Origin of the sequence: Pseudomonas sp. PAMC 25886 (genome assembly GCF_000242655.1) — a bacterium.
Classification (GTDB): Bacteria; Pseudomonadota; Gammaproteobacteria; order Pseudomonadales; family Pseudomonadaceae; genus Aquipseudomonas.
Genome location: NZ_AHHC01000045.1, coordinates 173,015 through 230,685 on the forward strand (window position 1 = coordinate 173,015; position 57,671 = coordinate 230,685).

Consider the following 57,671-nt stretch of genomic DNA (forward strand, 5'->3'; position numbering starts at 1 on the left):
GTAGGTGCCCGCCAGGTCCCAGACGTTGTAGGAGCTCACCGCGTCGTGGGTTTCGGGGTCCGAGTCGTGATAACCACTGGTGTAGCGGTTGGTCAGGCTAACGCCCAGTGGTCCCCGCGCCCAGGTACCGGTCAGGCTGTGGCGCCAGCGCGCAACGGCGCCCGCGGTGGAGAACTCGCCACCACGGAAATCACCGAGTTTGTCGATGTAGTCGCCCTTGAGCTCCTGCTGGTATTTGTATTGGTTGACGTAGGTGCCTTGCAGGCCGATGCCGAAGTCACCGATGGCGGTGCTCGGGAAGCGGTAGTCAAAACTCACGTCGACGCCGTTGGTTTTGGTCTTACCCAGGTTGGCCAGGCCGGTAACGATGTGATCGATGGAGCCGTCAGCCTTGCGAATCAAGCGGTCGCCATAGGCGTCCGGGTCGTCGAAGACCGACGACTCCGGAAACTCGGCGATCTGGTTGGCGATGGTGATCCACCAGAAATCCAGGCCGGCGCTCAAACGTTCAATGGGTTGGAATACGAAACCAAAGGTCACGTTACGGGCGGTTTCCGGGCTCAGGCTGCCGTTGCCGCCGGTCTGCCGGCGGAACTGCTGGGCGCAGTCGCGGTTGCCGATCCCGCCATTGGCCGGGGTGCCGCCCGGGCACAAGCGCGGGTCGTTGTAGTTGGCCACGGTGTAACTGGTGTAGGTCGGGTTGTACAACTCATACAGCGACGGTGCGCGGAACCCTTCGCTGTAGGCGCCACGAACCACCAACTCCTTGAACGGCTGGAAACGGAACGAGTATTTCGGGTTGGTGGTGCTGCCAAAGTCGCTGTATTTGTCATGCCGCACTGCGGCCGAAAGCTCCAGGCTTTCGAGCACCGGTACGTTGACCTCGGCGTACTCGGCCGAGACGCTGCGATTGCCGCGCACCGCGCCATTGGGGTCTACGCCGAGGCTCTGCACGGTCTCGGCAAACTGGGCGAAATCCTGGTGAAAATCTTCCTTGCGGTATTCACCTCCCAGCGCCAGGCCCGTGGGGCCTGCCCCAAACCAGTCGCCGATTTCACGGCTCACGCGCCCGTCGATACTCTTCACCCGGCCAACGGCAGTGGCATAGTCGCCATCGACGCGGCTGGACGCCAGCAACGCCCTGCCCGCTTCACTCTGCGGGCCGAACGGGTTGATCACACCGTTGGCGATCCCCTGGCTGATGGTCTGGTCGTTCACATAACCGTCGAGAATGGTTTGCACCACTTTGTTCTGGTTGTAGGACGCGCCGACGTTGTAGTCCCAGTTCGCCACGTTGCCTTCGAAACTCAGCAGCAGGCGCTGGCTGGTGTTGTCATCTTCGTGCTTGCGCGCGCCGGCATCGGTTTCACGCCAGTTCACGTCTACCGGCTGTGTCGGGTCCAGGGCGAAGCCCGGGGGGCCCGGGGTGACGCCGTTGCCAGGATAGAACGGCGTACCCGGGTTAACCTGGGCGCCCATCAGGGTGCCCGGGCCAATCTGCGTCCGGTTTTCGTTGCGCGCCCAGAAGTACTCGAGGCTGACGGTATGGTCATCGGCCAGCTTGCCGGTGGCCTTGGCAAAGGCCGAGGTTTTTTCGGTTTCAGGCACCAGGTCCAGGTAACTCCACAGGCTTTGGCGGCAGATGCCATTGCGTGACAACAGCCCCGGCGAGTGGCAGCCGGAGCCGGCCAGCGGGTTGGTCGCGTTGCTGCCCTGGCTCCAGTTAGCCGGCGCGGCGGTGCCGGAGGTGAAATCCAGGCCGCGACCCGGCTGGTAGTTGTAGGTGAAGTCCCGGTCCTTGGCCGCCAGGCGCGTCTGCTTGTCGTAGCTGACCACGCCGAACACGTTGAAGCGGTCCTCTTCAAGGTCGCCGAAACCGTAGCTGCCGCTGAAGTTATGGCTGTCGCCGCCGCCGGAGCGCGTCGGCGAGTCGTAATTGGTCGACAGCTGGCCGCCGGTCAGGCTGGTCTTGGTGATGAAGTTGATCACCCCGCCAATCGCGTCGGTGCCGTACAGCGCCGAGGCGCCATCGCGCAGGACTTCCACGCGGTCGATGGCAGCGAACGGGATGGTGTTCAAATCCACCCCGGAGCCGTTGGTGGTGTTGACCGCGTTATTGCTCAGGCGTCGGCCATTGAGCAACACCAGGGTTTTGTTCGCGCCAATCCCGCGCAAATCGGCAAAGGCCGCACCGCCGCTGCTGGAACCCACCGAGCGCCCGGAGCCAACGGAGGACTGGTTGGCGGAGATGCGGTTGATCAACTCTTCGGTGGTGCTCACACCCTGTTCGCGCAGTTGCTCGACCCGCAGGATGGTCACCGGCACGGCTGTTTCAGCGTCCACCCGGCGAATCGCCGAGCCGGTCACGGTGACTTTTTCGAGGCGGTAGTCGGTGCTTTTACCTGCTGCCGGGGCGGCCTGGGTCGGCGCCACGGGCGCCGCCTGTACGGTCAGGCCCTGCTCGCTGTCACTCACTTGCAGGCCGCTGCCCTGCAACGCTTTGTCCACCGCTTGCAGGCTGCCCAGGTTTCCCCGTATGGCGGCACTGCGTTTGCCCTGGACCAATTGTTGACTGAACGAAATCATCACCCCGGTCTGCCGGGAGATATCCAGCAGCACCGTATCGAGCGGGCCGCCAGCGATATCAAGGCTGAACACCTGAGCGGCCGCTTCCTGGGCCATCACCGATGTTGTGCAGACACCCATCGCCAACGCCGCCGCCAGCGTCAGTCGTGGTAATTGTTGTTTGAATAAGAACATCGAGGATCTCCCTGTTGAATGTGTCTACAGGGGATGAGCAGCAGCCTGCGGATTTTTATAGGGCGGCGTTTAGGCAAAGAAGCTATGAGTTTATAACCGGTTTAACGCGACTCGATGCTCACCCAGTAAGCGCTGTGGTAAGTCACCCGAATCGGCAATGAGTTCTGCAGTAATTGCAGGGTCCGATCCGTATCGTCCAGGGAATAGATGCCGCTCAGGCGCAACCGGGCGACGTCCGGGCTCAAGCGCAGAATCCCGCGACGATAGCTGCGCAGGCTATCGATTACTTCGCTCAAGGCGCGGTCGTGGACTTCCAGGCGTCCCTGGGTCCAGCCCGCTTCATCGCCCTTGAGCGGGCCAGTGCCGAAGGTGTGCTGCTCATCGAAACGCAGGCTCTGCCCGGCCTCCACAATTTGGCGCGCGCCGTCCCGGGTGACCACTTCCACCCGCGAATGCAGCATCGCCAGGCGGGTGGACGCTTCGTCATGCTGCACCAGGAACCGGGTGCCCAGGGCACGAATCTGGCCATGCCGGGTTTGCACCACGAAGGGCCGCGTCGGGTCCTTGGCCACATCCACCAGCAATTCGCCGTCCCGCAGCTCCAGCACGCGCTGGTGGGCGTCGAAGCGCGCCATCACCCGAGTCTGTGCGTTCAGCGTCAGCAAGCTGCCATCCTCCAGCGTGAGGTGCTTGCGCTCACCGGTGCCGGTGTACAGCTCACCGGTATCGCCCAGCCAGCCCTGGCGACGCCCGAGAAACAGCGCAGCCAGCGCGACGACACCCAGGCTGCCGGCGACAAACCGCCGGCGGCTGGACGCTGCTTTCAGGCTGTGCAACAGGCGCTCACTGGGCACCCCGTGCAACGCCTGACTGCGCAACAGCCGCATGCCACCGCTCATTTGATCAATCACCTGGCGGTGACGAATGTCCGCCGCGCACCACGCCTCGAATGCCTGCCGTTCCTGAACGCTGGCGTGCTCCGATTGCAGGAGCGCCATCCAGCGCGCAGCCTCCTCGACCACTGCATCTTCCGGGCGTAAAAGGCTCATGGTTGCGCCATCGCCAGGTAGCAGCGCTTGAAGGCGTCGGCCATGTATTGCTGCACACGGCTGGTGGAAACCTGCAAGCGCTCGCCGATCTGGCTGTAGGTCAGGCCGTCCAGTTGGTGGTAGAGAAATGCCGCCTTGGCCTTGGCAGACAGCCCGTCAAGCAGGCGGTCCACGGCCAGTAACGCCTCGATGACCAACGCCCGCTCTTCGGGTGACGGATGCACCGGCACCGGCGCATGCGCGAGGCTTTCGAAGTAGGCGCGCTCCAGATCCTGCCGGCGCCAGCCCTCGTACACCAGGCGCCGGGCGATGGTCGTCAACAGCGCGCGAGGTTCGCGAATGGCGGCCGGGTCCGGTAGCGACAGCACCCGCAGGAACGTTTCCGAGGCAATGTCCTGCGCGCTGTGATGACACCCCAACGTTCGCCTGACCGAACCGCACAACCACTGGTAATCCTTTTGGAACATCTGCCCAATCAATGGGTAACCGAGGGGCTGTCTGACACCCATGCCTTGCTCCCTTACGAGGCATTTCGCCTGCCTCGAAAATCATCCGCCAACACCACCCTGTAAGTGGCTTGGAATAAAGGGAGCGACTGTGCAGCAGAGGTGCGGAGCTTTGGAAGTAATTAAAAATCCGCTTTAACTCTCAAACGAATATAAGGGCCGCATGCATCGATTTGGCTGATGTCTTCTATTGCCCCGCAGGCGTTCATCCCCGCAGCAAGCGCTTTGTAGAATGAACCCCACAGTCAACTCACCACCTTCGTGGTGCCGGAGGTTCCCATGCGTTATCTGCTTATCGCCGTGCTGGGCCTGTTCAGCACACTTGCCGTCGCCCAGGGCGAAACCACGGCGCCCGCTGTGAGTGCCAGCGCACCCGCCAACGAGACTTACGACTACTCCCAGGACCTGGATATCGCCAAGGTGGTGCGCGTCAGTACCGAGTCTTCCACCGAGTGCGGTCCGGTCAAGGGCCACATGGTCTATATCGATAGCCATGGCGTGCGTCACGAACTGGACTACATGCGTCTGGGCGATGCCTGCCAGCATGGTTGATCGCAAACCATTCGTCGGGCCTGACCGGCATCGATTACAACTATTGGGCTGCTGAAAATCACTAATCCATAGAACCCGTTGTGATCTATGGAGATTGAGATGACTGATTACCCACGCCCACCTTTCGCCAGCCAGGCCCAATCCGTTCCCGGTTCACAGAAGAAGATGGACCCCTACCCCGACTGCGGCGAGAAGAGCTACACCGGCTCTGGTCGCCTGGCCAACAAGATCGCCCTGATCACCGGCGCCGACAGCGGTATTGGCCGAGCCGTGGCGATTGCCTTTGCCCGCGAAGGGGCCGATGTGGCCCTCGCGTACCTGGATGAACACGAGGACGCCAAGGAGACCGCACGCTGGGTGGAGGAAGCCGGCCGCCAATGCCTGCTGCTGCCCGGGGACCTCGCGCAAAAGGCCACCTGCCAGGCGATTGTCGACCAGACCGTCGAGCAGTTCGGCCGGATCGATGTGCTGGTCAATAACGCAGCCTTCCAGATGACCCACGAGACCCTGGAAGACATCCCCGACGAGGAATGGGTCAAGACCTTCGATATCAACATCACCGCGATGTTTCGCCTCTGCAAGGCGGCGCTGCCACATATGAAGGCCGGCGGGTCGATCATCAATACCAGTTCGGTGAATTCCGACATGCCCAAGCCGACGTTGCTGGCGTATGCCGCCACCAAGGGCGCGATTGCCAACTTTACCGGTGGCCTGGCGCAATTGCTGGGCAGCAAGGGCATCCGGGTGAATAGCGTAGCGCCTGGGCCGATCTGGACGCCGCTGATTGTCTCGACCATGCCGGATGAGGACGTGAACAGCTTTGGCAGCGAGACCCCACTGGGCCGCCCCGGCCAGCCGGTGGAAGTGGCACCGATCTACGTGCTGCTGGCGTCGGATGAGGCGAGTTACATCTCCGGCTCGCGGTATGCGGTGACGGGTGGCAAGCCGATTCTCTAGGGGCGGATGCAAATCCAGTGTGGGAGCGGGCTTGCTCGCGAAGGCGGAGTGTCAGGCAATGCATGTGTGACTGATCCAACGCCTTCGCGAGCAAGCCCGCTCCCACATGTGTGACTCGGTTAACCTGGAGATCGAGTCGGATCAGCCTTGCGCGGATAGGTTCTTTCCTCCTGTATGCGCCCATCCATGCTGTGAATTCTCAGCGACGCCGTCTTGTCGCTGAGAAACTCCTTCGCCAACTCGACGATCGCCTCCTTGGTCTCCGCTGTTTTCGACGGCCGCGCCGAGCCCTGCTTGGTCAACGCCCAACCGGTGCCGGTCTTGTTGATGTTGTAGGTATCCATGGTCTGCTCCCTTGACTGAATGAACACGGCACGCGGCAAAACCCGCGCCCTAGTTATTGCGAGCGCAGGCGCCGGGCAGAGTTCAAGGCAGTTGGCCGCCCAGGTTACAGGCGGCCCTACAGGTCAAACCGATCCACCGCCCGGCGCCGCTCGTTGTCGTCGCGCACGTCGTAAGTCGCGGTGGTCTGGATATTGGTGTGGTGCGCCAGCTTCTGGGCGATGGACAGGTCGTACTCTTCAATTACCCGGGTGATAAACGAACGCCGGAAATCATGGGGCATGATCTTGACCCCAACCTGTTCCCCGCGCTGGCGGGCAATGTAGTAAATCGCGTGCTTGGTGATGCGTTCCCGGGTGATATGGCTGCCCCGGCGGATGCGGTTGAACAGGAACGTGTCGTCCTGCTCGCCCTCTTTCAACTGGCTGCGACGAAACTCCAGCCACGCCTCCAGCTTGGCGAAGGCCCAGGCTGGCGCGTACTTGATCAGTTGTTTGTTGCCCTTGCCGGTGACCTGCAGGCTGCGCTCGGCAAAGTTGACCTGGTTCAGCTCAATGTTCACCGACTCCGACTTGCGCATGCCCGAGCCGTACAGGATCCCGATCACCGCCGCGTCCCGCAGCCCCTGGGGCCGTGGGTCGGCGGCACAGACTTCCATCAACTCACGAATCAACGTACGCCGCAGGTTGCGCCCCTGGCTCAGCCGGGTGCCGGCCATGGCCTTGACCGAGCGCATCTTCAGCAGGTGATCCTGGCTGATCAGGCTCATGCGCCAGGCTTCATTCATCACCCCGCGCACTGCGTTGACGTACAGCGAAGAAGTATTCGGCGCGTAACCGTCTTCACGCAGTACGGCCACCAGCGCCATGACCTGCTCGGGTTGCAACAGGTGCCAGTCGATGTCTTCGAGGTTGATGTCTTCAAAGCCCAGGCGGTCGGCGGCGTCTTGCAGCACGTAGCGCATGGTCAGCTGGCTGGAGGGCGCCAGGCGGGTGAGGTAGAGGGTCAGCGGGTTACGGGTAGACTCAGTCAAGGTAGATCAGCCTTTGGATTAAATAGATCGACTAACCATTTGATTAATCGACCTATTTAGTGAATTGGCGAGCGCGAAGTCTAGCGCAGGTCAATCCTCGGGGCTATTCCTGATCGTCTTCTGCCGGGGCCGGCGTCTGCTGCTGGCTCCAGTCGGTGTCCTGCTTCTGCATCAACGCAAACCAGTGCTGGCGCATGAAGTCCAGGTACGGTTTGGGCGCCTTGGCGAAGTCCTGCTCGTCGCCATAACAGCCCGGCAACGGCAACTCGGTGCCCTGCTCCTTGTACTGGCTGACCAGTGCCTGTTGCGCAGCAACGCTGCAATCCTTGGGCAACGGCATGCCTTGCAGGGCGCCGGCGTCTTCATCCCACCAACTGGCGCCATAGCGGTCGATGCCCCGCAGGCGGTACTTCTGCGACTTGCCGATGTGCATGATCAGCTTGAAGTCATTGGGGCTGACATCACTGGTGCAGGTGCGGCTATAGCCCACCGTGACCTGGCTGATGCCATCGCCCAGCAGGTCCGTGACCTGGGTGGCGTCGGTGTTGAAGTGCGCGCCAGCGTCAAATTCACAGTGCTGCACGTCGTCGTAGAGCATCCACACCCGCTTGGGCCGGTCGCCGTCAAGCAGGTACTGGGCGGCATAGACAAAGGCCGACTGGGCGCCGTCGTCGTCGCGCTCGCTGACCTGTTCCGCCAGCACCAACAGGTTTTTGCCCTGTTTATCGCTCCAGGTGTAGGCCCCGACCTGTTTACCCCGCACTTCCACGCCATCGGGCACCGGGTCGATGGCCGTCAGTGCCACACCGTCACCGGCCCGCACCACCGTGGCCCACGCCACCGACATCAACAACACCATCAACATTGGCCGTAAACGCTGCACGCTATTCATCCGACTGCCCTGGCAAGAGATGGCTTACTTTACCGGCACTTGCGCGGCATTGCAGAGAAGATTCTTCAGGAATGAACTAGCGCGTAGGAAAAGGCTACTCCCCATCCGCACGCGGCCAGGAAGGCATTGTCCGTGTTCCTGCTGTTTAGCTGAACACTAGCTGTCTACCTGCCAAAAAAACGACTTTTTCATCTGCGTTTCATATTCGTTGAACATTTTTGCGCTTAATCTTGGCGGCACGACTTGAGAGCGAACCGTATTTTGCAGGTTAACTCGTTGATTCCACTTTACCTTTGAGTGTTTTGGTCTTTACTCACGTAAGCCATGGAAGACCCACTGTGACCTGTCAGGACTACCGAATGAATGCCATGAATCCACGTTACTTTTAATCAGGTGCCTGCTGTTCCAGGCTTGTGATTACTGCTGTGTTTACGCTCCAAGTTGCTCTAACCCCCGAGGTAATGAATCTTTGAAACCCTATCCAATTCATTGCGTGTCGATCGTTATCCCGGTCTACAACGAACAAGAAAGCCTGCCTGAATTGCTGCGCCGCACCATGGCCGCCTGCAAACAGCTGGCTTACGAATACGAAATCATCCTGGTGGATGACGGCAGCCGCGACAACTCCGCGCAGTTGCTGGAAGACGCCGCCGCGCTCGAAGGCAGCAACGTGGTCGCGGTGATCCTCAACCGCAACTACGGCCAGCACGCCGCGATCATGGCCGGCTTCGAGCATTGCCGGGGCGACGTGGTGATCACCCTCGACGCCGACCTGCAGAACCCGCCGGAAGAAATCCCGCGCCTGGTTGAACAGGCCGCCCTGGGCTACGACGTGGTTGCCACCGTGCGCAACAATCGCCAGGACTCGGCCTTCCGCCGCTGGCCGTCGCGCCTGATCAACCTCGCCGTGCAACGCTCCACCGGCGTGGCCATGAGTGACTACGGCTGCATGCTGCGCGCTTATCGCCGCACCATCGTCGACGCCATGCTGGCCTGCCGCGAGCGCAGCACCTTTATCCCGATCCTGGCCAACAGCTTTGCGCGCCACACCACGGAAATCCTGGTGCATCACGCCGAGCGTGAACACGGCGAGTCCAAGTACAGCCCGATGCGCCTGATCAGCCTGATGTTCGACCTGCTGACCTGCATGACCACCACGCCACTGCGCCTGTTGAGCATCGTCGGTTTCAGCCTGGCGGCGCTGGGCATGCTGTTTGCGGTCGCACTGATTGTGTTGCGCCTGGCCTTCGGCTCTGGCTGGGCCGGCGACGGCATGTTCGTGCTGTTCGCCGTGCTGTTCGTGTTCACCGGTGGCCAGTTCATCGGGATGGGCCTCTTGGGTGAATACCTGGGCCGCATGTACAGCGATGTGCGGGCCCGCCCACGGTTCTTTATTGAAAAAGTGCTGCGCAACCAACCGGCAGCACCGGCCGAGACCTTTACGGTCGATGGCCTGACGTCTTCCCACACCTCTACTTCTCCTTCCGATCAGGTTTCGTCATGAATTCAAAAGCTGTTGTCTTCGCTTACCACGATATTGGCTGTGCAGGCATCGAAGCCCTGCTCAATGCGGGTTACGAAATTGCTGCCGTGTTCACCCATGCCGATGATCCCAAGGAAAACAATTTCTACGGTTCCGTCGCCCAACTGTGCGCCCGCAATGGCATCCCGGTGCACGCCCCGGAAGACGCCAACCACCCGCTGTGGATCGAGCGCATCGCCAAGCTCAACCCGGACTACATCTTCTCGTTCTACTACCGCAACCTGCTGAGCGAAGCCCTGCTGGCCACCGCCAAAAAAGGCGCGTTCAACCTGCACGGCTCCCTGCTGCCTAAATACCGTGGCCGTGCACCGGCCAACTGGGTACTGGTCAACGGCGAAACCGAAACCGGCGTGACCCTGCACCGCATGGTCAAACGTGCCGATGCCGGCGCGATCCTGGCCCAGCAGAAAGTCGTGATCGACCGCACCGACACCGGCCTGACCCTGCACGCCAAACTGCGTGAGGCGGCCACCAACCTGCTGCGCGACGCCCTGCCGCAACTGGCTCAAGGCAAGCTGGCTGAAACCGCACAAGACGAAAGCCAGGCCACCTACTTCGGTCGCCGCACCGCAGCAGACGGCAAGCTGGACTGGAAAAAACCGGCTGAAGAGCTGTTCAACCTGGTGCGTGCCGTGACCCAGCCTTACCCCGGCGCCTTCTGCGCCGTGGGCGAGCACAAGCTGATCGTCTGGAGCGCTGAAGTCGTCAAGGGCAACGAAGGCCTGGCGCCAGGCCGCGTGATCAGCGTCAACCCGCTGCGCATCGCCTGCGGTGAAGATTCCCTGGTGGTCAAGTTTGGCCAGCGCAACGAAAACGGCCTGTACCTGGCCGGCCCGTCCCTGGCGGATGAGCTGGGCCTGGTGGACGGTTCCGTGCTGCGCGGCGCCGAGTCCGGCCGCAAGCCACGCCGTACCCGCGTGCTGATCCTGGGTGTGAACGGCTTTATCGGTAACCACCTGTCCGAGCGCCTGCTGCGCGACGACCGTTACGAAATCTACGGCCTGGACATCGGTTCCGACGCCATCGAACGCCTGCGCAGCCACCCGAACTTTCACTACGTGGAAGGCGACATCAGCATTCACTCCGAGTGGATCGAGTACCACATCAAGAAGTGCGACGTGGTCCTGCCGCTGGTGGCCATCGCCACCCCGATCGAATACACCCGCAACCCGCTGCGCGTATTTGAACTGGACTTCGAAGAGAACCTGAAACTGGTTCGCTACTGCGTGAAGTACAACAAGCGCGTGATCTTCCCGTCGACCTCCGAAGTGTATGGCATGTGCCAGGACCAGTACTTCGACGAAGACACCTCCAACCTGGTGGTGGGCCCAGTCAACAAGCAGCGCTGGATCTACTCGGTCTCCAAGCAACTGCTGGACCGCGTGATCTGGGCTTACGGCGACAAAGGCCTGAAGTTCACCCTGTTCCGTCCATTCAACTGGATGGGCCCGCGCCTCGACCGCCTGGACTCGGCCCGTATCGGCAGTTCCCGCGCCATCACCCAGCTGATCCTGAACCTGGTGGAAGGCACGCCAATCCGTCTGTTCGACGGTGGCGAGCAGAAGCGTTGCTTCACTGACATCGCCGACGGCATCGAAGCCCTGGCGCGCATCATTGATAACGACAACGACAACTGCAACGGCCAGATCATCAACATCGGCAACCCGGAAAACGAAGCCAGCATCCGTCAGCTGGGCGAAGAACTGCTGCGTCAGTTCGAAGCTCACCCGCTGCGCAGCAACTTCCCTCCGTTCGCCGGTTTCCGCGACGTGGAATCCAAGGCGTTCTACGGCACCGGTTACCAGGACGTGGCTCACCGCAAGCCAAGCATCGAAAACGCCAAGCGCCTGCTGAACTGGGAGCCTACCGTCGAGATGAGCGAAACCATCGGCAACACCCTGGATTTCTTCCTGCGTGAAGCCATGCTCGAAATCGCGGACAAGCGTTGATGCAAGCGGGTCTACGCATCGACGTCGACACCTACCGAGGCACCCGCGAAGGGGTGCCAAGGTTGTTGGAGTCGCTCGACGAAGCCGGGGTCAAGGCGACCTTCTTCTTCAGCGTCGGGCCGGACAACATGGGGCGCCACTTGTGGCGCCTGATCCGCCCGCAGTTTTTGTGGAAGATGCTGCGCTCCAATGCTGCCGGTTTGTACGGCTGGGACATTTTGCTGGCCGGTACTGCCTGGCCGGGCAAACCCATTGGCCGCGACCTGGGGCACCTGATGCGCCAGGCCAAGGCAGCCGGGCATGAAGTCGGCCTGCACGCCTGGGATCACCATGGCTGGCAGGCCAACACCGCAAGCTGGAGCGACAAACAGCTGGTCGAGCAGATCCGCCGTGGCGTCGACACCTTGAGCGACATCCTCGGTGAGCGCATCGACTGTTCAGCCGCTGCCGGCTGGCGTGCCGATGAGCGCGTGGTGCAAGCCAAGCAACCGTTCAACTTCCGTTACAACAGCGATTGCCGTGGTACCAGCCTGTTCCGGCCGACCCTGGCGGATGGCAGTGCCGGCACGCCACAAATTCCGGTGGACATGCCGACCTTCGACGAAGTCGTGGGCCCGGTAGTGGCTGCCAAGGATTTCAATGCCTTCATCCTCGACCGCTTCAAGCCGTCGAAGCTCAACGTTTATACGATCCACGCAGAAGTAGAAGGGATTCTGATGGCCAATGATTTTCGCCAGTTGCTCGCCCAGGCAGGGCAGCGCGGCATCGCGTTCAAACCGTTGGGCGACCTGTTGCCCGCCGACGTGACCACCCTGCCCCAACAACAGTTGGTGCGCGGTGTGCTGAGCGGCCGTGAAGGCTGGCTCGGAGTGCAAAAGGCATGATCCGCCGCTGGGCCCTGCCCCTGCTCCTGTTGGCTTTCGGGGTGTTCTACCTGATCCCGCTGGCCACCCACGGGCTGTGGATTCCCGACGAAACCCGCTATGCGCAGATCAGCCAGGAAATGCTGCTGACCGGCAAGTGGGCGTCGCCGCACTTCATGGGAATTCGCTACTTCGAAAAACCGGCCGCCGGGTACTGGATGATCGCGCTGGGCCAGGCGATCTTCGGCCAGAACCTGTTCGGCGTGCGTTTTGCCTCGGCCTTGAGCACCGGCCTGAGCATCCTGCTGGTGTACTTCGTGGCCCGGCGTTTGTGGAACGACCCGCGCAAGAGCCTGGTCAGCGCCGTGCTGTACATGAGTTTCGTCAGCGTCGCGTTCCTGGCGGGCTATGCCAACCTCGATCCGCAGTTCACCTTCTGGGTCAACCTGACCGGGGCTGCGCTGTGGTTCTGCTTCGACAGCACCACCCCCCGTGGCCGCCTGGGGTCCTGGGCCTTGCTCGGGTTCGCCTGCGGCATGGGCTTCATGACCAAGGGGTTCCTCGCCTGGTTGCTGCCGGTGTTGATCGCCCTGCCCTACATGGTCTGGCAAAAGCGCTTTCGTGAGCTGCTCACCTATGGCCTGGTGGCCGTGGTCGTCGCGATTGTCGTCAGCCTGCCGTGGGCGCTGATGGTGCATGCCCAGGAACCGGATTACTGGAATTTCTTCTTCTGGCACGAGCACATCCAGCGCTTTGCCGGCGAAGACGCCCAGCACTCCGAACCCTTCTGGTACTACCTGCCGTTGCTGGTAGCGTTCACCCTGCCGTGGATGGCGTTGCTGCCGTCCACCGTCAAACAGGCGTGGCTGGAAAAGCGCAGTGCCAACATCGGCTTCCTGTTGCTGTGGCTGCTGATGCCGTTGGCGTTCTTCAGCCTGGCCAAGGGCAAGCTGCCGTCGTACATCATGCCGTGCCTGCTGCCGCTGGCATTGTTGATGGGCCATACCCTGGCCGATAAGTTGGCCCAGGCCCGTGGCCGCGTACTGCGCATCAACGGCTGGCTGAACCTGATCCTCGGCGTGCTGGGGCTGCTGGCCCTGACCTGGTTCCAGTTGAAGAAACCGCTGTATGAGCACGGCCAGGAAACCTTGAGCCTGGTGCTGGTGTTCATCTTCCTGTTCGGCTGGATCATCGCCAATCTGCTGCAAGCCGCCCGCCCGCTGCACCTGTGGGCCGCACCGGTGATCGGTAGCTGGCTGCTGGTGGCACTGGTGCCGGCCGCGTTGCCGCACTCGGTGGTTTATAACAAGACCCCGGACCAGTTCATCATCGATCACCTCCAGGAATTGCAGCCCACCACCGCGTTGCTGAGCAACGACCTGGGTGCGGCCTCGGCCTTGTCATGGCGCCTGCAGCGTCCCGAAGTGATGCTTTACAACACCGTTGGCGAAGTGAAATACGGCATCGCCTTCCCGGACACCGCTTACCGCAAGATCGATGCCGCCCATGTCCAGCAATGGATGACCGACGCGCGCAAACAGGGTTCAGTGGGCGTGGTGATGCGGGTCAAGGGTGACGACGAGCGCCAGGAAGTGGAGCTGCTGCCCAAAGACGGCAAGCGCTACGAGCAAGGCAATATCGTGATTCTGATTTTCCCGCAGAGTGCCCCATGACCACACTGCTGCTGTTGTTGGGCGCGTGCCTGCTGACCTGCATGGGCCAGGTGTCCCAGAAGTTTGCCGTGGAAGGCTGGCGTGACCAGCCCGAGGGCTGGGCCTTGAAGCTGCGCTCGCCGTGGCTGTGGTCGGCGCTGATATGCCTGGGCCTGGGTTTGCTGGTGTGGCTGCTGGTGCTGCAACGCCTGGAAGTCGGCATCGCCTACCCGATGCTCAGCCTCAACTTTGTGCTGGTGACCCTGGTGGCGCGCTTTGTGTTCCACGAACACATCGACGGCCGCCATTGGTTCGGCGTGCTGCTGGTGATTGCCGGTGTGGTGTTGCTGGGGCGTCAGGTATGAGTCGCGCTCGCGGTTTTGCCCTGGCCCTGGGCAGCGTTGCACTGGTGAGCGGCGCCCAGTTGGGCATGCGCTGGAGCATGACGCGCCTGCCGCTGCCCGCCGAATGGCTGACAGCGCTCGACACCGGTGCCATCGACCTTGGCGCACTGGGCGTGGTGATCCTGGCGATCATCGCCTATGCCCTGTCGATGCTCTGCTGGCTGGGCGCGCTGAAAGACCTGCCGCTGGGGCGTGCCTATTCGCTGCTCAGCATCAGCTACGCGCTGGTGTACCTGCTGGCCGCCAGCCTGCCGGTGTTCAACGAACATTTTTCCGTTTCAAAAACTGCGGGAGTGGCCTTGGTCATCCTCGGAGTCCTGACTATCAACTCTCGTCGTGCTAGCACCACAAGTCCCAGGAATGCCCCATGAAAATCAGTGTATTTGGTAGTGGTTACGTCGGTCTGGTGCAGGCCACCGTATTGGCCGAAGTCGGTCACGATGTCATCTGCATGGACGTTGACGAGAACAAGGTCAAGCAACTGCAACAGGGCCACGTGAGCATTTTCGAGCCGGGCCTGGCGGCCATGGTCAAGGAAAACCTCGAAGGCGGGCGCCTGACGTTTACCTATGACGAAAAACTCGCGGTCGAGCACGGCGAAGTCCTGTTTATCGCCGTGGGCACGCCTTCGGATGAAGACGGCTCGGCCGACCTGAAATACGTGCTGTCGGTAGGCGATGCGGTGGCCCGTCACCGGGTGCAACCGGTGATCCTGGTGGAAAAGTCCACCGTGCCCGTCGGCACTGGCGACACCTTGCGCGCCCACATGGAAAAAGCCCTGCACCTGGCCGGCCGCCATCTGGAATTCGATATCGTCTCCAACCCGGAATTCCTCAAGGAAGGCTCGGCCGTTGCCGACTGCCGCCGCCCGGACCGCATCGTCATTGGCTGCGAGCGTGAAGAAGTGCGCGAGGTGATGCGTGAATTGTATGCACCGTTCAACCGCAACCACGACCGCATCATCTTCATGGACCTGCGCAGCGCCGAGCTGACCAAGTACGCCGCCAACTGCATGCTGGCCACCAAGATCAGCTTCATCAACCAGATCGCCGAACTGGCCGAACACCTGGGCGCCGACATCGAAGCCGTGCGCTTGGGCATCGGTGCCGACTCGCGCATTGGTTATCACTTTATCTACCCGGGCTGCGGTTATGGTGGCTCGTGCTTCCCCAAGGACATGCGCGCCCTGATCCATAGCGCCAAGGCCGCCAACTGCTCCAGCGACCTGCTGGAAGCCGTGGAAGCGATCAACCAGCGCCAGAAGAGCAAGCTGTTCGAACGCGCCAACGCGTTCTTCAAGGGCGACCTCAAGGGCAAGACCTTTGCCTTGTGGGGCCTGGCGTTCAAACCGAACACCGACGACATGCGCGACGCACCAAGCCGTGTGCTGATGGAAGCCCTGTGGGCCGCCGGCGCCAATGTGCGCGCGTTTGACCCGGAAGCCATGCAGGAAACCCAGCGCATCTATGGCGATGACCCGCGCCTGATGCTGATGGGCACCCCGGAATCGACCCTGAGCGGTTCCGACGCCTTGATCATTTGCACTGAATGGCAGCAGTTCAAGGCGCCGGACTTCGACCTGATCCAGCAGCGCCTGAAAACCCCGGTGATCTTCGACGGCCGTAACCTGTACGACGGTGAACGCCTGGCACGCAAAGGCATCCAGTACTTCCCGATGGGCCGCGGCGACTCCTGCAATTTGCCGATCCCCCAGCAAAACTGGGTACCTCAGGCCGAGGAAGCCTAAGACGTGGACAGAGCTCATCCGCCCCTGCTCAGCCCGACGATTCGCCGACACTCATGGTTGCTGGGGCTCCTGGCGCTCGTCCTGTTTATCGCGGGCAACTGGAACCAGGCAATCATCGGCTTTGATTCGCGCTTCGTGCTGTTCGCCCAGGAGATGCTGCGCCATGGGCCGGGGTTCTTCCCGACGACCTACGGGCAGCCTTATGCCGACTACCTCGCCACCTCGACACTGCTGACCTGGCTGCTGTCCCTGCCCCTGGGGCAGGTCACCAGCCTGACGGCCTGGCTGCCGACGGCCATCGCGTCGGCACTGATCGTGGTGCTGGTCTACCGCCTGACGGCGCCCTACTCCCGGCGCTGGGCGCTGCTGAGCATCGCGGTGATGCTGCTGAGCAGTACCTTCATCAGCGAAACCCGCGCAGTGTCCCTCGACCAGATGTTGGCCGCGGTGGCCCTGGCGGTGTTTTACCTGGGGTATGCCCATGATCACTTCGGCGCCGGCAAGCGCTTGCACTGGCTGTTTGCGCTGCTGATCGTGGGGTTCGCGATTCGTGGGCCGATCGGCCTGGTGATTCCCACCGGCATGCTGTGCAGCTACTACCTGATCAATCGCCAATGGCGGCAGCTGTTCAGTTTCGGCCTGTTGGCCCTGGCATTGCTGGCGGCGTGTGTCGGCCTGCTGTTGCTGCTGGCCAAGCTCAGCGGCGGCGAAGGGTTCATGCAGGATGTGATCCGCATGCAGTTCCTCGGCCGCATGGACGGGACTGAAGGCTCCGGCAGCGTGCTGTATTACTTCAGCAGTTCCCTGGGCAACTACGCCCCGGCGTATCCGCTGGCCATACTGGCGCTGATTGCGATTGTCGCCGGGGGCCGCGAAGACCAGGGGCCGGCGCTGAAGCTGGTGCTGTACTGCCTCGCCGCAGGTTTGATCGTGATGATCGGCCTGTCGGTGCCCCAGGCGAAAAAGGCCCGCTATGTACTGCCGATGCTGCCCATGGCGGCGATCATCGCCGCGTATCCGTTCCAGGTTGAACGGGGGCGACTGTTCGCCGGGCTGCGCTGGCTGATGCTGGCGCTTTGGACGGCAATTCCCGGGCTGCTGATCGCCGGCTTGTTCGTGGCGCGTCATCGCTTCCCCGGGGAGATTGGCAGCCTCAACCCGGTGTTCGGGATCCTGATAGCCCTCCAGACGCTGGCACTGGGGTTTCTGTTCAAGACGCGCCTTCGCTACCTGGGCCCGGCCTTCACCGCCGTGCTGGCGGTATGGCTCGCCTATATCGTGATGGTCGAACCCCTGGAGCGCCGGCTGTATGACACGCGCACCTTTACCCTCCAGGCCCAGACGCTCATCCAGCAGGAACGGGCGCCGCTGGTGCTGCACGCGCTGGGCAAGGATGCGAAAGCCATCAAGTTCATGGTCAACCTCGATTGCGACCGGGTGCCGCTGTTTACCCAGTTGACCGCCGAACTGGCACCGATTCAGGCACCTGCCTGGCTGATCATGAGCCAGGCGGACTTTGAAGGGTTGAGCGATCCACGGTTTCGCTCACTGGTGCCGGTGTTGACCGGGCAGTTCGACAAGAACCCGTATGTGTTGCTGCATTTGGTCAAAAACCCACAGCCTTGATGCCTGGCAATGGGATAAGCGGGCAACCCGCTTATCCCATGTCGGTGCTATCCGTAGTTTAAAACTCCGGTGTATGTAAGAAGCTTCTTTATCCGATAACTTCTGTAAATTTCCAGACAGTAACTATCGAGAAAAATCCTACGCTTCTATCCGTAACCACCGATGCAACTCCCCTTCCCGCTTAAAGTCCCCAACTGTAGACTCGCCTGCCAAGTGAGTTAATTAATTACTACCTTCCCCACTATTTAAAACAGCACCCGAGGCTCGACTCAGGGCCTTCCTGACAATTTTGAAAGAAACCAGCTCAAATCGTGCTCACCCGGTTATAGAAAGAGTTGCAATAACAATAAACAAGTTTAAACAGCACTTAATCCTGCCGTTTATTTACTCTAGAGGAATGCTCCGTGTCCGACCAACCATTGCCCGCCCTCTCTTCTGCGACAGGTTTTACATCCATTCTTCAAACCCCCTCTTCACCGGCAAGAGTTGGCTATGTCCCGGTTCCCAAGCTGGATCGACTGATGGAGTTGCGCGATGCGCTGGTGGTGCTCAAGGGCCCGCTGGCCAACAACCCGTCACTGCGGGAAAACGTGCAGAACCTGCTGATCAACGAAGAAACCAATGACCGGGTGCTGGGCAAGGTCAGCAGCCCCCTGCCACCCCCGACGCGGCTGATACCCTTCGGCTGAGGCGGTTAACTGCAAAAATACTGCACTTGACCTGCATTAATATGCATTGGCGGCAACTTTGCCCGATGGGCACACTGCGCAGGTTCCTCCCCCAAATGCAGGAACTTTTTTTGAAGGGCTTTTCCGGGAAACCAGACAGGCCTTTTTTTTCGCCCGCTTTTTATGGACCGTCTGTCAATGCTCGCTCGCTGGTTACCCGCTGCCATCAATACCCGCCCCGCCGAATGGAGCCGTGCCGCGATCGGCATGGCCCTGGGCACGCTCTTCAGTGTCTGGGTGTGTGCCCAGGTGTTCGGCATGGAGGTGGCCTTGCACCTCATCGGCCCGCTCGGGGCCTCGGCGGTGCTGCTGTTTGCCGTGTCATCCGGCGCACTGGCCCAACCCTGGTCGATCATCGGCAGCTACCTGTGCGCCGGGGTCGTTGCCTTGCTGGTGGCCCGGGTACTGGGACGCACCCTGGGCAGCGCCTGCCTGGCCGCCGGGATGACGGTGATTCTGATCTGCTGGCTGCGTTGCCTGCACCCGCCGGCGGGTGGGCTGGCCATGAGCCTGGTGCTGGCAGACCCCGCCTCCATCGCCCTGGGTTGGCAGGAAATGGGCGCGGTCATGCTGGGTGCCGCCGCCATGGTGGCGTGTGCCCTGGCCTACAATAATGCGACGCGCACACGTTACCCCAAGGGCGCCAGCGAACCGGCGGCACCGAGCTTTATGCCGACCGCCATCGAAAACCCCGGGATCAGCGCCGAAGACCTCAAGCAGGCGCTGGCCGAGCGCGAGCAGTTCCTGGACGTGACCCCACAGGAACTGGAAGAACTGATCCAGGCCAGCGAACGGTACGCCCGGCGACGCGCTATCGGGGCGGTTTTCCAACGCTAGGGCCGATGCAGCCCATCGTGCAAAAATGCAAAAACGACCTGCAGGATTCCGACTTGTACTGGGCAAATTTGCACTGGTACGATCGCGAGAGCGTTCGCCCCCGAACATCTTGATAAAGAACAATAAAAGCAGGGAGTTAGAGATGACTGCTCAGGTTTCATCCGAGGCAAGCAGCGCCGGGATTCTGCAAGACGAGGTCCTGGCTGAAATACGCAACCACATAGGCCACCTGACGCTCAATCGCCCCGCCGGCCTGAATGCCATTACCCTGGACATGGTCCGCAGCCTCAGCCGGCATTTGCAGGCCTGGGCGGACGACCCCCAGGTGCACGCCGTGGTGCTGCGCGGTGCCGGGGAAAAAGCCTTCTGCGCCGGCGGCGACATTCGCTCGCTGTACGACAGTTTCAAGAACGGCGACACCCTTCACGAAGACTTCTTCGTCGAGGAATACGCCCTCGACCTCGCCATCCACCATTACCGCAAACCGGTGCTGGCGCTGATGGACGGCTTTGTCCTCGGCGGCGGCATGGGCCTGGTGCAAGGCGCCGACCTGCGAGTGGTCACCGAGCGCAGCCGCCTGGCGATGCCGGAAGTGGCCATCGGTTATTTCCCTGACGTGGGCGGCAGCTATTTCCTGCCGCGTATTCCCGGTGAACTGGGGATCTACCTCGGTGTGACCGGGGTGCAGATTCGCGCGGCCGACGCCCTGTATTGCGGGCTTGCCGACTGGTACCTCGACAGCGCCAAACTCAGCGAGCTCGATCAGCGGCTCGACCGCCTTCAATGGCACGACTCGCCGCTCAAGGACCTGCAAGGCCTGCTGGCCGGCCTGGCCGTACAGCAATTGCCCGACGCTCCGCTGGCGGCACTGCGCCCGGCCATCGACCACTTTTTTGCCTTGCCGGACGTGCCGAGCATCGTTGAGCAGTTGCAGCAAGTCACCGTTGCCGACAGTCACGACTGGGCGTTGACCACCGTCAGCCTGATGCAGACCCGCTCGCCCCTGGCCATGGCCGTCACCCTGCAGATGCTGCGCCGGGGTCGCCACCTGCCCCTGGAACAGTGCTTCGCCCTGGAATTGCACCTGGACCGCCAATGGTTCGCCCGCGGCGACCTGATCGAAGGCGTACGCGCCCTGCTGATCGACAAAGACAAAACCCCTCGCTGGAACCCTCCGACCCTCCAGGCGTTGGAGGCTGATCATGTCGAGAGCTTCTTCCGCGACTTCGACAAGAACGAGAACTAAGTCATGCAAGATATTGAATTTACTGAAGAACAGGTAATGATCCGCGACATGGCCCGGGACTTTGCCCGAGGCGAAATCGCCCCTCACGCCCAGGCCTGGGAAAAAGCCGGCTGGATCGACGATGCCCTGGTCGCCAAGATGGGCGAACTGGGGTTGCTGGGCATGGTGGTCCCCGAGGAATGGGGCGGCACTTACGTCGACTACGTGGCCTACGCCCTGGCGGTGGAAGAGATCTCCGCCGGCGATGGCGCGACCGGCGCACTGATGAGTATCCATAATTCAGTCGGTTGCGGGCCAATCCTCAACTACGGCTCACAAGCGCAAAAAGAAACCTGGCTGGCGGATCTGGCCAGCGGCCAGGCCATCGGCTGCTTCTGCCTGACCGAGCCCCAGGCCGGTTCCGAAGCCCACAACCTGCGCACCCGTGCCGAACTGCGGGACGGCCAGTGGGTGATCAACGGCGCCAAGCAGTTCGTCAGCAACGGCAAGCGCGCCAAGCTGGCGATCGTGTTTGCGGTGACCGACCCGGACCTCGGCAAGAAAGGCATCTCGGCCTTCCTGGTGCCCACCAACACCCCGGGCTTCGTGGTGGACCGTACCGAACACAAGATGGGCATCCGTGCCTCGGACACCTGCGCCGTCACCCTCAACCAATGCAGCGTGCCCGAAGCCAACCTGCTGGGCGAACGCGGCAAAGGCCTGGCCATCGCCCTGTCCAACCTCGAGGGTGGCCGCATCGGGATTGCCGCCCAGGCGCTGGGCATCGCCCGGGCCGCCTTTGAAGCGGCGCTGGCCTATGCACGTGACCGGGTGCAGTTCGACAAGGCGATCATTGAACACCAGAGCGTGGCCAACCTGCTGGCCGACATGCAGACCCGCCTGAACGCCGCGCGCTTGCTGATCCTGCATGCCGCCAGACTGCGCAGTGCGGGCAAGCCGTGCCTGTCGGAAGCTTCCCAGGCCAAGTTGTTTGCCTCGGAAATGGCCGAGAAGGTGTGCTCCTCAGCGATGCAGATTCATGGGGGGTATGGCTATCTGGAGGATTACCCGGTGGAGCGTTACTACCGGGATGCGCGGATTACCCAGATTTACGAGGGCACCAGCGAGATTCAGCGGATGGTGATTGCTCGAGAGCTTAAGAACTATCAGCTGTAAGCAGTTGATTTAAATTGAAATTGTGGGAGCCATCAGACTCCCACCTTGGCCTCACTTATCCTTGAACTCCGGCGCACGCTTGGCCACAAACGCCGCCATGCCTTCCTTCTGATCCAGTGTGGCAAACGCTGCATGGAACACCCGGCGCTCAAAGCGCACACCTTCAGACAGGCTCACTTCAAACGCACGGTTGACGCTTTCCTTGACCATCATGCTGATGGGCACCGACTTGCTGGCAATCAGGGTCGCAACCTTCAGCGCCTCATCCAGCAACTCATCCGCCGGCACGATCCGCGCGACAATCCCGCAACGCTCCGCTTCCACCGCATCGATAAACCGGCCGGTCAGGCACATTTCCATGGCCTTGGCCTTGCCCACGGCGCGGGTCAGGCGCTGGGTGCCGCCCATGCCCGGCAGCACGCCGAGGTTGATTTCCGGCTGGCCGAACTTGGCGTTGTCACCGGCCAGGATGAAGTCGCACATCAAGGCCAGCTCACACCCGCCGCCCAGGGCAAAACCGTTGACCGCCGCAATGATCGGCTTGCGGCGGTTGGCCACGCGGTCGCTGTCGCTGAACAGGTCGTCCAGGTAGATCTGCGGGTAAGTCAGCTCGGCCATTTCCTTGATGTCGGCGCCGGCGGCAAAGGCTTTTTTCGAGCCCGTGAGCACGATACAGCCGATTTCCGGATTGGCCTCCAGGCTGTCCAGCGCCTGGTTCAACTCGCTGACCAGTTGAGCATTCAAGGCGTTCAGCGCTTGCGGGCGATTGAGGGTGATCAGCCCGACACGGCCCTGGACGTCCAGCAAAATGGTTTCGTAACTCATAGATACTCCTCAGAGATTGCGTGAAATGACCATGCGTTGAATATCGCTGGTGCCTTCGTAAATCTGGCAGACCCGCACATCGCGGTAGATCCGCTCCAGGGGAAAGTCGCTCAGGTAACCGTAACCGCCGAGGGTTTGCAAGGCCGCCGAACAGACCTTTTCGGCCATTTCCGAGGCAAACAGCTTGGCCATTGAGGCTTCCACCAGCGCCGGCTTACCGCTGTCACGCAGCGCGGCGGCGTAATGCACCATCTGCCGGGCGACGGCGATTTGCGTGGCCATGTCCGCCAGGCGAAACGCCACGGCCTGGTGCTCGATGATCGGCTTGCCAAAACTTTCCCGCTCGCGTGCGTAATCCCGGGCCGCTTCAAACGCCGCTCGCGCCATGCCCACCGCTTGCGAGGCAATGCCGACGCGCCCGCCTTCAAGGTTGGCCAGGGCGATTCGGTAGCCTTCGCCCTCCTCGCCCAAACGATTGCCGACCGGCACTTTCACGTCCTCAAACAGGATCTGGCAGGTGTCGGAAGCGTGCTGGCCGAGCTTGTCCTCGACCCGCGCCACGCTGTAGCCCGGCGAGTCAGTGGGCACGATAAACGCGCTGATGCCCCGCTTGCCGGCGGCCGGATCGGTGACCGCAAACACGATCACAATCCCGGCGTTTTGGCCGGAGGTGATGAACTGCTTGCAGCCATTCAACACGTAGTGATCGCCTTCCAGCCGGGCCCGGGTTTTCAGGCCGCTGGCGTCGGAGCCGGCCTGGGGTTCGGTCAAGGCAAACGCGCCGAGCATCGCGCCGCTGGCCAGGGGCTTGAGGAACTGCTCTCGCTGTTGATCGTTACCGAACTTGAGGATCGGCACACAGCCCACCGAGTTGTGCACGCTCATGATGGTCGAGCAGGCGCCGTCGCCGGCGGCGATTTCTTCCAGGGCCATCGCATAGGCCAGGTAGCCGGTGTCGCAACCGCCCCATTCTTCCGGGACCAGCATGCCGAAAAAGCCCAGTTCGGCCATTTCGCCGACGGCCTCCCTGGGAAAGCGATGCTCGCGGTCCCACTCGGCGGCGAACGGTTTGAGCCGTTCCTGGGCAAATTGCCGGGCGGCCTCGCTGATTTGCAGTTGTTCGTCATTCGGGAGCATAGGTGTTCCTTAGTACAGGCATTCAACGGCCATGGCCGTGGCTTCACCGCCGCCGATGCAGATGGCTGCAACGCCGCGCTTGAGGCCTTTCTGGCGCAGGGCCGAGAGCAGGGTCACCAGGATCCGTGCGCCGGACGCACCGATCGGATGGCCCAGGGCACAGGCGCCGCCGTGGATGTTGACCTTGCTGTGGGGGATTTCCAGCTTGCTCATGGTCACCAGGCTGACCACAGCGAAGGCTTCGTTGATTTCAAACAGGTCGACCTCGTCGAGGTTCCAGCCGGTCTTGGTCATCAGTTTACGGATCGCCCCCACCGGCGCGACCGGGAACAGGCCTGGCTCGTCGGCAAAGGCTGCGTGGCCATGGATCACCGCCAACGGCTTGAGCCCACGCTTTTGCGCTTCGGACTCACGCATCAGCAGCAGCGCCGCGGCACCGTCGGAAATCGAGCTGGAGTTTGCCGCCGTCACCGTGCCGCCTTCGCGGAAGGCCGGTTTCAAGGTGGCGATCTTGTCCAGTTTGGCTTTGGGCGGCTGTTCATCGTGGGTGATGGTTTTCTGCTCCTTGCCCACGGTGACCTGTACCGGAACGATTTCGGCGATGAAGTTGCCGTCGGTGATCGCCTGTTGCGCACGGGTCAGGGACGCAATGGCAAACGCGTCCTGGGCCTCGCGGGAAAAGCCGTTGTGCTCGGCGCAGTCCTCGGCAAAGGTGCCCATCAGGCGGCCCTTGTCATAGGCGTCTTCGAGGCCGTCGAGGAACATGTGGTCGAGCACCCGGCCGTGGCCCATGCGGTAGCCGCTGCGGGCGCGGTCCAGCAGGTACGGCGCGTTGGACATGCTCTCCATGCCACCGGCGATGACCACGTCCACACTGCCCGCCAGCAACGAGTCATGGGCCAGGATGGTGGCCTCCATGCCGGAGCCGCACATCTTGTTGAGGGTGGTGCAGTGGGTGGATTTGTCCAGGCCGGCGCCGAGGGCCGCCTGGCGCGCAGGGGCCTGGCCGAGGCCGGCGGGCAGCACACAGCCGAACAGCACTTCATCCACCGCGTCGCTGGCAATACCGGCCCGTTCGACCGCCGAGCGTATCGCTGCAGCGCCCAGTTGCGGGGCAGTCAGGCCTTTGAGGTCGCCCTGGAACCCGCCCATCGGAGTACGTACCGCGCTGACAATAACGATTGGATCAGTCATGAAAAATCTCCTTATTTGGCCGCCATACGCAAGGCACCGTCGAGACGGATCACCTCGCCGTTGAGCATGCTGTTTTCAATGATATGCCGCACCAGCGCGGCGTACTCGCCTGGCTTGCCCAGGCGCGGCGGGAACGGCACACCGGCGGCCAGGGACTCACGCACTTGCGGGGTCATGCCAGCCATCATCGGGGTTTCGAAAATGCCGGGGGCGATGGTCATCACCCGAATCCCGTAGCGCGCCAGTTCGCGGGCCGCCGGCAGGGTCAGGCTGGCAATCGCGCCCTTGGAGGCGGCATACGCCGCCTGGCCGATCTGGCCGTCAAAGGCCGCCACCGAGGCGGTGTTGATGATCACGCCGCGCTCGCCGTCGGCATTCGCCTCGGTTTCAGCGATGGCGGCTGCGGCCAGGCGCAACAGGTTGAAACTGCCGATCAGGTTGACGTTGATCACCTGGGCAAAGTTGGCCAACGCGTGTGGGCCATTTTTGCCGAGAATTTTCTCGCCACGCACCACGCCGGCGCAGTTGACCAGCCCGTGCAAGCCACCAAACGCAGCAACGGTGGCCTGCACCGCAGCCTCGGCGGCGGCTTCCTGGCTGATATCCGCGACCACGCTGCGCGCCTGCTCACCGAGTTTTTGCGCCTGGGCGGCGACGGCGTCGGCGTTCAGGTCCACCAGCATCACCTTGGCACGGGCCGCTACCAACATCTCGGCGGTTGCCGCGCCGAGGCCTGAAGCGCCGCCGCTGACCAGAAAAACCTTGTTCTCAATCTGCATCATTGTTTCCTTGAAGAGGGATTACGCCGTAGCCGCCTGGGCCTTGGCGATTTCCTGATTACGCAAAATGAAGCGTTGCAGCTTGCCGCTCGGGGTCTTGGGCAGCTCGCTGACAAATTCGATTTCCCGTGGGTACGAGTGGGCCGCCAGGCGCTTGCGCACGTGCTGGCGCAGCTCTTCGGCCAGGGCCGGCTCGGCGCGGTACTGCTCGCTGAGCACTACAAAGGCTTTGACGATCTCGGTGCGTTCCGGGCAGGGCTTGCCCACCACCGCCGCTTCCACCACCGCCGGGTGCTCGATCAGGGCACTTTCCACATCGAACGGGCCGACCCGGTAGCCGGAGGTGGTGATCACATCGTCACTGCGCCCCACGAAGCTGATACTGCCGTCGAGGTTCAGCTCCACCGTGTCGCCGCTGAGGTAGTACTTGCCGACGAAAGCCTTCGTCTTGACCCCGTCGTAGCCGGCGAACCAGCACATTGGCGATTGCTCGCGGTCGATCGCGAGAATGCCCGGCTGGCCGGCGGGCAGTTCCTGATGGTCGTCGTCCAGCACCACGATGCGATGCCCCGGCGAGGCAAAACCGGCAGAACCGACATGCACCGGGTGCTCTAGGCCGTGGTGATTGCACAGCACCATGCCCAGTTCGGTCTGGCCATAGTGGTCGTGGATGGTCACGCCGAGGTTGTCGGCGAACCAGCGAATCACCTCCGGGTTCAACGGCTCGCCGGCGCTGCTGACAATGCGCAGCTTGCCTTTGATCGACTGGGCGAACTGCTCGCCGCCAGCAATCAGCAGGCGGTAGGCCGTCGGCGATCCGGTGAGGTTGGTGATCCCGTATTTGTTGATGACGCGGCAGGTGCTTTCGAGGGTGAACGGGCCGTCGTAGAAGGTGATCGGGTGGCCCATGGACAACGGGCCGGTGACGCCGAAATAGATGCCGTAGGCCCAGCCCGGATCAGCGACGTTCCAGAACGCGTCCTCGGGGCGCAGGTCCACGGCGTCACGGGTGTAGCTCTGGAACGCGACGATCGCCTTGAGCGGCACGGCCAGGGCTTTCGACGGGCCGGTGGTGCCGGAGGTGAACATCAGCAGGAATGGGTCTTCGGCGCCCAGCAGTACCGGCTCGCAGGCATTGGAATAGTTGGGCAACTCGGCCCAGAAGCTGAAATCGCCACGCACGATGCCTTCGCCGTTGGGGCCGGAGACGGTGACGATGGTTGGGCAGTCGGCCACTTCATTGAGCTTGGGACGGTTGACGGCGTCCGTCACCACCAACGCTGCGCCGGAGCTGTTCAGGCGGTGTTCGATGGCTTTGGGGCCGAAGGCGGTGAACAGGGGCTGATAGACCGCGCCGATGCGCCAGGTGGCAAGTACCACCACCAGCAACTCGGCGGTGCGTGGCAGGAGGCCCGCTACCTTGTCACCGCGTTTGACGCCCTGGGCCAGGAGGAAATTGGCGAAGCGGGCGGCCTGGTCTTGCAGTTGGGTGAAGGTGGACGTGGCGCTGCGGCCGTCCTTGCCCTCCCAGAACAGTGCGATGCGGCCGGGCAATGCGTGGCGGTCGCAGCATTCGACGCAGGCGTTGAGCGCCTGCAGGTTGCCCGACAGGGCGGCGTCGACGGTGTGTTGGTAGTTGAACTGGGTGGTGGCAGCCGAGTAATCACGCATCGCTTCAAATCCCTGTGTGTTTTTATTTTCAGGATGGGTACGTAGACCGGTGAAATAGTCGCTCTAGAGCGGTGGACGGGCAATGGTCAAAGCTTTCAACTTGGTTGACTGGTTTGGCCAAGGGGGCTGCGCTTTTGGGGGGTATATCCGTTGCTGCGGTAACGGCCGCTTAGGGTTCCGCTCTTACAGCGGCTCACTTTTGAACAGCGCAAAAGTAAGCAAAACGCTCTTGCCCCACCACTCGGCACCTCGCTCAGGCTCGGTGTGCCCTCTCTCCGGTACTACTGCGCGGGCCGCCGCGACGGGGCGTCCCTGCCCCGTCGCGGCTAAACCGGCGTCCTGCCGGTTTACCCGCTCCGTACTACCTGCGTTCGGCCAGCGTGGTTTAACGGGGCGCCTAAGATCAAGATCAAAAGCAGATCAACAGCACAGCGGCCTACAGGCCGGCTTGAGTGGTGTGAAGCAAAGGCAAAGGCAAAATCAAAATCTAAAGCGGGCACGGTACAAATGTGGGAGCTGGCTTGCCTGCGATAGCATCAACTGGGTGTACCTGATGCACCGAGGTGTCTGCATCGCCGGCAAGCCAGCTCCTACAGAAAAGCAGAGCTGCATCAGTTTCAGATTTGGTTTTCGCTTTGGCTTTGGCTTTTGCTCTGGCTTCTACCACTCAAGCCGGCCTGTAGGCCGCTGTGCTCTTGCTTTTGATCTTGATCTGGCTCTGACTGCCCCAATAAGCCCGAGGCCGAACGCAGGTGGTGCGGAGCGGGTAAACCGGCAGGACGCCGGTTTAGCCGCGCTGGGCCAAGGATGGCCCATCGCGGCGGCCCGCGGAGCAGCGCCGGAGTGAGGGAACACCGAGCCTAGGCGAGGTGCCGACAGGCGGGGCAGAGCCCTTTGCTTACTTTGGGGCTTTTCCAAAGTGAGTCGCTGTAAGAGCGAAACCATAAGCCGCCGTTACCCAAATAACGGATATGTCCACCAAAAGCCCCCCCCGGCGATAGACCCCACCAATCACCCAGTCAGCCCAAGCGATTGGACGCTCTACCCCCAAGCTTCTAAGCTTGAGGCCTGCGCCACCCAAGAAGCCCGCCCATGATCGTCCGCCCCAAACCCAACCTGCTCGGCATCCTGTTCTCCCTCAAGGGCTCAATCGCCAAGCGCATCGCCCTGCGCAGCCTGCTGGTCACCTTGCTGGCCTCCGTCATCGTGCTGGTAGAAACCCTGCACCCGGCCTATTTCTCGAAGGTCAACGCCACCCCCTTCACATTGCTCGGCCTGTCGCTGTCAATCTTCATGAGCTTTCGCAACAACGCCTGCTACGACCGCTGGTGGGAAGGCCGCAAACAACTGGGCCAGATGATCATTGAAGTACGCTCGCTGATCCGCGAAACCCAAATTTTCACCACCGCCGAACGCGAAAGCATACTCCGCAGCCTGTGCGGCTTTGCCCATGGCCTGGTCGCCCGCCTGCGCCTGGAAGACGAAGCCCGGGCAATCCAGCCGTGGGTCAGCGTCGAGGCCAGCCACCCGAACCTGCCCGACCGCATCCTGCAAGACCTCGGCGCACGCTGCTCAAACCTGGCCGAACAAGGCCACATCACCGAATGGCGCTACACCCAACTGGAAACCCGGCTGTACGGCCTCAGCCAGGTCCAGGCCTCCTGCGAGCGAATCAAGCACACGCCGCTGCCCTTCCCCTACACCTTGCTGCTGCACCGCACCATCTACCTGTTCTGCATTCTGCTGCCCTTCGCCATGGCCGAGCCGCTGGGCTGGCTGACGCCGGTCTTTACCGCGATCGTCAGCTACACCTTCTTCGGCCTGGACGAAATCGGCGACGACCTCGAAGACCCGTTCGGCTTCGACGAAAACGACCTGCCCTGCAACGCCATCGTCCGCACCCTGGAACGCGAGATCCTCGCCGCCCTCGGCGAAACCGAGTTGCCGCCGGCCCTTGAACCGATTGAGTTCGTGCTGACGTGATGCGGGTTTGACAGTCGCGATGACCTGACCGAAGCTGATGGCTTTGCACTAGCTCCCCAGCTTTCGGACGCCTGCATGTCAAAGTCACGCCGTTACTCCATCATCGGCCTGTGCGCCCTGTTGTTTATCGCCGCAATCACCTGGTATTTCACCCGTACACCCCCGGTGGTCGTGCCCCCGGCCATCGCCCACGGTTACGCCAAGGCCTTGAAACAGGCACATAACGGCGAACCCGGCGCCGCCCGTGTGCTGTATCAACAGTTGGGGCGTCCGGACCTGTCCGACGTGCGCCGCGCCGCCTTGCATGCCGAACTGCCCAACTACCCCAGCCCCCAGGCCCTGAAGCTGGCGGACAAGGACCTGGCCAACGACGCGCCAATGGTGCGCGAGGCGGCGATCCACAGCATCGTCGGCCTGGTGCCCAGCGGCCAGCGCACGCTGTTGCTCGGCCCGCTGCTGGATGACCCGGAACAAAGCGTTCGGTTCGCCGCGGCCAATGCCCTGCTGGGGCTGTCCCCCGACACCCTGGGGCTGTACTTCGGCCCATTGCAGCAAGTGCTCGACGAATACGTGAAGTTGCTCAAGGGCCAGCCCGAAAGCCCCGAAGGCTGGATTCAGCTGGCGCGCCTGTACATTCACAGCGCGCTGCTGCCCGATGCACAAAACGCCCTGGAACAGGCGATGCGCCTGCAACCGGACAATCTGCAGGCGGTGGTCGCGCAAATCGAATTGCTGGATAAACAGGGCAAGGTCGACGAGTCCCGCCAGCTCCTGGCCAAGCAGTTGCAGGCCCATCCCGACTCGGCTTACCTGCAACATGCCTTGGGCATGTGGCTGCTGCACCATGGGGAACGCCCTTTTGCCCTGCTCAGCCTGTCCCGGGCGGTGGAGCTGGAACCGAACAATCAGGATTATCGCTACGACCTGGCCACCACCCTGCACGCCCAGCAGGAAGTGGAAGCCGCCCAGCGCCAACTGGAAGAAATCGTCCAGCGCAACCCGGCCAATCGCAAGGCGCGGGTATTGCTGGTCAATTACTGGAAAGAAACCGGCCAGTTGCAGAACGTCCAGGTCTTGCTGGCGCAGCTTGAACAGCAGAACCCGGACGACCCGGCGCTGCAACAAGGCCTGTAAACGCTGTAATTGATACAAAACGTTGAACCGCTACACGGCGCCACGGTCAAGTAAATATGGCGCGCCCCAGCGGGCGCTCCCCCCTACTGATACGTGACCCGAGGGCACTTCTTGTCTACATCCAAAGAGCTGTTCACAGCAAAGGCGGCCACCGGTATTGAAGGTCTGGACGACATTCTTGCCGGGGGGCTTTCACGCAGCCACCTGTTCCTGCTCGAAGGTGAGCCAGGCACCGGTAAAACGACCGTAGCCCTGCACTTCCTACAGGCAGGCGCCCGCAATGGCGAACGTTCGCTGTACATCACCCTGTCGGAGACCGAACGCGAGTTGCGCCAGGGTGCCAAGTCCCACGGGTGGGACCTGGACGAACACATTCATATCTTTGAACTCACGCCGCCGGAAAGCCTGCTGAATGCCGAGCACCAGCAGAGCCTGCTGTACTCCTCGGACCTTGAGCTGGGTGAAGCCACCCGGCAGATTTTCGAAGTGGTGGAACGGGTCAAACCCACCCGCGTGGTCATCGACAGCCTTTCGGAAATCCGCTTGCTGGCCCAAAGCTCCCTGCGCTATCGCCGGCAAATCCTCGCCATCAAGCATTACTTCGTGCGCTACGACGCCACGGTGTTGCTGCTGGACGACCTGACCACCGAGTCCCTCGACAAAACCGTACACAGCGTGGCCCACGGCGTGATTCGCCTGGAAGAGCTGACCCCCAACTACGGCGCCGAACGCCGGCGCGTGCGGATAGTGAAATACCGTGGCCAGAAGTACCGCGGCGGCTTTCACGACTTCACCATCATGGAAGACGGCGTGCATGTATTCCCGCGCCTGGTGGCGGCCGAGCACCGTGGCGGCTACAACCGTCAGACCTTGACCAGCGGCATCGGCGAAATGGATGCCTTGTTGGGCGGCGGGATCGAAACCGGTTCCAGCACCTTGATCCTGGGCCCGGCCGGTACCGGTAAATCGCTGATCTCGATGATCTTCGCCGCCGCTGCCGTTGCCCGGGGCGAGAAAGCCGCGCTGTTCATTTTTGATGAAGAGTTGGGGCTGCTGTTCGAGCGCATGAAGAACATGGGCATCGACCTGGAAGCCCTGCAAGGCACCGGCAACCTGCTGATCGAGCAAGTCGATGCCGCCGAACTGTCCCCCGGCGAATTCTCCCACCGGGTGCGCCGCTGCGTGGATGAACGCGGGATCAAGACGGTGGTGATCGACAGCGTCAACGGCTACCAGGCCGCGATGCCGGAAGAAAACGCGCTGATCCTGCACATGCATGAACTGCTGCTGTACCTCAACCGCCGTGGCGCCGCGACCTTCATGACCGTGGCCCAGCATGGGCTGGTGGGCGACATGCAGGCGCCGGTGGACATCACCTATCTGGCCGACACCGTGATCCTGCTGCGTTACTTCGAAGCCCTCGGCAAAGTCCGCCGGGCCATCTCGATCATCAAGAAACGTACGGGCAGCCACGAATCGACGATTCGTGAATACCGTATCGGCAGCCGAGGCATGACCATCGGCGAACCCCTCGACGCGTTCCAGGGTGTGTTGCGTGGCGTCCCCACCTACATGGGCACCGATAACCCGCTGCTCAAGGAAGAAGGTTCGTGAGTGGCGCACCCGCCATCTCCGAGCGGGCAATCATCCTGGCGCCACTGGGCCGCGACAGCACTCTGGCGCTGATGATGCTCAACGAGGCGGGCTTCAGCGGCATCGTCGCCAGCCACCTGCAGATGCTGTGCGACGAACTGGAACAGGGCGCCGGATTGCTGATCGTCGCGGCCGAGGCCATGCACGGCATCGACCTGGAACCGCTGCTGACTCATTTGCAGCATCAGCCGGCGTGGTCGGACTTGCCCATCGTGCTGATGACCCACCATGGCGGCAGCGGACAGAACGGCTCATCGCGCTTGAGTACGCTGCTGGGCAACGTCACCTTCCTGGAGCGGCCGTTCCATCCGGTGACCCTAATCAGCCTGGTGACCACGGCGCTGCGCGGTCGCCGGCGGCAATACGAAGCCCGCGACCGTCTGATCGACCTGAGCCAGAGCGAACAACGCCTGCAAAGTACGCTGGAAACCCTCGAACAGCAGGTGGAAGAACGCACCGCACAGCTGCGCAATAACGAAGAAGCGCTGCGCCAATCACAGAAAATGGAAGCTGTGGGCCAATTGACCGGCGGTATCGCCCATGACTTCAACAACATGCTTACCGGCATCATCGGCAGCCTTGAGTTGCTGCGACGACGGGTGGCCCGAGGGCGCATCGACGACCTCGACAGCCTGATCGACCTGGGCGTGACCTCGGCCAACCGCGCCGCCGCCCTGACCCACCGCCTGCTGGCATTCTCCCGGCGCCAGTCGCTGGATTCAAAACCGGTGCAGATCAACCAACTAGTGGCGTCCATGGGCGAGCTGCTGCAACGCAGCCTCAACGAGAGCATTGCCCTGGACATAAGGCTGAGCGAGCAGCTGTGGACCGCCGAGGTCGACCCCAATCAACTCGAAAGCGCCCTACTGAACCTCGCGATCAATGCGCGGGACGCCATGCCCAGTGGCGGCCAACTGGTGGTGGAAACCACCAATCGTCACCTCGACAACGTGTTTACGGCGGCCTACGGCACCCTCACTCCCGGTGACTACGTGGAGCTGAGCGTCAGCGACACCGGCTGCGGCATGCCCGAAAGCGTGATCAGCCGCGCCTTTGACCCGTTCTTCACCACCAAGCCGATTGGCCAGGGCACGGGCCTGGGGCTGTCGATGATTTATGGCTTTGCCCGCCAGTCCCATGGCCACGTGACGATTCACAGCGTGGTCGGCGAAGGCACCACCGTCAGCCTGTTCCTGCCGCGTTTCGTGGGCGAAATAATCGCTGATGAAACGCCCAATCCCGCCTTGCTGCCCTTCGCCAATGCCGGCGAAACCGTGCTGATCGTCGAAGACGACCCGGCCGTTCGGGTGCTGGTCAGCGCCGTGTTGAGTGAGTTGGGCTATGCGTTTGTGGAAGCCGGTGACGCCGACGGCGCCATGCCGATCATCGAGTCCAGCCAGCGGATTGACCTGTTGATCAGTGACGTTGGCCTGCCCGGCATGAATGGCCGGCAACTCGCGGAAATCGGCCGCCAGGTGCGCCCGGACTTGAAGGTGCTGTTTATCACCGGCTATGCGGAGCATGCGGCCGTGCGTGGGGGGTTTCTGGACCCCGGCATGCAGATGATCACCAAGCCCTTTACCTTTGATTTGTTGACGGCGAAGGTGCGGGAGATGATCAGGGCGTGAAGAGGGAGCACGCCCCCTCTTCACCTGCCCTCAGGCCAACAACCGCTGAATGTGCTCCTGCAACGTATCCAGATCAAACGGCTTGGCCAGGATCGGTGCGTTGCGGGTGATCGGGCTGTTGCAGTCGAGAATTTCCTGCGGGTAGCCGCTGATAAAGATCACCTTCAATTCAGGCCGCAGCTTGATCGCGGGCTCGGCGATCTGCACGCCGGAGATGCCGCCCGGCAGGCGATAGTCGGTCACCATCAGGTCCAGGTGCGGCTTGGTGGCCAGGATTTCAAACGCCTGCTCACCATCAATCGCCTTCAATACCCGGTACCCGAGGCCCGACAGGTACTCACCCAACACAAACATAATCGACTCGTCATCTTCGACGATCAGAACCACATCTTGCGCATCTTCACTCATGGGAAGCCTTTGTCCGGTCAATTGCTGCTGATACGACCATAGGGTCACGCAGAGGTTGCGTCGGATTCACGATTGATTTCACGCCCCGGCCTCCAGGGGCAAACAGACGCGAAACAGGGCGCCCTCGCCTATCCGGCTTTCAACTTCGATAGTACCGCCGTGGGCCGCGATAATCTGTTCGGAGATAAACAGGCCGAGGCCCAGGCCCGCCACCGCATGGCTGGCCGACACCCGCTCGAACTGCTGGAAAATCCGCTTCTGGTTGTCTTCGCTGATACCAATCCCGTGGTCCCGCACCTCGACGCGCGCCTCACCGTGCTCGGCATACACCCGCACTTCCACCGGGCTCTTGGCCCCGTAACGCAGGGCATTGGTCAGCAGGTTGGACACCACTTGCTCGATACGGAACTCGTCCCAGTTGCCCACGACCGGGCCTTCTTCGATCCATTTCACCGAGGACTCGGCCGCGGCGACTTGCGGGGCAAAGTTCTCCAGCAGGTTGCGCACCAGTTGCGTCAGGTCAAAGCGCCCTGGGCGAATGGACAGCTTGCCGGTACGGATGCGCGACACGTCGAGCATGTCTTCGATCAAGCGGATCAGGCTCTGGATCTGCCGCTCATCGCGGTCGACCATGGCGTGCATCTTGTCCAGGGTGAACGCGGCGGCGTTGTCCCGGGCCAGGTGCATCTTGCGCAATTGGGTTTCCAGGATCAGCCCGTTCAGGGGCGTGCGCACTTCATGGGCAACGATCGACATGAAGTCGTCACGCATGCGCACCGCCTGCTCAAGCTCGGCCTGGGTCGCCTGCAAGCGCGTCAACAAGGCTTCCTGCTCGCGACGGCTCTGCTCCAGGGCTTCCACCTGCAGCTTCATCGCCTTGCTCTGGCGGTAGAGGTCGACGAACACATTGACCTTGCTCTTGACCGCATGGATATCCAGCGGCTTGTGCAGGAAGTCCACGGCCCCGCTTTCGTAGCCCTTGAACGCATAGTTGAGTTCACGGCCGGCGGCGCTGACAAACACGATGGGGATGTTCTTGGTCTTTTCAGTGCCACGCATCAACTCGGCCAGTTCGAAGCCGTTCATGCCCGGCATCTGCACGTCGAGAATGGCCATGGCGAACTCGTGCTCCAACAGCAGCGACAAGGCCTCGTCGGCGCTCAGTGCCTTGTAGACCTGACGGTCCTCGCGCTTGATCAGCGCTTCAAGGGCCAGCAGGTTTTCCGGCAGATCGTCGACGATCAGCAGTTTGGCCTGGACAGTACTTAACATGGGGACGATTCCAGGGAGGCCAGCAACTCGCCGATGCGGCTCAAGGTGAGGATATAGTCGGGTTCATGCAGCGCCAGGGCGGCCCGGGGCATCACGGCGACCCGTGCCTCCAAGGGGTCCTGGACCACGGTGATGCCTGCGCACTGCTTGACGTGGGCCAGGCCCCGGGCGCCGTCCTGATTGGCGCCCGTCAGCAGGACAGCCAGCAAGCCCGCGCCATAGACGTCGGCCGCCGATTCGAACAGGTAGTCAATGGCGGGCCGGGAATGGTGCACACGGTCCTCCTGGCTCAGGGACAGGCTGCGGTCGTGCTCCACCGACAGGTGATAGCCGGGGCCGGCAAAATACAGGGTGCCTGGCTGGATCAGTTCCTTGTCGCGGGCCTCGACCACGCTCATCGACACGCGCCGGTCGAACACTTCCGCCAACTGGCTGCGACGCTCGTCTGGCAGGTGCAACACGGTGATGATCGGCAGGCTGAAGCTGGCGGGCAAGGCGCTGAAGATACTCAGCAACGCCTCGACCCCGCCTGCGGAAGCGCCGATCACAATAGCCTCGATCCCGGATACCGGGCTGGCAGCAGCTTGGTTCATAATTTTCGGTAGATCCGTTCTTGCTTGACCAGGGGTTCGAACCGTTTGCTGTAGGCCGAGAAATCCAGGGTTTCCTTGCTGCCCAGCACCAGGAAGCCGCGATGGCACAGCGACTCATGAAACAATCCAAACGCTCGATCCTGCAACTTTTTATTGAAATAAATCAGTACGTTACGACATGAAATTAATTGAGTTTCTGAGAATACGCTGTCCGTCGCCAGGCTGTGATCGGCGAAGGTCACGTTCTCGCGCAGGGTCTTGTCAAAGATCGCGTGATCGTAAGCCGCGGTGTAGTAATCGGCAAATGAACATCGCCCACCGGCCTGCTGGTAGTTGTGGGTATACGCGCGAATGTTCTCCAGGGAGAAAATCCCCTGCTTGGCTTTTTCCAGGGAGCGGGGATTGATGTCGGTGGCATAGATGATGGTGCGCTCCAGCAAGCCCTCCTCCCGCAGCAGGATGGCCATGGAGTAAACCTCTTCCCCGGTACTGCAGCCCGCGATCCAGATCTTGATCGACGGGTAGGTCTTGAGCAGCGGCACCACCTCCTGGCGAATCGCCAGGAAATGCGACGGGTCGCGAAACATCTCGCTGACGGGAATGGTCAGGAACTGCAGCAACTGCATGAACGCCGTCGGGTCGTGCAGCACCCGCTCCTGCAAGGCCGAGATGGTATTGCAGTCGAACTGGCGCAGGGCATGGGCCACGCGGCGTTTTACCGACGCGCCGGAGTAATCGCGAAAGTCATAGCTGTACTTGAGGTAAATAGCCTCGATCAGCAAGCGCAGTTCAATATCGGTGCTTCGTTCCAATTAGCGTCTTTCCACTTAAATGCGTTCCATCTTCGGGAGCCATACCCGAATCAACGAAAACAATCGGTCAAGGTCGATGGGCTTGGCCAGGTAATCGTTGGAGCCCGCTGCCAGGCAGCGCTCCTGATCGTCCTTCATGGCCTTGGCCGTTACCGCGATGATCGGCAGTTTGCGCCAGCGCGGGTCCTGGCGGATCAAGGCCGTGGCCTCGTAACCGTCCATCTCCGGCATCATCACGTCCATCAACACCAGGTCGATGTCATCGACCTCATTGAGCTTCTCGATCGCCTCACGGCCGTTACGGCCAATGACGACAATCGCGCCCTTGTGTTCCAGGGCGCTGGTGAGGGCGAAGATATTGCGCACATCGTCATCCACCAGCAGCACCTTGCGCCCCTCGAAGACCCTGTCGCGACTGCGGGCGGTCCTGAGCATTGTCTGGCGTTCATGGGACAACTTGGATTCGACTTTGTGCAGAAAGAGTGTGACTTCGTCCAGCAGGCGCTCGGGAGAACGGGCGCCCTTGATGATGATCGAGCGCGAATACTTACGCAGTTCGGCCTCTTCGTCCCGGGTCAGGTTGCGCCCGGTGTAGACGATTACCGGCGGGAACGAACAGATGTCTTCGGTGGACATGCGCTTGAGCAACTCGTTGCCCAGCATGTCCGGCAGCTTGAGGTCGATGATCATGCAGTCGTAGATATTGTTGCGCAACAGGTCCAGGGCTTCCTGGGCGAAGCCAACGGCAGTGATTTCGATGTCATCGTCGCCGATCAGGCGGGCAATGCTGTCGCGCTGCAAGTCGTCGTCTTCCACCAGCAGGATGCGCTTGACCTTTTGCGTCAGCTTGGCCTCCAGGCGCGCAAAGACATCCTTGAGTTCTTCACGGGTGGTCGGCTTGACCGCATACCCCACGGCGCCCATGTGCATGGCCGCCTCGACGCGGTCTTCGACGGAAATCACGTGCACCGGGATGTGGCGGGTCCCGGCATGTTCCTTGAGGCGTTGCAGCACGGTCAATCCGGAATGGTCCGGCAGGCGCATGTCCAGCAGGATGGCATCGGGAATGTACTGTTCCGCCAGGCTGTAGCCTTCGTCCGCGCCATGGGCCACCAGGCAGTGGTAACCGAGTTCATGGGCGAGGTCGAACAGAATGCGCGCAAAGTTGGGCTCGTCTTCCACCACCAGGATGCAGCGGGTGGTAAACGGTGCCTTGTCACGGTCATCGATGAAGCGCGGGATCTGCGCCGCGTCGGCGACAGGCAGCGGCGAAACCTTGACCGGGGCCGGCGCGGGGGCCGGGACCACCACACGCGGCGCCTCGATGGCCGGTGCGTCTGCGTCACGCTCAACGTAGTGTTCCGGCAGCACCAGGGTAAAGACGCTGCCCTGGCCCGGCTCACTGGTCACACTGATGTACCCGCCCAGCAGGCTGGCCAGGTCACGGGAGATCGACAGCCCCAGGCCGGTACCGCCGTAACGGCGGTTGGTGGTGCCATCGGCCTGGCGGAAGGCTTCGAAGATGCTTTCCTGCTGGTCCGGCGCAATTCCGATCCCTGAGTCGCGCACGGTGAAGGCAATGCCCTCGTCCGGCTGGCGGGAGACCGTCAGGCTGACCTGGCCCTTCTCGGTGAACTTGACCGCGTTGGACAGCAGGTTCTTCAGAATCTGCTCCAGGCGCTGGCGGTCGGTGTACAGCATGTGCGGTGAACCTTCCTGCACCTGCACCTGGAACCCGAGTTTGCGGTCGGCCGCCAGGGGCTCGAACATCCCACGCAAACCATCCACCAGGCGCGCGACGCTGGTGTTCTCGGGGCGCATTTCCAGCTTGCCGGCCTCCACCTTTGAGATGTCGAGGATGTCGTTGATCAGGTTGAGCAAGTCGTTGCCGGCCGAATAGATCGACTCGGCAAACTTGACCTGTTCGGCGCTGAGGTTTTCCTGGGGGTTCTCTGCCAGCAGCTTGGCCAGGATCAGCGAACTGTTGAGCGGCGTGCGCAGCTCGTGGGACATGTTGGCGAGGAATTCGGACTTGTACTTGCTGGAGCGCTGCAACTCGTCGGCACGCTCTTCCAGCTCGATCTGTACGCGATTGAGCTGGACGTTCTTCTGGTCCATGGCATCGCGCTGTTCGGCCAGGGTCTGGGTCTGCTCGGCCAACTGTTCGTTGGTCTGTTCCAGTTCCGCCTGCTGGGTTTCCAGGTGTGCCTGGGACTCCTTGAGAATGCGTGACTGCTCTTCCAGCTCTTCGTTGGCGGTCTTGAGTTCTTCCTGCTGAACCTGCAGCTCTTCATTGAGCTGTTGGGTTTCGGCCAGTACTTCTTGCAAACGCTGGCGATAACGGGCGGCTTCGATGGACGTGCCGATGTTGTCGGCGATCAACTCCAGCAATTCCACGTCACGTTCCTCCAACTCGCGCAGGAAGCCCAGTTCGATCACACCGTTGACCCGGCCATCATCGCTGGTCGGCACCACCAGCACACTGCGGGTAGGGCCCTCGCCCAGGCCGGAACTGACCTTGAAGTAGTCCACCGGCACATCGTCGAGGCGAATCAGGCGGTCCTGGCGGGCCGACTGGCCGACGATGCCCTCATCGTTGTAGATCGACTGTTCCTGCTGCTCTTGCTCACGGGAGAAGCCATAGGTGGCCACCCGTGTGAGGCCGCCGTGCTCTTCACGCACATACAGCGCGGCCACCGCCGAGCCCATGTATTGGGCGAAGAACTGCAACACATTGCGGCCCAGCATGTTCAAGGTCAGCTGGCCCAGCACCTGTTCGGCCAGTTCGGTCTGGCCGTTGCGCAGCCACGCCTGCTGTTCAAGGCGCTTGGCAATCCTCTGTTGCGACTCGAGGTTTTCGCTGTAACTTGTTGATAGTTCTAATAGATTTTTTCTTCCGACATACGCCAGGATGCCGCTCAACCCGAGCACAAACACCAGGTACAGGCTGACGCTCATGATAGTGGTGCGAGTGACGTCTTCATTGCGGGTGATGCGGAACTGTTGCTCCATCGCCACCGCCCGGTCGTACTCCTTGCGGATCTCGTCTGTCAGGCTCTTGCCGCGCCCGGCTTTCACGGCCGAACGGTAATCGCCGTTCTGGCGCTGCATATCAATCATCGACTGGGCGTAGGTGTTCCACGCCATTTGCAGCGACTCCAGGCGCTTGAGTCGGTCCACCTGCTCCGGGTTATCCGCCACCAGCTCCTGCAAGTTGCGCAGGTCGGAGATGATCCGCGGCTTGGCCACTTCGTAAGGGTCGAGGAAATGCTCGTCGCCAGTGATCAAAAAGCCGCGCATGCCGGTTTCCAGGTCAACCGTCAGCTTTGAGGTTTCGTTGAGGTTGTTGATCACCCGATCGGTGTGTTCGACCCACTGGATCACCGACAACAGGTAGGTGATCAGGCACACGAAAAACACCGCGCTGAGCACGCCGACACCCAGGGGCAACGCCACGTTGCGGCTCAACAGTTTACGGAAGCTTTTCTCATCGACTGACGACGCGGGAGTCATGGGGATGCCTTGGCCAAATGCGGAAAAACGAGGAGTTTGCCCCAAAGTCGCGCCTGAGCGCTATTTTTCTGCCAGCATTGGCCACATTTACTGCCTAACTCATTGAAAAATATACGAGCACCCGTGTTTTTCTACAGGTTGCAATGCGCGCTGAAACGCGGCTTCGGCACACCACGATTGAGTAACACCGGAGGACATTCCTACGCATTACCGGCACAATGCCTACCTTGTTTCGGGAACTTGCCGAGATTGACGCAACTCATTAGAGGATGGTCTTTCAACTGATCAAGACCTGTACCCTCCACTTCTCGGGAACTCTCACTATGTCCGCCGCAGCCTCCACCATCCTTGTAGTCGAAGACGACGCCATCGTGCGCATGCTGATCGTCGATGTCCTCGAAGAGCTGGAGTTCCAGGTGCTTGAAGCGGCAGACGCCGAAAGCGCCCTGGGTATCGTCAACAATTCCGCGCTGACCATCGACTTGATGATGACCGACGTCGGCCTGCCAGACATGGACGGTAAGCAGTTGGCCGTCAAGGCGCGCGAATCACGCCCCGCCCTGCCCATCCTGTTTGCCAGCGGCTACGCAGAAAATATCGACGTGCCGGACGGCATGCAGGTGATCGCCAAACCCTTCTCGATTGATCAACTTCGCGACAAAGTAAAATCCATGCTGGCCTGATTTCCTCGGTCACTTGCGTGATTGCCCCCACACAAACCAACTAATTCTTTCGTTTGACTAGCGAGTCTGAATTTTGCTGCTAGTTTCAAACGACATATCCTACAAGAAATAGTGAAAAAGGACAGTCCGATAGCCTGTTTAAACACGCTATCGGGAACGTCACCAGGGAATTGGGGAGTTGTCATGTTCAGGTCATCGTATCTTCCGGCATTCGTGCTGGCGTCATCCGTGTTGCCTATGTTTGCGGCCCACGCCGATAACGCCGAGACCGCCAACAAGAGCAACAACCCCCTGAACCTCGCGCCGGGCGCGAACCTGCAGGATTACTACACCCCCAGGCTCTTCGACAGCAACGCCCACACCAATGACTTGCTGCTACGAGGCACATTGCCAGTAGCCCCATCGGATTTCATCGGCGTGCCCCAGTTACTGCGCGCCACCCTGCCCCTGAGCACCCGCCCCGATCCCCACAGCGGCTACAGCACCGGGATTGGCGACCTGAACCTGTTCGATATTTTCCTGCTCAAGACCGACGGCGTGCAGTTGGGCATTGGTCCGCAAATCACCGCGCCCACTGCCGAACACGATGAGCTGGGCACCGGCAAATGGCAGGCGGGTCTTGCGGCGGTGGCCATCGATGCGTCGCCCCGTGGCCTGCTTGGCGCACTGGTGCAATACCAAAGCTCGTTCGCCGGGGACCGCGACCGGGCTCATGTGGAAAGTGCCACCTTCCAGCCCTTCGTCATGCATAACCTGCCCAAGGGCTGGTACTTGCGCTCCACCGGCACCTGGACCTTCGACCTGAAGAACGACACCCATTACATCCCGATCGGTTTCGGTGTGGGCAAGGCGTGGAAAGCCGGGACCAATATCCTCAATGCCTACGTCGAACCGCAGTGGACCGTCGCCCGCAAAGGCGATGGCCTGCCGCAGTTCACCCTGTTTGCCGGGATCAACGTGACGTTTGGGAAATAAGGAAGTGTCATGCACGCTCTGATTCGTAGTGCCGGTTTCTGCCTGTTAACCCTGGCTGCCGGTGTACAGGCACAGCCCCTGGATACACGCATCGGCCCGATCACCATGGAGGGCGAGCTGCCGGCCCACAGCGAAATTGCCAAGCTGTATGGCGAGCTGGATTTCCAGCAGGCCACCCAGAGTTTTCTCTGGGCCTTGCCGCTGGTGTCCTACGCCCAATGGCAGGACGAATTCAGCACCAAGCTCGGCGCGCGCAGCGGCGACCTGATGGTGCTGACCACCTACGAAGACAAGCTCGGTGTGATCACTGCCAACGCCACCACGCCTTACATTCTCGGCTTCGTCGACCTCAACGAGACCGGCCCGCTGGTGATCGAGCTACCACCGGGGCCAACAGCCGGCGGTGTCGGCGACTTCTGGCAACGGGCAATCATCGACATGGGCCAGACCGGCCCCGACCAGGGCAAAGGCGGCAAGTACCTGGTACTGCCGCCGGGCCAGCAACCACCCGCCGATGCCGGCAAGTATTACCTGGCCAAGTCAGAAACCATGAACGTGCTGGTGGGCTTTCGCGTACTCGACCCCGACCCGGCCAAGGGCAAGGCACTGATCGAACAATTCAAGATGTACCCCTACGCCCAACGCGCCAACCCGGCCAAGACCCGCTTGCTGTCCCCCGGCGGCAAACCCTGGTCCGGCACCCAGCCACGGGGCATGGCTTATTGGGAGCGCCTGCACGGGATTATCCAGAAAGAACCGGTCAACGAGCGTGACCGCTTCTATATGGCAATGCTCTCCAGCCTGGGTATCGAAAAGGACAAACCGTTCAACCCCAACGATCGACAGCGCCAGGCCCTGGAGCAAGGTGCACAGATGGGCGAGCTGATCGCCAAGGCCAACGCCTTCGCCAAGCGTTTCCCCCAGGCCCAGTACTGGAAAGACCGGCAATGGGACACGGTGCTGAACATTACCGAGCCGTCCCAGCGCGTGGCCTACTACGATCAACTCTGGGAACGCAGCGCCTGGTTCTACGAGGCCGTGACCAACACCAAGGGCATGGTCTCCAAGACCCCGGGCCTGGGCCAGACGTACCTGGGCGCCTATACCGACAACAAGGGCCAATGGCTCGACGGTGGCCAGTCTTACACCCTGCACGTGCCCGCCAATCCGCCGGCCAAGCAGTTCTGGTCATTGACCGTGTATGACATCGCCAGCCGCTGCCTGATCGACAACCCGCAGCGTAAAGCGGACCTGTCGTCACGCCAGGACCTGAAGAAAAATGCGGACGGATCGGTAGATCTTTACTTTGGCCCTCACGCGCCAAAAGACTTCGAGAGCAACTGGGTGCAAACTCTGCCCGGCAAACACTGGTTCAGCTATTTCCGACTGTACGCCCCCACCGAGGCCTACTTCGATAAAAGCTGGAAACTCGACGACATCAGACTGATTCAGTAAGGACGCAACAACATGATTCGAACTCCGACGCGCCTGCTGTTGGCGAGCCTCTCGATTCTCATGAGCACCGGCGCCTGGGCCGACTTCACCGCGACGCCGAGTGAAGCCCGGGCCATCGCCAAGGAAGCCTACCTCTATGGCTTCCCGGTGGTGGAGATGTACAAGACCCTCTACACCCAGGCCGTCGACAAGACCGGGCCAAACTACAAGGCACCGTTCAACCATATCGGCAACACCGCGCAGCTGTTCACGCCGAAGGACACTGCGTTCGTCACGCCGAACTCCGACACGCCCTACTCTTTCGTCTGGCTGGACCTGCGCGCCGAACCGGTGGTGCTGACCCTGCCGAAGATCGAAGACAACCGCTACTACTCGGTGCAGCTGATCGACCTCTACACCCAGAACTTCGGCTACCTGGGCACCCGCAGCACCGGCAACAACGGCGGGCACTACATGATCGCCGGCCCCAACTGGAAAGGTCAGCAGCCCCCCAACGTCGACCGCGTGGTGTACAGCGAAAGCAACATCGCCTACGCGCTGTACCGCACACAGTTGTTCGATGACAAGGACCTGGGCAAGGTCAAGCAGATTCAAAGCGGCTACAAGGTCCAGACCCTCAGCAACTACGTGAACCAACCCAAACCCGTCAAGCCGCCGAAGATTGCCTGGCCCAAGCCAACCCCCACCATGAGCGACAGCATCCACCTGTTCCGCTACCTGAACTTCATGCTGGGTTACGCAGCCCCTCAGGACAGTGAGAAAGACGTGCTCGCGCGGTTTGCCAAAATCGGCGTCGAGGCGGGCAAGCCGTTTGACCTCAAGGCCCTGACGGCTGAGCAACGCAAGGCGCTGGAAGACGGGATTGCCGACGGAAAGGCCGAATTTGCCGCGTTCAAGAAAGACAAGATCGACACTCACCAGGTTGCCAGCGGTGACTTTTTCGGTTCGCGGGACCACCTCAACAACAATTATCTGTATCGCTACGTGGGCGCCAACCTCGGGATCTTCGGCAACTCGACAGATGAAGCCGCCTACTTGAGCTACTTCGTCGACAGCGAGGGCAAACCGGCCAACGGTGCACGTCACAGCTACACCGTACATTTCGCCAAGGACCAACTGCCACCGGCCGAGGCGTTCTGGTCGCTGACCATGTACGACGCCAAGACCAAGCTGCTGGTGCCCAACCTGAAGAAGCGCTACCTGCTCAACTCGCGGATGTTGCCCAACTTCAAGTTTGACGCCGACGGCGGCCTGACCTTGCTGGTGGCGCACCACGAGCCACCGAAAGCCGAACAAAGCAACTGGCTGCCGGCACCACCCGGCCCGTTCTACGCCGTATTGCGCATTTACCTGCCCAAGCCTGAGGTAGGTAGCGGCCAATGGAAGCTGCCACCGCTCACACCGATCAAATAGCGCCTGATCCAGTAGCACCGCTGCACCCCTGACATCAGGCATTTACAAGGAGTAGAGCCATGGTTTCACGTAGTCAATTGAGTGCGTTTACCGCCGCCACGCTGGCACTGATGCCAGGGATAGGGTTTGCCGACAATGCCAGGGATTGGCAAAACACCCCCAAGGACTTGAACCTGGTGTTCGGCTACTACAACCGGGTCGACACCAACACCCCGATCGACACCACGCTGCCGATCACCGGCCTGTCGTTGAATGCCGACCTTTATCTGTTCCGCTACGCCCGTTCATTTGACATCGACGGGCGCAATACCGCGATCCAGTTTATCCAGCCTTACGCCGATGTTTCGGCGTCCTTCGACAACGCACAGTTTTTCAGCGGCACCAAGCACAACGGTGGCATGGGTGATACGCAGGTGGTGTTTGCCCATAACATCTTCGGCGGCCCCGCACTCAGCGCCGAGGAGTTTGCCAGCTGGAAGCCCGAGACATTCCTCACCGGCGCGCTGTGGGTGACGATGCCCACCGGCGATTATGACAAGGACCGCATCATCAACATCGGCTCCAACCGCTGGGTGTTCAAGCCGGAACTGGCCTTCGGTACGCCCATCGGCCCGACCTGGCTGGAGATCAATACCTACGTGTCACTGTTCGGCGCCAACAAGGATTACCACGGTGACAGCAAGCTGGATCAAAAGCCGCTGTATGCCATCGAAGGTCACTACAGCTACACCATCAACCGCGCCCTCTGGGTCTCCCTGGACGCCACTTACAACCGGGGCGGCGAAAGTAAGATCGACGGCGACTGGCAAGACAACAAGCAGGAAAACGGCCTGCTGGGCGCCAGCCTGGGTTTTATGCTGTCACCGCAATTTGGCGGCCTGATCGCCTATAACGACACGGTGTCCGAGCGCACCGGTTCGCCGGATGTAAACACCTGGACCTTCCGCCTGCAGTACGTCTGGTGAACAGCGTGCGCTACGCAGCGCTCTATGCCGGGTTACTCGGCAGTGTCGGTGTGTCCGCCGCCAACCTGCCAGACCTTGGCACCGCCTCCGGCCCGGTTGTCAAAGCCGACGCCGAGACCTGCCACCGCCTGCAGCAAAACTTTGATATCGACCTCAAGCAAGTGGTCAAGGCCGGCTGCGAGCCCTCTACCGAGCAGATCGCCAAGCTGATGGACAACCCGGTGGGCAACCTCGTGCTGCTGTTCAATCAGTTCGACTACAGCGCCCTAAAGGGCCCCCACAGCAATGGCACCCGTTACTTGGGCAAATACAGCTTCATGCCCACCTTCCCGATTTCCCTCGGTGAAGACTGGAACCTGATCAACCGCCTGCCCGTCAGCTATGTGAGCGCACCGGTCAACCAGAAGGCCGGCGACCTGGTGGGCATGAGCCCTTATGGGGTGCTGACCGACCGGGCATTCCCCTCGGTGGTCAATGACCCGTTCGACCGCACCTCGGGCTTCGGTGACTTGGCTTATGTGGGTGTGTTCTCCCCCAAGCAGCCGGTGCGCTTTGCCAATGGCGGCAAGATGGTCTGGGGCTTCGGCCCGACGGCGATGTTCCCCACCGCTGAAAAAGACGTGCTGGGCACCGGCAAGTACTCCCTCGGTCCGGCATTTGTAGCCGCCTACCTCGGTGAAGACTGGACGCTAGGGGTGTTCCCCCAGCATTGGTGGTCGGTGGGCGGCGATGCCCGGCGCAAAGACGTGAGCCTGACCAATATCCAGTACTTCATCCAGCGCACCATTCCGGGCCCCAGCCAATGGCGGGTGGGCATGACACCCAACGTCACCGTCAACTGGAAAGCCGAAGGCGGCAACAAGGTCAACTTCCCCATCGGCCTGGGGGCCGGGCGGATCGTGTACTTCGGCAAGCTGCCGGTGCGCATTTCCGGCGAGGTGCAGTACTCGGTGATTCACGCCGACGACCTGATCAGCAGCCGCTGGAATTTCCGCCTGTCGTTTATCCCGGTGATCCCGACTTTCATGCTTTGAACGAGGTGCGCCATGCGCAGTTTTCAGTGCACACGCGTGTTGTTGATCGGCCTGATATTCAGTGCCCATACCGCGGCCTGGGCCGACGAACTTGAACCCAAGGCCCTGACCGCCCTGGAGCAGATGGGCGGCTACCTGCGCAGCCTGCAACAGTTTCGCATCGACGCCCACAGCCACACCGACCAGGTGCTGGATAACGGCCAGACCATCGAATTCAGCCACCAGACCCGCCTCGTGGCGATGCAACCGGACAAGCTGCAAGTCTCGGTGGAAAGCGACGGTGAACGGCGCAGCCTGTTCTACAACGGTAAAAGCTTCACCCTGTACGACAGCCGCAGTGGCTACTTCGCCAACCAGGCAGCCCCGGCGAACATCGGCGGGCTGCTGGATCAATTGAGCGAGCGCTATGGCATCGAGTTGCCCCTGGCCGACCTGTTCCGCTGGAACCCCGGCACCGCCAGGGAGGTGGGCATCAGCAACGCCGTGCTGATCGGCAGCGAAACCATCGACGGCCAGACCTGCACCCACTACGCCTACCGCCAGCCGGACATCGACTGGCAACTGTGGATTCGCCAAGGCCCGCAGCCGTTGCCATGCCGGCTGGTCATCAGCCGCCGCGACACCGCCGAACACCCCCGGCACAGCGTCAACTACCTGTGGCAACTCAACAGCCCGCCCGCGGCCAAGGACTTTGAGTTCAGCCCACCGGCCGGCGCCCGCGCGGTGCCCCTGCAACAGCTGGAGCCTCAGGGAGAACAGCCATGAAAAGCACGGCGGCGGTGCTGACCGCGAGTTTGCTGCTGACGCTGTTCGACCCGCTGGCCGCCCAGGCCTGGCAACTGCGTGGCGGTGGCGGCGCACGGACGTTTGTGGTGCCCCATGGTGGTGGCGGCGGTTACCGGCCGCCAATGCCTGCGCCGCACCCGATGCCCGCGCCCCGGCCAATGCCGCCGCACCCGGAGCCGCACCCGCAGCCCCATCCTCAACCAGCACCGCACCCCGAGCCCGGGCCGCATCCGTATCCAGGCCCGGGACCACAACCTGGCCCACATCCTTATCCGGGACCCGGGCCACAACCGCATCCGATGCCGCCACCGCCACCGCCTCCACCGCCTCCGCCACCCCACGGAGATGACTGGTACCACCCGTGGGCGACCGCAGCCGTCGTCGGCGCCACCACGGCGACCCTCCTCGCCATCGGTACCCGCGTGACCACGGTGCCGGTGGATTGCGTCTCGGTGGTCGCCAATGGCGTGGCCTACCAGCACTGCGGGCCCACGTGGTACCAGCCGCAATACGTCGGCAGTTCCGTGCAGTACATCGTGGTCGCCGCGCCCTGGTGACCCACTGTTTCAAGGATGATTGTGATGACAGCGCTCAACGATTTAACCGCCCTGCAAGCCAGCATCGCCGAAAGCGTACTGGGCCAGGACCAGGTGATCCGGCAGATCCTCATCGGCCTGCTGGCCAACGGTCACTTGCTGCTGGAAAGCCTGCCGGGGCTGGCCAAGACCCGTACGGTCAAGGCCCTGGCCCGGCACCTGGATGCAAAGATGAGCCGTATCCAGTTCACCCCCGACCTGCTGCCCTCGGACATCACCGGCGCCGAAGTGCTGCACCAGGTGGACGGCCAGAACCAGATCCGCTTCCAGCCCGGCCCCTTGTTCGGCAACCTGATTCTCGCCGATGAAATCAACCGCGCCCCGGCCAAGGTCCAGGCGGCGTTGCTCGAAGCGATGGAAGAACGCCAGATCACCGTGGCCGGTGCCAGCCACCCGCTGCCCGAGCTGTTTATCGTGGTCGCCACCCAAAACCCCATCGAACAGGAAGGCACTTATCCGCTGCCGGAAGCGCAGATGGACCGGTTCCTGATGAAAGTCCTGCTGGACTACCCCAGCGCCGACAACGAAAGCCAGGTGCTGCGCCTGCTGCGCGAAGAAGAACAGCACGCAGCCACCGCAGCGACCCAGGGCTTCACCCTTGCCCCCGAGGTGATCTTTGCCGCACGCAAGGAAGTCAGCGCGATCCAGGTGTCCCCCGCCATCGACCGCTACCTGATCGACCTGATCAACGCCACCCGCCATCCCGCCGACTACGACGCCGACCTGGCGCGCTGGATCAGCCTCGGCGCCAGCCCCCGTGGCGGCATCGGCCTGGACCGCGCCGCCCGCGCCGATGCCTGGCTGCAAGGCCAGGCCTTCGTCACCCCGGACAACGTGCGCACGGTGGCGCATCCGGTGCTGCGCCACCGCCTGCAATTGAGCTACGACGCGGTGGCCGATGGCGTCACCGCCGACCAGGTGCTGGACCGCTTGCTGGACAAAGTGGCGATACCGGCATGAACGCCGACGGCCTGGTCTATGTGTCCCTGGGGCAGTTGATGGCCTTGCAGTTCCAGACCCGCGGCCTGAGCTTTGTCGCGCGCCAGCCCCAGGGCAGCATCCTCGCCGGCAACCATGCTTCACGGCTGCGCGGGCGCGGCCTGAACTTCGATGAGCTGCGCCGCTACCAACCCGGCGATGACCTGCGTCACCTGGACTGGCGTGCCTCGCTGCGCACCGGCAAACCGGTGGTCCGCACCTTTACCGAAGAGCGCGACCGCCCGGCGCTGATCGTGGTCGACCAGCGCATGTCGATGTTTTTTGGCTCGGTGCGCAGCTTCAAATCCGCCATCGCGGCAGAGTTGGGCGCGCTGGCGGCGTGGATGGTGTTCAACGCCGGCGACCGGGTCGGCGGCCTGGTGTTCAACGATGAACGCATCGACCGCGTGGCACCGTTGCGCAGCCGCAAACGTGTGGAAACGCTGTGCAGCCGGATCGTCGAACAGAACGCCACCCTGAGCGCCTCCAACCCGGACCACGAAGCCGACGGCCAACTCGACAAGGTGCTGCAACAGTGCCTGGCGCTGGCCGGGCATGACCATTTGATCTGCATCGTCAGTGACTTCGCCGGGGCCGGTGAGCGCACCCTGCAATTGATGCGGCAGCTGTCGGCCCACAACGACGTGATCGCCCTGCAGGTCTACGACCCGCTGGCGCTGAACGTGCCGGACAGCGGGCACCTGATGGTTACCCAGGGCCAGTTGCAGGTCGAACTGGCGGTACAGAAACGCCAGGTGCGCCAGCCGTTGGGCGACTTTCTCGGTGGCCGCCTCAAGGACGTCGCCAGCCTGCTGCGCCGCAGCCAGGTGCCGTTGTTGATGATCAGCACCGCGCTGCCCGCCGTTGACCAACTGCGCGATGAACTGGGCCGGCGCGCGGGAGCGCGGCGATGAACAGCCATGTGCCGAGCATCGAACAGCTCAAGGAGATGGGCTTGCCTGCCCCGATCAGCTATTGGCCGCAGACCTGGGGCTGGTGGGCGCTGCTGGGGTTGCTGGCAATTGCCTTGCTGGCGCTGGGCATCCGCGCCTGGCTGCGCTGGCGGCGCAATGCTTATCGCCGCGAAGCCTTGGCGCGCCTCAACGCGCTCGACGACCTGCGCGAATTGCCCGAACTGCTCAAGCGTGTAGCCCTGTCGATGCCCCTTGCGCCGCAGGAGCACCAGCGCGTGCCGACCTTGAGCGGCGCCGACTGGCAGGCGTTCCTGCTGCGCCATGCCGGTGCCCCGCTGCCGGAGGATTTCAGCCGCCAACTGGCAAGCCTTGCGTATGGCTCGGCGGACGTTTCCGGCGCCCAGCGGGAACAGCTGTTGGCCCAGTGCAAAGCCTGGGTGGAGCATCATCATGTGGCAGCTTGATTACCCCTGGCTGTTGCTGCTGCTGCCGCTGCCGTGGCTGGCCTACCGTTACCTGCCGGAATACCGCGAAGCCCGCAGCGCCGTGCGCGTGCCGTTCTTTGCCAGCCTCAGCCGGGCTGTCGGCCAGACGCCGGCAGCCAGCGGCATCCGCACCAACCGCCGGCAACTGCTGCTCAACCTGCTGGTCTGGGCGTTACTGGTGCTGGCCATCGCCCGTCCGGTGTGGATCGAAAAACCCATCGAACGCCAACAGCCGGTCCGTGACTTGATGCTGGCCATCGACATTTCCCAATCCATGGAAACCCAGGATTTCACCGACACCAACGGCCAGAAGATCAACCGCCTGGCAGCCGTCAAACAAGTGGTGCACGGTTTTATTCAGCGCCGCAAAGATGACCGCATCGGCCTGATCCTGTTTGGCAGCGGCGCCTACCCCCAGGCGCCATTGACCCTCGACCATGCCAGCCTGTCGCTGCTGCTGGACGACAGCGGCATCGGCATGGCCGGGCCCAACACCGCGATTGGCGATGCGATCGGCCTGAGCCTGAAACTGCTGGACCAGGCCCATGAGCAAGAGAAAGTGCTGATCCTGCTCACCGATGGCAACGACACCAGCAGCGCGATCCCGCCGGACCATGCGGCGTCGATGGCGGCCGCCAAGGGCGTGGTGATTCATACCATCGGCATTGGCGACCCTGACGCCTCGGGTGAAGCCAAGGTCAACCTCAGCGCCCTGCAACAGATTGCCGACGCCACCGGTGGACGGTATTTCCGCGCGGAAAACCGCAACACCCTGGACCAGGTGTACGCCACCCTCGACCAGATCACCCCGCACCAGGTGAACACCCTGAGCCACCAGCCCAAGCGTGACCTGTTCTGGATGCCCCTGGCGGCGGCCATTGGCGTACTGGCGCTGTATCACGTGATCGCCGCGTTGTGGCCGCACCTGAGCCAGCGTCATCGGGAGGCCCGCGATGGAACTCAACCTCAGTGACTTCCACTTCCTGCGCCCGGCCTGGCTGCTGCTGGGGTTGTTCGGCTTGTTGCTGCCGTTGCTGTGGCGCCGCAGCAAGGACTTGCAACGTTGGCTGCGGGGCAATATCGCGCCTCATCTGTTGCCGCATTTGCTGCTCACGCCGACGGACCCTCATCGCCTGCGGCCGGTGCACCTGGCCAGCGCCTTGCTGGTCCTCGGCGCGCTGGCCAGTGCGGGCCCCACCTGGGAACAGGACCGCCCCGACTTCCTGGAAAACCGCGCGCCGCTGATCATCGCCCTCGACCTGTCGCCGTCCATGGACACCGCCGACGTGCCGCCTACCCGGCTACAGGCCGCCAAGCACAAGCTGCAAGACCTGGTACAGCGCCGTCAGGGTGCGCGCACTGCATTGATGGTGTACGCCGGCAGCGCACACCTGGTATTGCCGCCAACTGACGACCCGGCGCTGCTGGACAGCTTTATCCAGGCCCTGGCCACCGACCTGATCAGCAAGCCCGGGCGGGATGTGGCCGGGGTGATCGACCAGGCCAAGCGTTTGCTGGCGGCCGAAAAGGCCCCAGGCAGCCTGTTGCTGATCACCGATGGCGCCGACCTCGCGCAGTTGCCGCAGCTCAAGCAACACCTCGCAGACAGCCCGTTGCAGGTGCTGGTACTGGCGGTCGGGGTGAATTTCGACGCCGGCGCGTTGAAGCAACTGGCGGCCGCCACCGACGCACCACTGGGCAGCCTGACCCTCAACGATGACGATCTGGACTGGGTTGAGCTGCACGCCCAACAGCACTTCCAGAGCGCCGACGAACAACAGCGCAACCTGCAATGGAAGGACGCCGGCTATTGGCTGTGCTGGCCGCTGCTGCTGTTGGCGTTGTTCAGTGTGCGCCGGGGCTGGAGCCTGAACTGGATGGCGGTGCTGGTGCTGGGGGTGTGCCTGCAACCGGCACCCGCCGAGGCCAATGCCCTGACCGACGCCTTCTTCACCCGCGACCAACAGGGCCGCTGGGCCTTCGAGCACCATCACTACCCCGCCGCTGCCGCACTGTTTGTCGACCCTTACTGGAAAGGCATCGCCGCCTACAACGCCGCCGACTACGACCTGGCCCTGACCACCTTTTCCCAGCTCGACACCCCGCAGGCCGCGTTCTACCGGGGCAATATCCACGTACGCCGCTTCAAGTTCGACGATGCCATCGCCGCCTATCAACAAGCCCTCCAGCAACAACCGCAGTTCCCCGAAGCCAGCGCCAACCTGGCCCTGGCATTGGCACTGAAAAAGGACACCGAAAACGCCTCGGACAACGCCCCCGAGGTCAAACCCGATGCAGTCAAGTTCGACAAGGCCGCCGGCAAGGGCAAGAGCAAGACGATCCAGACCGAACAGGCGAGCAACGATGCGTTGTGGTTGCAGAACCTGACCACTTCCCCGGCGAACTTCCTGCGGCGCAAGTTCAGCCTGCAAGACCAGGGAGCCCAGCCATGAACCGTCTCTGCTGGCTGTTGCTGCTGGCCGCGAGCCCGTTATGGGCGGTCGAACCGCAACTGAGGGTGCAGGCGCAATTGGTGCCGGGCAACAACGTGGTGGTGGGCGAGCAGGTGCAACTGCAGGTCGATGTATTGACCGACAGTTGGTTCACCGCCGCCGCCAGCCTGCCGCCGCTGCAACTGAACGGTGCGCGGGTGCAGGCGCCGGACGGTGAGTCCGAGCACCTGAACCAGGTGATCGAGGGCAAGACCTTCTACGGCATGCGCTACCGCTACCGCATCACACCGGCCGTGGCCCAGACCTTTACCATTCCGGCGCTGACGGTGCAGGCCCAGCCCGGTCAAGCCAGTGCCCCCTTGAGTGCGCAGACTGCACCGCTGTCGTTCCAGGCCACCCAGCCGCCGGGGTTCGATCCCGGAGAAAGCGTGTTGGTGGCCGAGGGTTTGCGCCTGACCCAGACGGTCAGCACCCCACCGCTCAAGGTCGGCGACACCCTCACCCGCACGCTCACCCTGCAAGCCGACAACACCCCCGGCCTGTCCCTGCCGCCGCCTGACCAAGCGCAGGTAAAAGGCCTGCGCCGCTACCCGCAGTCGCCGGTCATCAGCAACCTGGATGATGGGCGCGGCAACATCAGCGGCGGCCAGCGCATCGACCGGCTGGTGTACCGCGTCGAGCAAGCCGGCAAATACACACTGCCCGCCATCAGCGTGAAATGGTGGGACAGCCGCAACCATCGCCTGCAAATCACCCGAGTGCCTGAGGTCACCCTCGAGGCAACAGCGGCGAGCGCCTACACTCCGGCATTTTCCATCGCCGAAGACCTCAAGCAGCTCGGCCAACACAGCCGCTGGCAGTTGTCGCGCCACGGGTTGGCCTGGGGCTCTGCGTTGGTGGTGCTGGTGCTGGCGGCGTACCTCGTACATGGCATCTGGCCACGTATTCCGCCGCTGTGGCGACGTGGCTGCGAGGCATTGCGCTGGCTGTTTCGTCGACTACGCTTGCTACCACTGAACCCCCGTCGCGAAAAGGATTTCCCATGACGTCCCTCCGTTCTGTCCTGCCCCTTCTCCTGCTTATCAGCCTGCCTGCCCTGGCCACCGACCCGCTGCCCTCGTGGAACGACGGCCCGAGCAAAAAACACATCATCGAATTCGTCCAGGCCGTCACTGCCGAAGGCTCCCGGGACTACGTAAAACCGGCCGAGCGCATCGCCGTATTCGATAACGACGGCACGCTGTGGACCGAACAACCGGCGTACTTCGAGGTGCTGTTTGCCTTCGACGAAATCAAGCGCATGGCCCCCCAGCACCCGGAGTGGAAAACCACCCAACCGTTCAAGGCCGTGCTCGAAAACGATCACCAGGCCCTGGCCCAAAGCGGCATGGAAGGCCTGCTGAAAATCATCGGCGCGACCCATACCGGCCTCACCACCGACGCGTTCATCGACAACGCCAAAACCTGGCTCGCCCAGGCCCGCCACCCGAAAACCGGCAAGCCCTACACCGAGATGATCTACCAGCCGATGCTGGAAATGCTCGACTACCTGCGCAGCCAGCAATTCAAGACCTACATCGTTTCCGGCGGCGATACCGCCTTCATGCGCGCCTTTGCCGAAGTGGTCTACGGCGTGCCACCGGAACAGGTGATCGGCTCCAACTTTGTCACCGCCTTCCAGATCAAGGACGGCGCCCCGCAGGTACTGCGTACCGCCAAGCTTGCCCACAACGACGATGGCCCGGGCAAACCGGAAAGCATCGATTCGATCATAGGCCGCCGGCCGGTCCTGGCTTTCGGCAACTCCGACGGCGACCTGCAAATGCTCCAGTGGACGGCCGCAGGCCCGGGCAAGCGCTTCATGGGCCTGGTGCACCACACCGACGCCAAGCGCGAGTGGGCCTATGACCGAAATTCATCGATCGGGCGCCTGGACAAGGCGCTGGATGAAGCAAAGACAAAAGGCTGGAACGTGGTGGACATGGCGACCGAATGGAACCGTATCTACCCCTTCGAGCCGGCTGTGCAAAAGCAGGTGCAATAAGAAAAGACGTCGCGATGGACTGTAATAAACGTTGGTCGCAGGCAATGCGACTCAAGCCGAGAAAGGAGCAAGTCATATGACTCGCAGATGCAAGTGGCTACCGAAGCTCGCCCTGGTGGCGGCCTCGGTGATGGGGATCTCGGCGTTAGCCGGGGCCGCCGAAAAACCCAATATCCTGGTGATATTCGGTGATGACATCGGGCAAACCAATATCAGCGCGTACTCAATGGGTGTGGTGGGCTACAAGACCCCGAACATCGACCGTATCGCCAAAGAAGGCATGATGTTCACCGATTACTACGCGGAGAACAGCTGCACCGCCGGGCGCTCATCCTTTATCACAGGCCAGACGCCGTTGCGCACAGGCTTGTCCAAGGTGGGGATCCCGGGTGCGCCGGTAGGCCTGCAAAAACGCGACATCACCATCGCCCAGGCGCTTAAAGGGCTGGGCTATTCCACCGGGCAATTCGGCAAGAACCACCTGGGGGACAAGGATGAATACCTGCCCACTAACCACGGTTTCGACGAGTTCTTCGGCAACCTTTACCACCTCAACGCCGAAGAAGAGCCGGAGCGTCCGTACTGGCCCAAGGATGACGCCGAGTTCGTCAAAGCCAACACCCCGCGCGGCGTGATCCACAGCTTCGCCGACGGCAAGATCGAAGACACCGGCGCCCTGACCGCCAAGCGCATGGAGACCATCGACGACGAAACCACGGCCGCCGCCCAGGCGTTCATCAAGAAACAGGCCGAAGCCAACAAACCGTTCTTCGTGTGGATGAACACCACGCGCATGCACGTGTTCACCCATGTGCGTGACTCGATGAAGGGCCAGAGCGGCATGCCCGGCAACGAATACGCAGACGGCATGCTGGAGCACGACGGCGATGTGGGCAAACTCCTGCAAACCCTCGACGACCTGAAAATCGCCGACAACACCATCGTGGTCTACACCACCGACAACGGGCCGAACCAGTTCTCGTGGCCGGACGCGGCCACCACGCCGTTCCGCAACGAGAAAGACTCCAACTGGGAAGGCGCCTACCGGGTGCCGGCGATCATTCGTTGGCCAGGCAAGATCAAGCCCGGTGAAGTCTCCAACGAAATGGTCTCGGGCATGGACTGGTTCCCTACCCTGCTGGCCGCCGCGGGTGACGCGGACGTGAAAGACAAGCTGCTCAAGGGCTGGGCCCCGACCGCTGGCGGCAGCAACTTCAAGGTGCACCTGGACGGTTACAACCAACTGCCCTACCTGACCGGCCAACAGCCCAAAGGCGCACGTCACGAGTTCTTCTACTTCAACGACGACGGCGCGCTGGTGGCCGTGCGTTTCGACAACTGGAAAGTGGTGTTCGCCGAACAGCGCCAGCCGGGCGGTTTCCGGGTGTGGAGCGAACCGTTCGTGCAACTGCGGGTGCCGAAGATCTTCAACCTGAGGATGGACCCGTATGAACGGGCGGATGTGGTGTCTGACCAGTACTACGACTGGAGCACCAAAAACGTCTACCTGGGTGCAGTGGCGGTGACCAAATCGGCGAAGTTCCTCGAGACCTTTATCGAGTACCCGCCGAGCCAGAAACCGGCCAGCTTCAGCATCGACCAGATCCGCGCCGCCGTGGACAAGAAGATTGATGAAAAAATGAAGGCTAACCCGGCGCAATAGCCGTTGAGCGCCGTTCTCGCGAGCGGCGCGTAACCTGTGGCGAGGGGGCTTTTCCTGTGGCGAGGGGGCTTGTCCCCCGTTGGGCTGCGCAGCAGCCCCAATAAGCTGACCGCGGTGCTTCAGGCAGCACTTCGTTGCATGCTTTGGGGCCGCTTCGCAGCCCAACGGGGGGCAAGCCCCCTCACCACAACAAGCCCCCTCACCACAACAATCTCTTTCGCCACATTTTGATCCGTGTTCCCTACAAGGCTATTTTCAATGTCGTCACGCACCGCCAGCAAACCCGCTGCACTGGCTCACACGTCCACCACCCTGATCCCCGCCCTGCTGCTGTTCATCTCCGGCATGGCCGCGCTGGTGTACCAGGTGTTGTGGATCAAGCAACTGTCGCTGGTCGTGGGGGTGGAGGTGTACGCCATCACCACCGGCATCAGCGGATTTTTTGCCGGGCTGGCGCTGGGTGGCTTGCTGTTCGGACGCTGGGCGGATCGCCTGTCGCGACCGCTGCTGCTGTATGCAATCCTCGAAATTCTTGTCGCCGTGCTCGGCGTGGGCGCCACTGTCGCCCTAAGCATGGCGGCCAGCCCGTTTGCCTGGCTGGAGCAACATATCGGCCTGCTGGCCTGGGTGCTGCCGTTTGTACTGGTGGGCATTCCGGCGCTGCTGATGGGCGGCACCTTGCCGGTGCTGGTGCGCTCGCTGGACATCGACCCCAAAGCCCTGGGCCAGGCCGGCGGCCGCCTGTACGCGGCCAACACGGCGGGAGCGATTGCCGGCACCCTGC

At 62.1% G+C, this 57,671-nt stretch carries 51 protein-coding genes (2 of these 51 running past the window's edge); 35 read left to right on the forward strand and 16 right to left on the reverse strand.

Annotation, left to right across the window (positions count from 1 at the left end):
* The 3 genes from MUM_RS0114820 to MUM_RS0114830 all read right to left on the reverse strand — a co-directional run.
* Positions 1–2,760, reverse strand: partial view of a TonB-dependent receptor gene (locus tag MUM_RS0114820; RefSeq protein ID WP_010171056.1) — the 5' portion only. Its footprint begins 162 nt before the window's first position; only the first 2,760 of its 2,922 coding nucleotides appear in the window; the start codon lies at positions 2,758–2,760; the stop codon falls past the left edge of the window.
* 101 nt (positions 2,761–2,861) lie between these two features.
* Positions 2,862–3,809, reverse strand: a complete 948-nt coding sequence (locus tag MUM_RS0114825; RefSeq protein WP_029615912.1) for a FecR domain-containing protein — start codon at positions 3,807–3,809, stop codon at positions 2,862–2,864.
* The gene (locus MUM_RS0114830) at positions 3,806–4,318 is read right to left on the reverse strand and encodes a sigma-70 family RNA polymerase sigma factor (RefSeq protein WP_010171060.1); all 513 of its coding nucleotides are present in this window, start codon (positions 4,316–4,318) and stop codon (positions 3,806–3,808) included. The genes MUM_RS0114825 and MUM_RS0114830 overlap by 4 nt, the downstream gene beginning before the upstream one ends.
* Positions 4,319–4,594: 276 nt before the next feature.
* On the opposite strand from MUM_RS0114830, the gene MUM_RS0114835 reads away from it, so the two are divergent.
* Together MUM_RS0114835 and MUM_RS0114840 are read left to right on the forward strand one after the other, a co-directional pair.
* Positions 4,595–4,867, forward strand: a complete 273-nt coding sequence (locus MUM_RS0114835; RefSeq protein ID WP_010171062.1) for a DUF2790 domain-containing protein — start codon at positions 4,595–4,597, stop codon at positions 4,865–4,867.
* 99 nt (positions 4,868–4,966) lie between these two features.
* On the forward strand, positions 4,967–5,824 hold the full coding sequence (locus MUM_RS0114840) for an SDR family oxidoreductase (protein ID WP_010171063.1): 858 nt from the start codon (positions 4,967–4,969) through the stop codon (positions 5,822–5,824).
* A 119-nt stretch (positions 5,825–5,943) separates the two neighbouring features.
* Here the strand turns inward: MUM_RS0114840 and MUM_RS0114845 are convergent, their stop codons facing one another.
* The 3 genes from MUM_RS0114845 to MUM_RS0114855 all read right to left on the reverse strand — a co-directional run bounded on the left by MUM_RS0114845 (position 5,944) and on the right by MUM_RS0114855 (position 8,091).
* Entirely contained in the window at positions 5,944–6,168 is a 225-nt protein-coding gene (locus MUM_RS0114845) for a DUF2188 domain-containing protein (RefSeq protein ID WP_003217639.1), read from the reverse strand.
* Positions 6,169–6,284: 116 nt separating this feature from the next.
* The gene (locus MUM_RS0114850) at positions 6,285–7,199 is read right to left on the reverse strand and encodes a site-specific integrase (RefSeq protein WP_010171064.1); all 915 of its coding nucleotides are present in this window, start codon (positions 7,197–7,199) and stop codon (positions 6,285–6,287) included.
* Positions 7,200–7,302: 103 nt separating this feature from the next.
* Entirely contained in the window at positions 7,303–8,091 is a 789-nt protein-coding gene (locus tag MUM_RS0114855; RefSeq protein ID WP_029615913.1) for a M949_RS01915 family surface polysaccharide biosynthesis protein, read from the reverse strand.
* A 469-nt stretch (positions 8,092–8,560) separates the two neighbouring features.
* Between MUM_RS0114855 and arnC the strand changes: the two genes are divergently transcribed.
* From arnC to MUM_RS0114915, 12 genes are all read left to right on the forward strand, one after another.
* On the forward strand, positions 8,561–9,595 hold the full coding sequence (gene arnC / locus MUM_RS0114860; RefSeq protein ID WP_032881941.1) for an undecaprenyl-phosphate 4-deoxy-4-formamido-L-arabinose transferase: 1,035 nt from the start codon (positions 8,561–8,563) through the stop codon (positions 9,593–9,595).
* Positions 9,592–11,583, forward strand: a complete 1,992-nt coding sequence (gene arnA, locus MUM_RS0114865) for a bifunctional UDP-4-amino-4-deoxy-L-arabinose formyltransferase/UDP-glucuronic acid oxidase ArnA (RefSeq protein ID WP_010171068.1) — start codon at positions 9,592–9,594, stop codon at positions 11,581–11,583. The genes arnC and arnA overlap by 4 nt, the downstream gene beginning before the upstream one ends.
* Complete coding sequence (gene arnD, locus MUM_RS0114870) at positions 11,583–12,467, forward strand: 4-deoxy-4-formamido-L-arabinose-phosphoundecaprenol deformylase (protein WP_029615914.1); 885 nt, start codon at positions 11,583–11,585, stop codon at positions 12,465–12,467. The genes arnA and arnD overlap by 1 nt, the downstream gene beginning before the upstream one ends.
* Entirely contained in the window at positions 12,464–14,119 is a 1,656-nt protein-coding gene (arnT, locus tag MUM_RS0114875; RefSeq protein WP_010171071.1) for a lipid IV(A) 4-amino-4-deoxy-L-arabinosyltransferase, read from the forward strand. Before arnD ends, arnT begins: the two co-directional genes overlap by 4 nt.
* Positions 14,116–14,463 (forward strand): 4-amino-4-deoxy-L-arabinose-phosphoundecaprenol flippase subunit ArnE, encoded by a 348-nt coding sequence (gene arnE, locus MUM_RS0114880; protein WP_010171073.1) that lies wholly within the window; start codon positions 14,116–14,118, stop codon positions 14,461–14,463. Before arnT ends, arnE begins: the two co-directional genes overlap by 4 nt.
* Positions 14,460–14,873, forward strand: a complete 414-nt coding sequence (gene arnF / locus MUM_RS0114885) for a 4-amino-4-deoxy-L-arabinose-phosphoundecaprenol flippase subunit ArnF (protein ID WP_010171075.1) — start codon at positions 14,460–14,462, stop codon at positions 14,871–14,873. The genes arnE and arnF overlap by 4 nt, the downstream gene beginning before the upstream one ends.
* Positions 14,870–16,249, forward strand: coding sequence for a UDP-glucose dehydrogenase family protein (locus MUM_RS0114890; RefSeq protein WP_010171078.1), 1,380 nt, complete (start codon positions 14,870–14,872; stop codon positions 16,247–16,249). Before arnF ends, MUM_RS0114890 begins: the two co-directional genes overlap by 4 nt.
* Before the next feature lie 3 nt (positions 16,250–16,252).
* The gene (locus MUM_RS0114895) at positions 16,253–17,875 is read left to right on the forward strand and encodes an ArnT family glycosyltransferase (RefSeq protein WP_029615915.1); all 1,623 of its coding nucleotides are present in this window, start codon (positions 16,253–16,255) and stop codon (positions 17,873–17,875) included.
* Between the two features lie 509 nt (positions 17,876–18,384).
* Entirely contained in the window at positions 18,385–18,564 is a 180-nt protein-coding gene (locus MUM_RS1000000133815) for a type VI secretion system contractile sheath small subunit (protein ID WP_272903156.1), read from the forward strand.
* Between the two features lie 177 nt (positions 18,565–18,741).
* A complete protein-coding gene (locus MUM_RS0114905) occupies positions 18,742–19,440 on the forward strand; it encodes an HPP family protein (protein WP_010171083.1) in 699 nt (232 codons plus the stop codon).
* Between the two features lie 142 nt (positions 19,441–19,582).
* Positions 19,583–20,686: an enoyl-CoA hydratase/isomerase family protein gene (locus MUM_RS0114910; protein WP_010171084.1), complete on the forward strand. Its 1,104-nt coding sequence runs from the start codon at positions 19,583–19,585 to the stop codon at positions 20,684–20,686.
* A gap of 3 nt (positions 20,687–20,689) precedes the next feature.
* Positions 20,690–21,841 carry an acyl-CoA dehydrogenase family protein gene (locus MUM_RS0114915; RefSeq protein WP_010171086.1) on the forward strand — a complete coding sequence of 384 codons (1,152 nt, stop codon included), beginning with the start codon at positions 20,690–20,692 and terminating at the stop codon, positions 21,839–21,841.
* A 51-nt stretch (positions 21,842–21,892) separates the two neighbouring features.
* Here MUM_RS0114915 and MUM_RS0114920 read toward each other — a convergent pair whose 3' ends face one another.
* The 5 genes from MUM_RS0114920 to MUM_RS0114940 are packed head-to-tail and all read right to left on the reverse strand — an operon-like array spanning position 21,893 to position 27,447.
* Positions 21,893–22,666 (reverse strand): enoyl-CoA hydratase, encoded by a 774-nt coding sequence (locus MUM_RS0114920; RefSeq protein ID WP_010171088.1) that lies wholly within the window; start codon positions 22,664–22,666, stop codon positions 21,893–21,895.
* A 9-nt stretch (positions 22,667–22,675) separates the two neighbouring features.
* Positions 22,676–23,803: an acyl-CoA dehydrogenase gene (locus MUM_RS0114925; protein ID WP_010171090.1), complete on the reverse strand. Its 1,128-nt coding sequence runs from the start codon at positions 23,801–23,803 to the stop codon at positions 22,676–22,678.
* 9 nt (positions 23,804–23,812) lie between these two features.
* Positions 23,813–24,997, reverse strand: coding sequence for an acetyl-CoA C-acyltransferase (locus tag MUM_RS0114930; protein ID WP_010171092.1), 1,185 nt, complete (start codon positions 24,995–24,997; stop codon positions 23,813–23,815).
* An 11-nt stretch (positions 24,998–25,008) separates the two neighbouring features.
* A complete protein-coding gene (locus MUM_RS0114935) occupies positions 25,009–25,776 on the reverse strand; it encodes an SDR family NAD(P)-dependent oxidoreductase (RefSeq protein ID WP_010171094.1) in 768 nt (255 codons plus the stop codon).
* 21 nt (positions 25,777–25,797) lie between these two features.
* On the reverse strand, positions 25,798–27,447 hold the full coding sequence (locus tag MUM_RS0114940) for an AMP-binding protein (RefSeq protein WP_010171096.1): 1,650 nt from the start codon (positions 27,445–27,447) through the stop codon (positions 25,798–25,800).
* 1,092 nt (positions 27,448–28,539) lie between these two features.
* Here MUM_RS0114940 and MUM_RS0114945 point away from each other — a divergent pair.
* The 4 genes from MUM_RS0114945 to MUM_RS0114960 all read left to right on the forward strand — a co-directional run bounded on the left by MUM_RS0114945 (position 28,540) and on the right by MUM_RS0114960 (position 33,845).
* Positions 28,540–29,430, forward strand: a complete 891-nt coding sequence (locus MUM_RS0114945; protein ID WP_010171098.1) for a bestrophin family protein — start codon at positions 28,540–28,542, stop codon at positions 29,428–29,430.
* A gap of 75 nt (positions 29,431–29,505) precedes the next feature.
* Positions 29,506–30,564, forward strand: coding sequence for a tetratricopeptide repeat protein (locus MUM_RS0114950; protein WP_010171100.1), 1,059 nt, complete (start codon positions 29,506–29,508; stop codon positions 30,562–30,564).
* A gap of 111 nt (positions 30,565–30,675) precedes the next feature.
* Positions 30,676–32,178 carry an ATPase domain-containing protein gene (locus MUM_RS0114955; RefSeq protein ID WP_010171101.1) on the forward strand — a complete coding sequence of 501 codons (1,503 nt, stop codon included), beginning with the start codon at positions 30,676–30,678 and terminating at the stop codon, positions 32,176–32,178.
* A complete protein-coding gene (locus MUM_RS0114960; RefSeq protein WP_010171102.1) occupies positions 32,175–33,845 on the forward strand; it encodes a response regulator in 1,671 nt (556 codons plus the stop codon). The genes MUM_RS0114955 and MUM_RS0114960 overlap by 4 nt, the downstream gene beginning before the upstream one ends.
* Before the next feature lie 30 nt (positions 33,846–33,875).
* Here MUM_RS0114960 and MUM_RS0114965 read toward each other — a convergent pair whose 3' ends face one another.
* The 5 genes from MUM_RS0114965 to MUM_RS0114985 all read right to left on the reverse strand — a co-directional run bounded on the left by MUM_RS0114965 (position 33,876) and on the right by MUM_RS0114985 (position 40,443).
* Positions 33,876–34,253, reverse strand: a complete 378-nt coding sequence (locus MUM_RS0114965; protein ID WP_010171103.1) for a response regulator — start codon at positions 34,251–34,253, stop codon at positions 33,876–33,878.
* 78 nt (positions 34,254–34,331) lie between these two features.
* Positions 34,332–35,525 carry a hybrid sensor histidine kinase/response regulator gene (locus MUM_RS0114970; protein WP_010171104.1) on the reverse strand — a complete coding sequence of 398 codons (1,194 nt, stop codon included), beginning with the start codon at positions 35,523–35,525 and terminating at the stop codon, positions 34,332–34,334.
* Positions 35,519–36,118, reverse strand: coding sequence for a chemotaxis protein CheB (locus tag MUM_RS0114975; protein ID WP_010171105.1), 600 nt, complete (start codon positions 36,116–36,118; stop codon positions 35,519–35,521). Before MUM_RS0114975 ends, MUM_RS0114970 begins: the two co-directional genes overlap by 7 nt.
* Positions 36,115–36,930 carry a CheR family methyltransferase gene (locus tag MUM_RS0114980; protein WP_010171106.1) on the reverse strand — a complete coding sequence of 272 codons (816 nt, stop codon included), beginning with the start codon at positions 36,928–36,930 and terminating at the stop codon, positions 36,115–36,117. Before MUM_RS0114980 ends, MUM_RS0114975 begins: the two co-directional genes overlap by 4 nt.
* A gap of 15 nt (positions 36,931–36,945) precedes the next feature.
* Complete coding sequence (locus tag MUM_RS0114985; RefSeq protein ID WP_010171107.1) at positions 36,946–40,443, reverse strand: response regulator; 3,498 nt, start codon at positions 40,441–40,443, stop codon at positions 36,946–36,948.
* A gap of 323 nt (positions 40,444–40,766) precedes the next feature.
* Here MUM_RS0114985 and MUM_RS0114990 point away from each other — a divergent pair, with 323 nt between their 5' ends.
* The 17 genes from MUM_RS0114990 to MUM_RS0115070 all read left to right on the forward strand — a co-directional run.
* Positions 40,767–41,126, forward strand: a complete 360-nt coding sequence (locus MUM_RS0114990) for a response regulator (protein WP_010171108.1) — start codon at positions 40,767–40,769, stop codon at positions 41,124–41,126.
* A gap of 237 nt (positions 41,127–41,363) precedes the next feature.
* A complete protein-coding gene (locus MUM_RS0114995) occupies positions 41,364–42,101 on the forward strand; it encodes a hypothetical protein (RefSeq protein ID WP_010171109.1) in 738 nt (245 codons plus the stop codon).
* A gap of 9 nt (positions 42,102–42,110) precedes the next feature.
* The gene (locus tag MUM_RS0115000; protein ID WP_010171112.1) at positions 42,111–43,556 is read left to right on the forward strand and encodes a DUF1254 domain-containing protein; all 1,446 of its coding nucleotides are present in this window, start codon (positions 42,111–42,113) and stop codon (positions 43,554–43,556) included.
* A 12-nt stretch (positions 43,557–43,568) separates the two neighbouring features.
* The gene (locus MUM_RS0115005; RefSeq protein ID WP_010171114.1) at positions 43,569–44,969 is read left to right on the forward strand and encodes a DUF1254 domain-containing protein; all 1,401 of its coding nucleotides are present in this window, start codon (positions 43,569–43,571) and stop codon (positions 44,967–44,969) included.
* Positions 44,970–45,028: 59 nt separating this feature from the next.
* On the forward strand, positions 45,029–45,934 hold the full coding sequence (locus MUM_RS0115010) for a transporter (RefSeq protein WP_010171116.1): 906 nt from the start codon (positions 45,029–45,031) through the stop codon (positions 45,932–45,934).
* Positions 45,931–46,968, forward strand: a complete 1,038-nt coding sequence (locus tag MUM_RS0115015) for a hypothetical protein (protein ID WP_010171118.1) — start codon at positions 45,931–45,933, stop codon at positions 46,966–46,968. Before MUM_RS0115010 ends, MUM_RS0115015 begins: the two co-directional genes overlap by 4 nt.
* Positions 46,969–46,980: 12 nt before the next feature.
* Entirely contained in the window at positions 46,981–47,733 is a 753-nt protein-coding gene (locus MUM_RS0115020) for a DUF2092 domain-containing protein (RefSeq protein WP_010171120.1), read from the forward strand.
* Positions 47,730–48,311 (forward strand): hypothetical protein, encoded by a 582-nt coding sequence (locus MUM_RS0115025; RefSeq protein ID WP_010171121.1) that lies wholly within the window; start codon positions 47,730–47,732, stop codon positions 48,309–48,311. The genes MUM_RS0115020 and MUM_RS0115025 overlap by 4 nt, the downstream gene beginning before the upstream one ends.
* 24 nt (positions 48,312–48,335) lie before the next feature.
* Entirely contained in the window at positions 48,336–49,310 is a 975-nt protein-coding gene (locus tag MUM_RS0115030; protein ID WP_010171123.1) for an AAA family ATPase, read from the forward strand.
* Entirely contained in the window at positions 49,307–50,242 is a 936-nt protein-coding gene (locus MUM_RS0115035; RefSeq protein WP_010171125.1) for a DUF58 domain-containing protein, read from the forward strand. Before MUM_RS0115030 ends, MUM_RS0115035 begins: the two co-directional genes overlap by 4 nt.
* Positions 50,239–50,706: a DUF4381 domain-containing protein gene (locus MUM_RS0115040; RefSeq protein WP_010171127.1), complete on the forward strand. Its 468-nt coding sequence runs from the start codon at positions 50,239–50,241 to the stop codon at positions 50,704–50,706. Before MUM_RS0115035 ends, MUM_RS0115040 begins: the two co-directional genes overlap by 4 nt.
* Positions 50,693–51,700 (forward strand): vWA domain-containing protein, encoded by a 1,008-nt coding sequence (locus MUM_RS0115045; RefSeq protein WP_010171129.1) that lies wholly within the window; start codon positions 50,693–50,695, stop codon positions 51,698–51,700. Before MUM_RS0115040 ends, MUM_RS0115045 begins: the two co-directional genes overlap by 14 nt.
* A complete protein-coding gene (locus tag MUM_RS0115050; RefSeq protein WP_010171131.1) occupies positions 51,681–53,180 on the forward strand; it encodes a vWA domain-containing protein in 1,500 nt (499 codons plus the stop codon). The genes MUM_RS0115045 and MUM_RS0115050 overlap by 20 nt, the downstream gene beginning before the upstream one ends.
* Positions 53,177–54,226, forward strand: a complete 1,050-nt coding sequence (locus MUM_RS01000000132565) for a BatD family protein (protein ID WP_010171133.1) — start codon at positions 53,177–53,179, stop codon at positions 54,224–54,226. Before MUM_RS0115050 ends, MUM_RS01000000132565 begins: the two co-directional genes overlap by 4 nt.
* Positions 54,223–55,224, forward strand: a complete 1,002-nt coding sequence (locus tag MUM_RS0115060; RefSeq protein WP_010171136.1) for an HAD family hydrolase — start codon at positions 54,223–54,225, stop codon at positions 55,222–55,224. The genes MUM_RS01000000132565 and MUM_RS0115060 overlap by 4 nt, the downstream gene beginning before the upstream one ends.
* A gap of 76 nt (positions 55,225–55,300) precedes the next feature.
* Positions 55,301–56,887, forward strand: coding sequence for an arylsulfatase (locus MUM_RS0115065; protein WP_010171139.1), 1,587 nt, complete (start codon positions 55,301–55,303; stop codon positions 56,885–56,887).
* Between the two features lie 258 nt (positions 56,888–57,145).
* Positions 57,146–57,671 carry the beginning of a fused MFS/spermidine synthase gene (locus tag MUM_RS0115070; RefSeq protein ID WP_010171141.1) on the forward strand. Its footprint extends 1,967 nt past the window's final position, so 526 of the gene's 2,493 nt are visible here — the first part of the coding sequence; its start codon is at positions 57,146–57,148; its stop codon lies beyond the right edge, outside the window.

Bases quoted from the DNA above. Each gene is read 5' to 3' on its own strand.
- MUM_RS0114905 (WP_010171083.1), top strand. From the start codon at position 18,742: ATGCTCGCTCGCTGGTTACCCGCTGCCATCAATACCCGCCCCGCCGAA.
- MUM_RS0114835 (WP_010171062.1), top strand. From the start codon at position 4,595: ATGCGTTATCTGCTTATCGCCGTGCTGGGCCTGTTCAGCACACTTGCC.
- MUM_RS0115050 (WP_010171131.1), top strand. From the start codon at position 51,681: ATGGAACTCAACCTCAGTGACTTCCACTTCCTGCGCCCGGCCTGGCTG.
- MUM_RS0114945 (WP_010171098.1), top strand. From the start codon at position 28,540: ATGATCGTCCGCCCCAAACCCAACCTGCTCGGCATCCTGTTCTCCCTC.
- MUM_RS0114920 (WP_010171088.1), bottom strand. From the start codon at position 22,666: ATGAGTTACGAAACCATTTTGCTGGACGTCCAGGGCCGTGTCGGGCTG.
- MUM_RS0114930 (WP_010171092.1), bottom strand. From the start codon at position 24,997: ATGACTGATCCAATCGTTATTGTCAGCGCGGTACGTACTCCGATGGGC.
- MUM_RS0114975 (WP_010171105.1), bottom strand. From the start codon at position 36,118: ATGAACCAAGCTGCTGCCAGCCCGGTATCCGGGATCGAGGCTATTGTG.
- MUM_RS0114890 (WP_010171078.1), top strand. From the start codon at position 14,870: ATGAAAATCAGTGTATTTGGTAGTGGTTACGTCGGTCTGGTGCAGGCC.
- MUM_RS0115045 (WP_010171129.1), top strand. From the start codon at position 50,693: ATGTGGCAGCTTGATTACCCCTGGCTGTTGCTGCTGCTGCCGCTGCCG.
- arnF (WP_010171075.1), top strand. From the start codon at position 14,460: ATGAGTCGCGCTCGCGGTTTTGCCCTGGCCCTGGGCAGCGTTGCACTG.
- MUM_RS0114985 (WP_010171107.1), bottom strand. From the start codon at position 40,443: ATGACTCCCGCGTCGTCAGTCGATGAGAAAAGCTTCCGTAAACTGTTG.
- MUM_RS0114940 (WP_010171096.1), bottom strand. From the start codon at position 27,447: ATGCGTGATTACTCGGCTGCCACCACCCAGTTCAACTACCAACACACC.
- MUM_RS01000000132565 (WP_010171133.1), top strand. From the start codon at position 53,177: ATGAACCGTCTCTGCTGGCTGTTGCTGCTGGCCGCGAGCCCGTTATGG.
- arnE (WP_010171073.1), top strand. From the start codon at position 14,116: ATGACCACACTGCTGCTGTTGTTGGGCGCGTGCCTGCTGACCTGCATG.
- MUM_RS0115005 (WP_010171114.1), top strand. From the start codon at position 43,569: ATGATTCGAACTCCGACGCGCCTGCTGTTGGCGAGCCTCTCGATTCTC.
- MUM_RS0114825 (WP_029615912.1), bottom strand. From the start codon at position 3,809: ATGAGCCTTTTACGCCCGGAAGATGCAGTGGTCGAGGAGGCTGCGCGC.
- MUM_RS0115010 (WP_010171116.1), top strand. From the start codon at position 45,029: ATGGTTTCACGTAGTCAATTGAGTGCGTTTACCGCCGCCACGCTGGCA.
- MUM_RS0115030 (WP_010171123.1), top strand. From the start codon at position 48,336: ATGACAGCGCTCAACGATTTAACCGCCCTGCAAGCCAGCATCGCCGAA.
- MUM_RS0114950 (WP_010171100.1), top strand. From the start codon at position 29,506: ATGTCAAAGTCACGCCGTTACTCCATCATCGGCCTGTGCGCCCTGTTG.
- MUM_RS0115060 (WP_010171136.1), top strand. From the start codon at position 54,223: ATGACGTCCCTCCGTTCTGTCCTGCCCCTTCTCCTGCTTATCAGCCTG.
- MUM_RS0114965 (WP_010171103.1), bottom strand. From the start codon at position 34,253: ATGAGTGAAGATGCGCAAGATGTGGTTCTGATCGTCGAAGATGACGAG.
- MUM_RS0114840 (WP_010171063.1), top strand. From the start codon at position 4,967: ATGACTGATTACCCACGCCCACCTTTCGCCAGCCAGGCCCAATCCGTT.
- MUM_RS0114845 (WP_003217639.1), bottom strand. From the start codon at position 6,168: ATGGATACCTACAACATCAACAAGACCGGCACCGGTTGGGCGTTGACC.
- MUM_RS0115020 (WP_010171120.1), top strand. From the start codon at position 46,981: ATGCGCAGTTTTCAGTGCACACGCGTGTTGTTGATCGGCCTGATATTC.
- MUM_RS0114935 (WP_010171094.1), bottom strand. From the start codon at position 25,776: ATGCAGATTGAGAACAAGGTTTTTCTGGTCAGCGGCGGCGCTTCAGGC.
- MUM_RS0114925 (WP_010171090.1), bottom strand. From the start codon at position 23,803: ATGCTCCCGAATGACGAACAACTGCAAATCAGCGAGGCCGCCCGGCAA.
- arnD (WP_029615914.1), top strand. From the start codon at position 11,583: ATGCAAGCGGGTCTACGCATCGACGTCGACACCTACCGAGGCACCCGC.
- MUM_RS0115035 (WP_010171125.1), top strand. From the start codon at position 49,307: ATGAACGCCGACGGCCTGGTCTATGTGTCCCTGGGGCAGTTGATGGCC.
- MUM_RS0115065 (WP_010171139.1), top strand. From the start codon at position 55,301: ATGACTCGCAGATGCAAGTGGCTACCGAAGCTCGCCCTGGTGGCGGCC.
- arnA (WP_010171068.1), top strand. From the start codon at position 9,592: ATGAATTCAAAAGCTGTTGTCTTCGCTTACCACGATATTGGCTGTGCA.
- MUM_RS0115025 (WP_010171121.1), top strand. From the start codon at position 47,730: ATGAAAAGCACGGCGGCGGTGCTGACCGCGAGTTTGCTGCTGACGCTG.
- MUM_RS0114855 (WP_029615913.1), bottom strand. From the start codon at position 8,091: ATGAATAGCGTGCAGCGTTTACGGCCAATGTTGATGGTGTTGTTGATG.
- arnT (WP_010171071.1), top strand. From the start codon at position 12,464: ATGATCCGCCGCTGGGCCCTGCCCCTGCTCCTGTTGGCTTTCGGGGTG.
- MUM_RS0115040 (WP_010171127.1), top strand. From the start codon at position 50,239: ATGAACAGCCATGTGCCGAGCATCGAACAGCTCAAGGAGATGGGCTTG.
- MUM_RS0114910 (WP_010171084.1), top strand. From the start codon at position 19,583: ATGACTGCTCAGGTTTCATCCGAGGCAAGCAGCGCCGGGATTCTGCAA.
- MUM_RS0114915 (WP_010171086.1), top strand. From the start codon at position 20,690: ATGCAAGATATTGAATTTACTGAAGAACAGGTAATGATCCGCGACATG.
- MUM_RS0114830 (WP_010171060.1), bottom strand. From the start codon at position 4,318: ATGGGTGTCAGACAGCCCCTCGGTTACCCATTGATTGGGCAGATGTTC.
- MUM_RS0114990 (WP_010171108.1), top strand. From the start codon at position 40,767: ATGTCCGCCGCAGCCTCCACCATCCTTGTAGTCGAAGACGACGCCATC.
- MUM_RS0114995 (WP_010171109.1), top strand. From the start codon at position 41,364: ATGTTTGCGGCCCACGCCGATAACGCCGAGACCGCCAACAAGAGCAAC.
- MUM_RS0114970 (WP_010171104.1), bottom strand. From the start codon at position 35,525: ATGTTAAGTACTGTCCAGGCCAAACTGCTGATCGTCGACGATCTGCCG.
- MUM_RS0115000 (WP_010171112.1), top strand. From the start codon at position 42,111: ATGCACGCTCTGATTCGTAGTGCCGGTTTCTGCCTGTTAACCCTGGCT.